The sequence below is a fragment of the Serratia sp. (in: enterobacteria) genome (genome assembly GCF_051654945.1).
GTDB lineage: Bacteria > Pseudomonadota > Gammaproteobacteria > Enterobacterales > Enterobacteriaceae > Chania.
The window spans coordinates 171144-228814 of the sequence record NZ_JBOFZA010000067.1 but is presented as its reverse complement, the minus strand read 5'-3'; the positions used below and the strand labels follow the sequence as shown (position 1 = coordinate 228814).

The following is a 57671-nucleotide window of genomic DNA, read 5'->3' as shown; positions in this document are numbered from 1 at the left end:
TGAACTGCTTGATGGCGTGGCATCCGGCACGCTTACTGCCAGCTCGGTGAAAAACATCTTTGATTTGCCGTTTAGCGAGGGGCTGATCCGCTCATTGAACCTGTTACCCTGCTCTTATCTGCTTTACTATTTCAAACAGAAAGAGATGCTGGCCATCGAGATGGGCGAGTTCTACAAAGGCGGCGCGCGTGCCACCGTCGTGCAGAAAGTGGAAAAACAGTTGTTCGATCTCTATAAAGACCCGGAGCTGAACGTTAAACCGAAAGAGCTTGAGCTGCGCGGTGGGGCGTACTATTCCGACGCGGCCTGCGAAGTTATTAGCGCCATCTACAACGACAAGCAGACCGAACACTACGTCAACTTCCCACACCACGGCCATATCGATAACATTCCGGCCGATTGGACTGTCGAGCTGAGCTGCACTATCGGCCGTAATGGCGCGACGCCACTGCCGCGCCTGACTCACTTTGATGACAACGTGCTCGGCCTGATTTACACCATCAAAGGGTTTGAGATTGCCGCCAGCAAAGCCGCCCTGAGCGGGGAGTTAAATGACGTACTGCTGGCGCTCAACCTGAGCCCGCTGATCCATTCCGATAAAGATGCCGAAAAACTGGCGCGTGACCTGTTGTTAGCACATGAAAAGCTGCTGCCCAACTTTGCGCAAGCCATTGCCAAACTGAAGTAATTAATGGTCTTCCCCTGCGGGGGAAGACATTGTAAAGAGGCTTTGATGGATAAATTATTGATCGTCAACGCGGACGATTTTGGGCTGTGTAAGGCCCAGAACTACGGGATTATCGAAGCATTCAATAACGGGGTCGTCACCTCAACGACGGCGATGGTTAACGCAGCAGGCATTGAGCATGCCGCTTCATTAAGTGCCGCACACCCGCAGCTGTCTATCGGGATGCACTTCGTTCTCACTCTCGGGAAACCGCTTTCCCCCATGCCTGGTTTGGTCAGAGAAAATGGTGAGCTGGGGAAATGGATATGGGAGATGGCCGAGGCTGATACCCTTCCGCTAGATGAGATCGAGCAAGAACTTGCGTGCCAGTTCGCACGCTTTATCGAGTTGTTCGGCCGCCCGCCGAGCCATATCGACAGCCATCATCACGTCCATATGATCCCGCAAATCTTCCCGCTGGTAGAAGCTTTCGCTCTGGAGAAAGGGGTCGCGATGCGTATCGATCGTGATGTCATCGCTCAACACCATATCCCTCTTTGCGGTGCTCGCAGCACGGCCACGTTTGACAGTGGGTTCTACGGCGACGCCATCAGCGAAGCGCTGTTCCTGGCAACGCTGGATCGCGCCACAGAACGCGGTGCGTCATCACTGGAAATCATGTGCCATCCCTCCTTTATTGATAGCACCATTCTGGCCAGCAAATACTGCTACCCAAGGTTGGCGGAGCTGGACGTGTTGACGTCTGCGTCATTAAAGGAAGAGATTGCTGCAAGGCGGTTCAGGCTGGGATCGTTCGCGTCTTTATAAACAGCACTGGGGCCGGTTCTGGCTGGCCTCCTTATCCGCTGTAGATAGCCTGCTGCGTACGGTACCTTTAACACCGGGTTTATTAAAATTATTTTTGAGGTCCTTTTAATACCTAAAAACAAAAAAATTTAAACCACCAGATTGTACTGGTTTAAAAAAATGACTATAAAGGTAGTATGACTACCGAAAAAAAATCCAAAATAAACACCCTACTAAGCTCTCTCCCCTCAGGAATAGTGCTCACCTCCACATGGCTAACGAAACAGGGATATAGCCTTGATTTACAGAAACAATACAAGAAAAGCCAATGGTTTAACTCGATAGGCACAGGCGCATTGATCCGCGATGGCGATCGGGTTGATTACCTAGGGGGGATCTATGCCCTGCAATCGCAACTGGGGTTTTCTATACACCCAGGAGCTAAAACAGCGCTATCGTTGCAGGGGAAAGCGCACTACCTGGAGCTTGCGGAGAAAAAAGCCATTTTATTTGGCCTATTGGGGGAGAAGCTCCCTATGTGGTTTGATAAATATGACTGGGGGATAAACATCGACTGCAAGCTATCCAGTTTTCTGCCGCCAGAGCTTGGTCTGGTGGAAATCGAACACAAGAATTTCAGCGTGAAAGTGTCCGGTCCGGCTCGGGCAATGATGGAGTGCCTGTATCTGGCTCCCAGAGGCCAGCCATTGCTGGAGGCATACGAATTGATGGAGGGCCTGAACAATTTACGGCCTGCCTCTGTTCAGAAGCTCCTGGAAAACTGCTCTTCCGTGAAGGTAAAACGCCTATTTCTCTACATGGCAGATAAAGCCGGTCATGAATGGCTCAGCTATATCAATTTGAAAAAAATTGACTTGGGTACAGGGAAGCGCTCCATTGTTGAAGGGGGGATCTATATCCCTGAATTCAGGATAACCGTGCCAAAGGAACTGGAGTTACGCGATGACAAAGGCTTATAAAAAACAGGTTCAGCTGCTTTTGGATGTCTTGCCGGAAGTAGCAAAAGAAAAATGCTTCGCCATGCATGGCGGCACCGCAATCAATCTCTTTTTGCGTGATATGCCGAGGCTATCCGTTGATATCGATCTTACGTATGTTGAGATAGCTAGCCGGGATGCCTCATTAGCTGCAATCAATGAGGCACTGATACGAATTAAGCAACGCATTGAGACCTTAAGCCCCTCCATGCATGTTCTGCACCGTGCGGAAGTCTGTAAGCTTCAAGTTGCCGAGCATGAGATCATCATAAAAATTGAGGTCAACATGGTTGGCCGTGGGTTGCAGGGGGATCAGGTCATAATGCCGTTGTGTGAGTCGGCTCAGGAACAGTTTGACTCATTTTGTGCAATGCCGATCGTGCCAGTTGCACAACTCTATGGCGGTAAACTGTGCGCGGCTCTTGACCGCCAGCACCCAAGAGATTTATTTGACGTGAAGCTATTACTCGAAGCGGAGGGATTTACCAACGAGATCAAGAAAGGGCTGATTTTCGGGCTTGTGAGTAGCAACCGTCCGACCTATGAAATGCTTGACCCACATTTGCAAGATCAACGTATTGCTTTTGAACATCAGTTTGAAGATATGAGTAGCATCACGTTCAGCTATGCAGACTATGAAGCAACACGAGCAACATTGATAGAAATGGTGAAAACCTGCCTGACAGAAGATGATAAACACTTTTTACTCAGTCTGAACCGTTTAGAACCAGACTGGACGATTTATGATTATCAGCACTTCCCATCAGTTAGGTGGAAGCTCTTGAATCTGAAGAAATTCAAGAAAGAAAACCCAGATGCCTGGCATGAGCAGCTAGAAAAGCTTCAGGCGGTGCTGAGCGCAACTCGGTGAGTAGAACGTTCCAGAGAAACCTATACCAATGTGGAATGAGGCCAACTTGGCTTTTATCACTTTAGGAAAACCTTGCCGCCCCTGAATTTCAGGCACAAAAAAAGCCGCTCGTGAGCGACTTGATTTGCGTACTGACTAATGGTGCGAAGGCCGGACTCGCAAAATAACTGTAACCAAATGAATTTTAACAATTAAATTAACTAAAATAAATCATAGACCACCAAATTGACCCCATCAGCTCTTCGTTGTATTCACAAAGCGAATTATTTCCTCCAAATTTCCTGGAAGCTAGGGGAGTCAGATTCAGGCGGATACATAGGCTTCCCAATTTGTATTGTCATAGGGATAGGAAAGTCAACCCCAACAAGTGCTACTTCCCCCTGTTTTAGGCTAGGTAAAAAAGCCGCCGCTGATTTATCAATTTCTCCGCAAGCTCTTTCAACCACCTCCCGGTCTCTGTCATTGGTTAATCTATGTACTAAAAGGGTTCCTATTTGGCTTAATACACCCTCAGTAATATCTCTTGGCCGTTGCGTAGTAAGACAAATATTTAAACCATATTTCCTACCTTCTTTAGCAATCATTTCAAATGCATCTAACTTCACTGAATGATCTTCTGCACCGACTCTCTTACCTAAAAAATTATGAGCCTCATCAACAATAACAAGTAATGGTTTTTCCCTGAATTTTTCAGTTCTAGCCAGCACGAGTAACTTTCTTCCTATTACATTAGCTAATATCTCTCGAGCATAAAATTCATAGCTAACATCACTTAAACATACTCGTAAAACTCTTTTATCTCCTTTTAAAAAATCGTCCAACACTTCCCCCAAACTACTTAGAGCATCAGAGCCATGAAAAACTGACTTTAAAGAGTTTGAATAAATAACAGCCTGAATTCTGGTCAGTAACGATGAGCAATAACCTAGGTCCGCCGTTGGATTTCCCCATGAGTCTTGTTCATCCCAGCAACACTCTTGAATTATTTGCGGTATTATCTTCGTGACATCGAATGGTTGAGATGGGTTATCAACTAATTTAGAGTTACCTCCAGTATTCATTGCCCTACGATAATCGGTCTTTAGTCTTTTTATTTTCATCAAAACACCGTTAGTTGCAATTGTTGGGTCTAACGCTACTAACCGTAAACTTTTAATTGCCTCCTTTAGTTTTGGCCCTTGTACTTTTCCCGACGGATCAAACATGGCAATGAAATCTGATTCCATAAAGTCTGTTGGCGGTATTCTGAACTCATTAGATTCTTTATGTACATTTAAAGGTGTTCCGAGATGATAGTGAACAATATGTTCGGAATCGAATGATCTATATTCACTAGTAGCATCGACGATAATTATTTTAGCACCATTATATTGTGAGCATTCTTCTATAATTTTTGATGTCGTCCAACTTTTACCTCCACCTGTCGCCCCCAAAACTGCACAATGTCTACCAAACAATTTTTCTGGGGTCACGCGAACATAACTATCAGAACCGCCAGAAACTGCACCTAAATTAATCGTAACCCTTTCAACATCACTGTCACTAACCCCTTTATTTATTAGTTCAGGAATTAATGAGACAAACTCTAAAGGTGCAGAGAAAACTCGGTCGCCCAATCGGGGGTATGCTTTTATCCCAGACTCCACTTTTAAATCAGAAGTATTAATTGACCCAAGAAGTTGAATATAACCTATCGCATCAACTTTATACTTCCCTTGAGAGTCTTCAGATACCTCATTCCGATCTCTCTCTGGTAGTTTCACCTCAATTAATCGACCAAGAATAATTGACTGCTGCCCCTCAATTAATAATATTTCACCAACTTCACCCTTTCCATATCTCCCTCCTAACATATAGCTTCCGCTTATCTCACCCGCGTGACTGAGATTAATTTTTACGCCCTGAGCAGAAACAGAAGAGACCACACCAACTTTTAACTCATTTCGCAAAACACCTACAGCCGAAAAATCCCGATTACGCATAATCATTCACCTCCAACTTGTTTTATTACTTTTGCAAGCTGATCTGCTGGCGTCAGTGCTCTCAAATTAGGAATTAAACCAACAAAATCCTTAAATGAAGCGTTCACAAAATAAATATCATATCCATCACCTGATAATTTCTTAAGCAATGACCAGTATTTACTAGAACCATTCCCACCATTATTTTCGATATGAGCTGCACATTTGTAATCAGCTATAATTAACTTCATGCTGGGATTTGACTTGATAGCCGAGTATATTGGCTCAGAAAGATGATCATCATTAAAACCGAAACCAGAAATCACCAAGCAACTATTTTTCTTTCTCAATGAGTCTAAAAATCTAGACAGCAACTCTAAATGAGGTTGAATAAATGCTTGCTGATACTTACCTTTTGCCGGGTAAATTAAACATGCTGATGAGGCAGTTGGATTGTTATCTTCATATATTTGTCCATCATCTCTAGCCCAACTAACAGAGCCATGTAGTTTAAACAATTGAAAAACACCTTCAATAAATTCGTGTTCATTCTCATCTCTTTTTATAACATCATAATTAAAATATTTGCCATCAAACCTCCTTTTCCCTGTGTATGAAAGTCCATCCACTACCATCATTCCAAGCTCAGAGGCTGAAGATTCAAATGTCATATCATAGTTAGTAGTGAACACTTTCAGTCGGGGATCTCTTACCCTCCTCCTAGCCATTTTTTGCAATAACATTTTGTAAGATGTCAAATCACTTTTCCCTGAGATAATAAACGATTGACACTTATCCAATATAATAGATTTAACTTCATTTAAAAAATCAAAAACCTCTTTATCTTCATGGAAAGATAAATATGCATCACACTGCGATAAAAAATGCTCAATATTAGGATAATTAGTCTCAGAATATCTTACCTTTTTACATACGCTAATTGCGACAGGCTTTAATACAAATTTATCACCTACTTCATCTGGGTTTTCCCACATTGCACTCTTCCACAAGTCCCACATACTTGGCCCACCTACTTCACCCAAGGATGTTCCACTGCCCGCAAAAAAGGAAAGATTTGGAAACTGTAGAGATCGCAACAAAACATCATTAAAAAAACTTCTATTTTCCCTAACAGCTTCTTTATCTGACTCTTCCATTGGATTTACAGGGACGGTGCTAAGATCAATTCCAGCCGACTCAAGCCCAATATTAGTATTCCTATCTCTCCAAAAAACAAATGAAGCATTATTTAAAGGTATCCATTCATTACTTCCAGGCTTTAAAAATGCAATATTTCCATCTGGATTAGTTGTCATTTCTATTATTCCTTTTTGTTTCTAAAATAAAAAATATACTTTACCTCATTGATTATACATAAAATAGCTGGAGCTTTAGTGATCAGTTCCACAACTGGAACGTAATAAACATCCTGTTGAAAGGATATGATCCTAACTATAAAGGTGAAAGCAGGACACCTTGCTGCGACTTCATTGATTCCCCCAAAAACGTGTTACGCAGCCTCTCACGACGCAATAACACCAGGTCACTAATTGGAGTGAGTCCGACTAGACAAGCGCTTTAGCGACGCGCTGGCGCATTATATGAAAACCATCAAACACGCCCGCGCGCAATGCTATCCCCGCCTCGCCTGCCCGCTTTATGTATCGCATTTCATGCAGTTGCATGCTTGGCTTGAAGCCGCGCCAGTACTGGGGTGAGATAGGTTAAACACACGCATTATGCGCATGCAAAATCATGCACTCTATGCATGCACGCGCAGTTTGAGGCAGGCTAGCCAGAAAAAAGGCAGGTTTCGTGAGAGCAGTGGAAAGCAAAAACCGCATCCTGGTACAAGATGCGGGATGATTAATCAGTGCAGGTGATTATTATTACCGTAACGGTTTAACGTTCGGCGTTCCGGCGGGGGCGGTGCCGGAATAGTTTCCGGTGGCGAGGGCCGTCGGATTACATGCTCAATACTTTCCCGCGTTTTAAAGGTGCTGGAACAGTCGATATTCTGGCACTGGTAATACGCCTCTTTGGTCTGTTCGGTTAAATACCGGCTGGTGCGGGTATGTGAACCACTGCGGCAAAAGGGACAACGCATCATGATTTAATCCCCCGTTCCTTAAATTTCTTGCGTTTTTCCGCTATTTCCGTTGCCAACTGCCAGCGTTTGACTGGGCTGTCGCGCAGCGCCGGTAATACCCCCGTTTCCTCAGGCTGTGTCAGACCGATATCGCTCAGCACCGGGTGCTCAATATTCTTTTGCGCCGTAGCCGTAATAACATGCGCAGTCAGCGCCCCCAATACGCTCTGTTCAATCACTCTCATCGGGTTATCGTGGTAAACACTGTAGGCTTTCTTTGCCAATGAGCAGGCATTGATAACATCGGCGGTCAGAAGTGCTTTCCCCAGGGCGTCCACGGCCTGAGCCATTGCGTGCTCGGCAAAGGCGTTCAAAGCCTCTCGGTGCGCGTCAACCAGCTTGGGGGCCGTCGTTCCACAGCAAAGGTGGAGGTACATTTTATCCACCTCCATTTCTTCAATCAGGCCGTCAAACTCTTTGGTCAGTTCCCGCTTGGAGATCCGGCTGTGGTGCTGCGCTTGCAGCTCCGGGGTCATTTCCCCACGCAGTTTACGGAACAGGGTACGCCACTGGCTTTCCGCTTCGAGACTTTCCACCTCGGTGTCTTTCTTCTGTTGATGGCAACGGGCGATGCCTGTCACGACCTCCGTTAACTCCTGGGCATTTTTGTCGTGGGCGGCGCGGGCGTCACGCAGCGCTTGCAGCTTTTGGGTGATGGACTTGGGTAGTGTGTTACTCATTGTGGTGTCTCCGGTGTTCGTCAATGTGTCGCCATTCTGTTGATAACCGCACAACATCGCTATCAATGCCCGTTGGATCACCGGCAGGACAACACCCCGTGAAATTGCCCAGAAAACCACCACCGAGATTTTAGTTTTTATATAAACTATTCACTACTGTTCACTTTAATAAAAAATAGAGTTAAATCAGTAAGTAAAGTAGTGAACAGTTGACTTAAAACTCATCACTCACTGTTCACTACTGTTCACCCTGCCCAAAATTGACCTTTTTTCTGGCTAGCCATCTACCCCGCTGTTAATCACATTTTTATCTATCAGATAATAGTTATGCTGATTTTTGTAATAAGTAATTTTGGCTGTGTGGGTCAATAGAAGGCAATAATGGGCAATATAAGCCAATAGATAAAATTGTATGTTTTACAATCAGTTATAGCTCTCCGCCACACAACAAGCCCTTGTTGCCATCATGAAAAATATTCACATAATAGGGCGCTACCACACGAGTCCACACAGTCCCGGTGAGTCACCACCGGATATAAACGAGGTAGCATAACCATGCTTGCAGTAGCCACACCGTCCCGTTCTACCCCTGCGCCAACCCTGACCGATCCCACGTCCCGCGATCGCTTTATGCGCCTGCCTGAGGTGCTCTATACCACCGGCCTTTCCCGCTCCACCGTGTATGAAATGATTGGGCGTTCACAGTTCCCCAGCCAGATTTCCCTGGGCGGTAAGAATGTTGCCTGGCTTGAGTCTGAGGTGGAAGAATGGATGGCTGAACGTATCGCCAACCGTCACCAGGAGGCTGCTGTATGATGCTCCTGACGCTCGGCCAACAAACCTTTAGCCTAGATCACAGCGATGCCCTGTTTGTGGCAGAAGCTATCCTGATGCTGCGCAAGAACCCTAAAATGGCCCTGTCTGAACGCCACAGCGCCCAGCACGGCGTGATTGCCCTTACTTGCCAGGGGCCATCGATTTACCACCGGCCCCAAGTGCGCCATGTACCGCTTTCCAATGCCGCCGACAGCTACAAAACCTCTGTTTTAACAGACTGTTGATCACTATGCGATCGATTGAATATCCGTATGCGTTTTCCGGCTTGCCCTGGCGGCAAGCCCTACGTTATAGTCCTTGCGCTGTCGCACAATCGACAGCCGGGCGTAGGAACCCGTGTTTAACTATGGCGACACAGCACGCGCCAAGCGTGTTTTTTTTCGTCGCAGCCTTTGCGCGCTCATTTTTTGCACAGTGGTTTTTATGCTACTGTGGCTATCAAACAATGGTGGCTCAGGCGGGGCAGCCTTCGGGCTGGCCGGTTTCCATAGTTGCCGGTATTCCTACCCCCGTCTGGGCTACCACCATTGAGTGTAGGAACTCCGGTGGTTGCTGTTACCAGCTAACTATGGAGACTGCCATCATGGCTACGACCCTCACCCCGTCACACCCGCAATTTGTCTTTCTGTTCGCTGCCGTGCGCCGCAACACCACCAATTTACAGCCCTGCATGCTGCGCACCGTTGCCACCTGTGAACACGCCGCCCGCCGCGCCCTGGTACGTGATTACGTGCTGGCCTTCGCAGGCCGTCTGCCTGTCGCGGAGGTGGCATGAATACCCTGGCTGCCCGTTTCTATAGCGATACCCACTACCCGATCCCGCACGCCGATTTCCTGCGCCTACAGCATGCGCACTCTGTCGGGGTGTTGTTCCTCGATATGCTCGATCAGATGAACTGCGGCGGCCAACGCCCGGACAGCTTCCAACAAGATGCTCTAGCTTCCGTGGTGGCGGTACTGACCGACCAACTCGGACAGGTGGTCACCACCTGCGAATCCCATATCAATCACAACCTGGAGGCGACCGCCGCATGAACACACTCAATCAATCCTGCCTGCCTATTGAAGTGCGTACAGCGGTGTATCGCCGTGCCGTGGCGCAAGCCTATCTCGACACCTGCGCCTTTTATGGGCTTAGCCTCGGTTACTCGCTGGATGAATTGCAAATGACGATTGCCATGCAGTTGGAAGGCTACTTTGTCGGTCAGCATGGCCCGGAAGACGGCATGGACATGGCGTGCGCCATGTTGGGGGATATGGTGCAGCCGGATATCCTGGTCGCGCCTCCCCGCCTGACGCCGTTAGGGCAAAAGATGATGGACGAACTGTGCTGTGACCAGCTCGCCGCCACCGCTAACACGACCGTGCATTAAGGGGGCGACGATGACGCTATTAAACGTTTCACATACCTCACGTGCAGCAACCGGCCAATGGCCGGTATTACTTCCTGCCCTGGGCATTCACATTACCGCCGGGGGCCGGGCGCAGCCTTGCCCGGTATGCGGCGGTAAAGACCGTTTTCGCTTCGACAACCAGCAAGGGCGCGGAACCTGGTTCTGCAACCAGTGCGGCGGCGGGGATGGTCTGTCACTGGTCGAAAAGGCGCTGGCGGTGACCACCAAAGAGGCCGCCAGTAAGGTGGCCGGGGTATTGGGCAACACCTCATACGCCCCGTTACCGGTGCCGGATAGCCAACAGGATAAAACTCAGGCCCGGCAACAGGCAGCCGAACAGGCCCGCCAACTGTTGGCCGCCGCCGTCCCCCAGGCAGGCAATGCCTACCTGATCCGCAAAGGCTGGCCGGATGTGGACACCCTGACCTTACAGGGTAAGCCTCTGCGCGTGGGCGGTATCACCTATCAACCCGGTGATCTGCTATTACCGCTGACCAATGCCGCCGGAGAAGTGGTTAACGTCCAGTTGATCAACACCGCAGGCGACAAGCGCACCCTGGCCGGAGGGCAGGTCAAAGATGCCTGCCATTCTCTGGCCGGGCCGGATAATACGGTGATCTGGTTAACGGAAGGCTACGCGACCGGGCTGACTGTGCATCAACTGACCGGGGAAAGCGTCTGTATTGCGCTCAGTGCCAATAACCTGCCCGCCCTGGCGCAACAGTTGCGCGCACAATACCCGGATGCATTGCTGTTGCTGGCCGCCGACAATGACGAGAACGGCACCGGCCAAACTCGCGCCACCGAGGCCGCCCAACTGACCGGCGCTACACTGGCATTACCGCCGATGATCGGTGACTGGAACGATCTCTATCAGCAACAGGGCAAACTCCCTACCCTGGCACAGTTGCAGGCGTTTAACCTACCGCAGCACCCTAGCCCGTTCGACACCCTCAGCGATGCCGACCTGAAAGCCATGAGCGCCAGTGAGAAAGCCGCACTGCTGGCCGAACATTACCAGCACTTGCTGGCGGTACCGCCGGTGGGGGAAGATTTGTGCCGCTATGAGAACGGCGCATGGCAGGTATTGCCTTACCGGGTACTTAGCCGAGAAATTGCCGCTCTGTTCCAGAAAATCCGCGCCCCGTTCTCGGCCTCGGGGATCGGCAGCGTTCTGGATACGCTTAAACTGATGGTGCCACAGATGGGCACCCCGGCCCGCCAGTTGATCGGCTTTCGTAATGGGGTGTTTGATACCGTCACCGGCCAGTTTAGCGCCCACCAGAAAACCCACTGGCTACGCACCGTGAACAGCGTGGACTACACGCCACCCAAGGCAGGGGAAAATCTGGCCGACCACGCGCCGCACTTCTGGCGCTGGCTGACGCGGGCCGCCGGACAGCAACCCGACAAACGGGAACGTATCCTCGCGGCGCTCTTTATGGTGCTGGCCAACCGCTATGACTGGCAGATGTTCCTGGAAGTGACCGGGCCGGGCGGCAGCGGTAAGAGCGTGATGGCCTCGATCGCCAGCCTATTGGCGGGGAAAGACAACACCACCTCGGCCTCTATCGATACGCTGGAATCCTCGCGGGATCGGGCCTCGGTGGTCGGGTTCTCGCTGATAATCCTGCCTGACCAGGAGAAATGGAGCGGTGACGGGGCGGGTATCAAGGCGATCACCGGCGGTGATGCCGTCGCCATCGATCCGAAATACCGTGATGGCTACTCCACCCATATCCCGGCGGTGATCCTGGCGGTGAACAACAACCCGATGCAATTCAGTGACCGCAGCGGCGGTGTATCCCGTCGCCGGGTGATCCTGCCGTTCCCGGAAGTGATACCGACCCATGAACGCGATCCGCAGCTCCTGACCAAAATCACCGGCGAACTGGCGGTGATTGTGCGGCATCTGATGCAACGTTTTGCCAATCCGAACGACGCCCGCGATCTGCTCCAGGCGCAACAACACTCGGATGAAGCCCTGGAGATCAAGCGCAGTGCCGATCCGCTGGTTGATTTTTGTGGCTACCTGCTGGAAGAGAGTGAACCCCACGGCCTGTATATGGGAAACGCCAATATTGTGCCCGCCAACCCGCGTAAATATCTGTATCACGCTTACCTGTCTTATATGGAGGCCCGAGGGCACAAATACCCACTCAATCTGACCGCGTTCGGACGCGCCATACCGCAGACCTTGCGCGAATACGAGATCACCTTGCTTAAGCGCAAGACCAACCAGGGGATACAGACCAACCTGGTACTGAGTGAGGATTGTGAGGCCGATTGGCTACCCAAGTGTGAAGCCCACTGAGTGAACGCGGTCACGATCGTTTTCACCGATCAATATGCGGCTATTGATCTGCCGAACCCATTGGACGCTGCCGCATTGAGGCATTTATAGTCCCTTGTATAAACCGCATACAATCCAACACCAGGGAAAATGTATCGGTTATCCTTCCGGCCAGCTGGCGGGCCTTTAGCTCCCCCCTTTCACAACAACGGCAAAACCGGCTCCGGCCGGTTTTTTTGTGCTTGCCGATCGCCACTGTTCACGCTGGAGTGAACAGTTGTGCACAGTTCCCGGATAACTCATCACCCTTTAATGTAATGATTTATATAAATAAAATACAAAAAGTGAACAGTGTGACCAGTTTTTCTATAAATCTTTTTTGTGGCAACGTTCCGGCTGGTGTTGTGTTCGCGGATCGGGACTGTTCACACTGGAGTGAAGAGTTGTGCACAGTTCCCGGAAAACTCATCACCCTTTAATGCAATGATTTATATAGATAAAAATCAAAAGTGAACAGTGTGACTAGTTTTTCTATAAATCTTTTTTTTCTGGCTTAGTTTGCTGTGCCTGCTTTGTGATGTTTGCAAATGCATACGGCGTAATATGGCGTTCGCGATTCACATCCAAATAATCGGCCCACCACTGCACCATGAGGCGACGTTCTTCTAGATGCTCGGCTTTGTGAATGTATGCTGCTCTTACCCCGTTGCGTTCCTGGTGGCTCATCTGGCGCTCAACAGCGTCCCGCGACCACAATCCCGACTCAACTAAGGCACTGCAAGCCATAGCCCTGAAACCATGGCCGCATACTTCCGTTTGTGTATCGTAGCCAATGGAGCGCAGTGCTTTATTCACTGTATTTTCACTCATTGGCTTATGTGGATGATGATCGCCAGGGAAAACCAAGTCATTTCCCGCTGAAAGCTCAAGGATTTGCTCCAATAATTGGATTGCTTGCTTTGAAAGCGGCACCAAATGGACTGTACGCATTTTAGAACCACGGTGAGAATGTTTAACACCTTCAATAGCTTCACGCTCCGCAGGTATAGTCCAAAGCGCTTTCTTGAAATCTATCTCTCCCCAACGAGCAAAACGTAATTCACTGGAGCGGATGAAAACGCATAGGGTCAGCCTAACCGCTAGACCGGTTAGTATTCGGCCCTTATGGGTATCAAGGCGAGTAAGAAAGACAGGGAGGCGTTCTAATGGTAATGCAGGTCGATGTACCGCTTTACGCGTTGCAATAGCACCCGCTAAATCCTGGGCGGGATTGCGGGGTATAAGCCCACTTTGTACCGCGAAACGCATGATGCCGGTGATTCTCTGCTGTAATCTGGAGGCAACCTCTAAGCGGCCACTTGCTTCAACCGCTCTCAGCGGCACAAGTAGATCCCTGGTTTCCAGGTCAGCGATATTACGCTTACCGATCACAGTGAAGACATTAAGCTCTAAGTCTCGCATCACTCGTAGGGCATGGCCTTCAGACCAACGCCTATTCGTGGCATGCCAATCGCGGGCAACCTTCTCAAAAGTGAGCGTTTCAGCCAAAGCTTGATCTTTGTCTGTCTCTCTTTGAGCGCTTGGGTTAATCCCATCAGCCAACAATGCTCTTGCTTCATCACGTTTTTCACGTGCTTTCGCCAGCGTCACAATCGGGTATGCACCAAAGGCAATGCGGCTTTCTTTACCTTCGTGGCGGAATTTTAGATACCAGCGTTTTGAGCCGTTTGGTTTGACTAAAAGGTATAAACCGTGGGAGTCAGTGATTTTGTATTCTTTGTCGCGAGGCTTTGCTGTGCGGGCTGCTACGTCTGTTATTGCCATAAATTGGGGGTCAAACCTTTATCGAACCGAGCTGACCCCCATTGTGACCCCCAAAAGATCTGGATGTCAACGGATGTACTCGGACGTATTCAGACCAAAAAAAAAGCCTTTCGGCTTTAATTTTAGTAACTTACGGACTGTTACGGACGTTCTCGAACATACTTATGGTGCCGAAGGCCGGACTCGAACCGGCACGTATCTCTACGGTTGATTTTGAATCAACTGCGTCTACCGATTTCGCCACTTCGGCACTGAAGTAGTATGCGGAAAACGTGGGCATTATACCTTCCCACTTGCCTCGCGCAACACTTATCAAGCATTCAACGAGTTGAATGTTGAAAAAAACGTCAGGCGTCGATTTTCTAGGCGCAAAATGCTGGTTTATCGTCCTGATCTTACTCCATCAACTACTGCGATCCTCCCCTCACCCCAACCCTCTCCCACAGGGAGAGGAAGCCGATCGAGCTGGCCCATTGATGCGGCGCTCCCCCCAAAGGGAACTTTCTGCACTTTTTTGTTACACATCACACTTTTCATCACAACCTTCTGTTACTCCCTTAATCACAAAAATAATAACTAACAAATTGAATAATAAATAATTTTCATAAAAAACCCTCCTCCAGCAAGAGCCAAAGTTCTGTGATACCCATCGTTTATTTGTTAAATCAAATGATGAAACATGAATGGCATAACAAAAAATAACAGCCCCCAGCGGCACCATCGCTACCGACCCGGAGACGAGCATGATCCCATCGGAACGCCGCGATTTTATCTATCGCTATGTACATGAGTATCAGTTGGTCACCATCGTGGCCCTGGCTGAGTTGATGAGCGTTTCACATATGACCGTCAGGCGCGATATCCACCAACTGGAAGAGGAAGGCAAGGTGATCAGCGTCAGCGGCGGCGTGCGCTTGAGTGACGCGCTACGCCAAGAGCTGGCCTACAAGGAGAAGGCCCAGTTGCATCACCGGCAAAAACGGGCCATCGGCAAGTATGCCGCCGGGCTGGTTGAGGATGGCCAGGTGGTCTATCTGGATGCCGGCACTACCAGCTTCGAGATCGCCCGCCAACTGGCGGAACGCTTCAACCTGACCGTGGTCACCAACGACTTTTCCATTATCCAGCACCTGATGAACCGCCCGCAGCTCAATCTGTTTCATACCGGCGGGCGGGTCGATCAACGTAACTATTCCTGCGTCGGCAGCTGCGCCGCCATGCTGTTACGCACGCTGAATATCGACGTGGCCTTTATCAGCACCAGCTCCTGGGATCTGGAACATGGCGTCTCCACTCCGCATGAAGAAAAAGTCCTGGTGAAGCAGGCACTGCTGGACGTGGCCCGGCGCAAGGTGCTGGTCTCCGACAGCAGTAAATACGGCAAGTACGGCATGTTTCGTGTCTGCCCGCTGACGGCACTCGACGACATTATCTGCGATGCCGCCCTACCGCCAGAAACGCTGCAACAACTCCAGGAACGTGGAGTGCGGCTACACAACATCAACCTCTGATAACCACAATCCCCTACAGGAAAAGGAACATAACCATGAAGATCATCATCACCGGTGGAGCCGGTTTTTTGGGTCAGCGTTTGGCTGCCGCATTACTGCAAGACAACACGACATTGCCGTTTGACGAACTGGTTCTGGCAGATATCCAGCAGCCTGACGCTCCGGTTGCCGATCCTCGAGTCCGCTGCCTGGCGCTCGATCTTACCCAACCCAGCGCTGCCGAGCAGTTGGTCGATAGCGATTGCAGCGTGCTGTTTCATCTGGCCGCCATCGTCAGCAGCCATGCGGAAACCGACTTCGATCTCGGGATGCAGGTGAACTTTGATGCGACCCGCCAGCTATTGGAGGCCGCTCGCCACAATGCCCCTGCAATGAAGTTTATCTTCACCAGCTCGCTAGCGGTGTTTGGCGGCCAGCTTCCGGCAACCGTCACCGATGATTGCGCCGTCAAGCCACAGTCCTCCTATGGGGCGCAAAAGGCCTTGTGTGAACTGTTGATCAACGATTACGCCCGTAAAGGATTTGTCGATGCGCGGGTGTTGCGTCTGCCCACCATCAGCGTGCGCCCTGGCAAGCCCAATAAGGCGGCTTCTTCCTTTGCCAGCGGCATCATCCGTGAACCGCTGCACGGTGAGCCTTCGGTCTGTCCGGTTTCCCCTGAGTTGGCGCTGTGGCTTTCCAGCCCAGGCACCGTGGTGGGTAACTTTATCCATGCCGCCACGTTGCCCGCCGCGCAGTTCGGCACCTCACGCATCGTCAACCTGCCTGGCATCAGCGTCACGGTGCAACAGATGCTGGCCGCACTGGGCGAAGTGGCCGGTGAGCAGGCTCGTGTCAGGGTGAGCTTTGTGCCGGATGAGGCTATCAACCGCATTGTCGCCAGTTGGCCGGGTAACTTCGACGTACAGCGTGCACTGGCATTGGGATTCTGCGTCGATGAGAACTTCCAGCAGGTGATCCGCGCCTTTATGCACGATGAGATGCCGCAGGCAGGGAGCTGATTATGGCGCTTTATACTCCCATCATTGGCCTGGCGGTGGCCGTATTCGTGCTGGTGTTTCTGGTATTACGCACCCGGGTGCACGCGCTGATCGCCATGCTGGCAGCGGCCTCTATCGCCGGGATCAGCGGCGGGCTGAGCGCCATGCAAACGGTAGAGACCATCTCCAAAGGCTTTGGCAGCACGCTCGGCAGCATCGGGATTGTGATTGGTCTGGGGGTGATGATGGGCCGCGTACTGGAAGTCTCCGGCGCGGCGGAGCAGATCGCCTTCAGCTTTATCAAATGGCTGGGTAAGAAGCGCGAAGAGTGGGCGTTGGCGATCACCGGCTATATCGTCAGTATTCCGATCTTCGTCGATTCCGCCTTCGTGATCCTTTATCCGTTGGTCAAGGCGCTGGCGAAAAAAGGCCAGCGCAATCTGCTGACGCTCGGCGTCGCCTTGGCTGGCGGTCTGATCATTACCCACCACGCAGTACCACCGACTCCAGGCCCATTAGGCGTCGCAGGGATCTTCGGCGTGGATATCGGCGCCATGATGCTGGCCGGGCTGGTGTTGGCCATTCCTTGCGTGATCGGCATCGTAATCTATGCGCGCTGGCTGGGCACCTATTACCCGGATTTTATGCCGGATAACCAGGAGGAGGAGCCGGAAGATCTGCGAGCCGCCCACCAGCGCTATCTGGCCGAAAAAGAGGCCAAGGCGCTGCCGAGCCTGACGCTATCGCTGCTGCCGATCGTCGCGCCCATCGTGCTGATCTTTATCAACGCGGTGAACAACATGCTGGCCAAGTCCGAAGGGATGGCCTGGCTGGGGGATAGCCTGTGGGGGCAAGTCTTTGCCTTCCTTGGAGCACCGGTGATTGCGTTGGCTATCAGCGTGCTGCTGGCGGTTTACACCCTGATGCCCAAAGTTGATAAGCACGAAACGCTGGAACGGCTGGAGGAAGGGTTACAGACCGCCGGGATTATCTTGCTGGTGACCGGTGCCGGTGGGGCGTTGGGAGCGGTGTTACGCGAAAGCGGCACCGGTACTTTGTTGGCACAGCACGTCGCCAACCTGCCGCTGTCGCCGGTATTGATCCCCTTTTTTATTGCTACGTTAGTGCGTTTGATTCAGGGATCGGGTACGGTTGCCATGATCACCGCCGCTTCCATCTCTGCCCCCATCGTTAGCCAGCTGCCCGGCGTCAATATGCTCGCCGCCGCGCAGGCCGCCACCATGGGCGCGCTGTTCTTCAGCTACTTTAACGACAGCATGTTCTGGGTGGTCAACCGGATGATGGGCATCAAGGACGTCAAGCAACAGATGATGGTCTGGTCAGTACCTACGACTATCGCCTGGGCCATTAGCCTGGTTGGTGTTCTGATACTGGATTGGCTGCTGTGAAGTATTTGGCCGGATGCGATCGTCTGCGTCCGGCGCTCTTATCAGGCAGTTACAGGCAAGCAGGCATCCAGCCAAAACACATCTTGCTCCACAAAACCGGCTATCACGCTTATCATGGCAGCATAGAAGCCAAAGCTATCGCGTTGGCAACAGCGTTTGGCCAATAGCGGTAGCCAGCTCAACAGATGTCGTTGTAAAAAATCCATTTGCTGCCCCAGATCGACGCCCTCTTCAATTAGCTTAGCCGTCAACGCCAGTTGCACGGCCACGTGATCCGCCGCCTCATTGTTCTGCGGAACGAGCCGATAATCGACCAGCCATTGCCGCAAAGTTTGGCGCTCTTGCGACGAGGAGGTATGCGGGTAATGCCCGCCATAAGGGGAAACGCCCGCTGGTGACGGCAGTAAAAACAGCGAAGCAAAGTCCGCCGCCAGCTCCAACTGACGCTCCTCACGCTTTAGCGCCGCCCGAAGCCGCCGTTGAAACTGGCTGACCAGCAACGACAGTTCAGGGATCAATTTGAGGGCGTTTAATAACATCAGGCTTTGCTTATGGCGTAAATTGAGCAGCCCCTCATCGGTCAATTCCTGAAACAGCAGTTGAGAAAACCAACGGTAAATCGTGGCCCGCTGGCGGGCCATTTCATCAAGCAGTGGCATGAGGTGCCTCTTCGGCTGACGGTTTAACCTCTTGTGGCCCACCAAATCCGCTAACGGCTGGCAGTTCCCCCCGGTAACGCTCTACCTGAACCAGCGCGGTATGAGCCGAAGTGCCCTGTGCCAGCCGGGAGGTACCGATATCGGCACTTAACACGTTGGGATCACCATAGGTGCAGAGCGTACCCGCCTTGCCACCCACGAGCGGTGAGTACCAGGCACCCTCATGGATCCGTACCACCCCTGGCGCATAGTCTGGGCTGATCGCCACCCCGGCCAACACCTGCCCACGAGCATTAAATACCCGCGCGACATCACCCGCTTTCAAGCCACGTGCCTTGGCATCTTCCGGGCTGATGTATAACGGTTCACGCCCCGCCACTGCATAGGTCGCCCGGTAGCTATCGCTGGAGCACAGCTGCGAATGCAATCGCTTGTCCGGGTGGCAGGATTGCAGGTGCAGCGGATAATGCTTTGCACCTTTTCCCCCATGGCTGCGCTCGAAAGGCTCCATCCACACTGGATGGCCGGGGCAATCTTCATAATGAAAGTCGGCAATGGTTTGGCTGTAGATCTCAATCAGGCCAGACGGCGTTCCGAGTGGGTTAAGATCTGGCTGTTCACGAAAGTCGCCGTGGCGTACCCAGGGTTGTCCAGCCGGATACTCGACATAGCCTTCGCCATTCCAGAACGTGGCAAAGTCAGGCATTCTCACCCCGATCGCCTCGCCCTGTTTCACGCCTTCTTCATACAGAGCTTTAATCCAATGCATTTCACTACGTTTTTCACTGTACACCTCATCACGGCCAAAACGCTGGCATAACCCGGTAAACACGTCAAAGTCGTGACGGGCTTCGTACTGGGGTTTCACTACCTGGCGGATCGCCATCAGCCCCTTATTGGAATGGGTGCCAAACTGTTCGATGTCGTTGCGTTCATAGCGTGTGGTTACCGGCAGTACAATATCGGCAAAGCGACAGGATGCGGTCCATTGGTGATCCAACACCACGACCGTCTCCAGCTTTTTCCAGGCCTCGATCATGCGGTTGCGATCCTGCTGGGCATGGAAGGGGTTGGCAGCGCTGTAAATCGCCATTCTGATATCGGGATAGGTGAGCGTTTCACCGTTGAATTCCACGGTCTTGCCCGGAGACAACAGACAATCGATGATGCGCGCCACCGGAATATGTTCGGAGGCACCACGGAAATCGGCGGCATGGATCGGAGGGGGTGGATTGCTCAGGCTGCCTAATCCGGAAAGTACCGGGCCAAGTGAAGTCACGGTACCACCGCCGTTGTAATGCCAGCCAAAGCCGACGCCACCACCGGGCAAGCCGATCTGTCCAACCATGCTGGCCAGTACCACCAACATCCACGGATATTGTTCACCGTGATGCATACGTTGCGCGCACCAGCCCCCCATAAACTGGGTTCTTCCTTTCACCAACTGGCGTGCAAAGTCGCGGATCTGGTCGGCAGTCAGCCCGCAAATGCCCGCCGCCCACTCGGCGTCTTTCGGTTGCTTATCCTTTTCCCCCAGCAGATAAGGGAGAAATACCTCGAAGCCCACGCAATAATCCTTGATAAACGCCGCGTCATAAATTTTTTCCTGATACAGCGTGTGCGCCACCCCCAGCATCAGCGCCACGTCCGTCTGCGGGTTCAGCGCCAACTGTTCGCAGCCGAGATAATTTTGGGTTTTACTACGCACTGGATCAACGCTGATCACCCGTATCTTTCCTTGCTCTACGCGTTCTTTGATCTGCTGCCAGTAGCCGAAAGGATCGTGATCGGGCACCAGGTACTCGATCTGTAAGTTTTTGATCGGATCGCAGCCCCACAACACGATGAGGTTGGTGTTTTCAATCACCAGGGGCAGTGAAGTCTGCTGTTCATAGACTTCCAGCGATCCCATCACATGGGGCAACACCACCTGTGCCGCCGCCGCCGAATAGTCGCCCACGGTGGTCACATAGCTGCCGTGCAGACCAAGCGCCCGATCCATCGCACCACCGGCTTTGTGCAGCTTACCAATCATCTGCCAGTCCGCCAGCCCGGTGAATACGCCAGAGGAACCCTGATTTTTTTGTACCCGCTCCAACTCCTGGTACACCAAATCTAGCGCCTGATCCCAACTCACCCGCACAAAACGGTTATCACCCCGTTGGCTGCGATCGGATTGCTCTCGCTTGCGCAGCCAGTCCAGCCGTACCATGGGGTAACGTACTCGCGACGGGTTGTAGACGATTTCACGCACTGCCTTCAGCATCTCACACGGATATTTATCCTGTTTAAATGGTCGGGTATCAAGCCATTCCCCGTTGACCACTTTGGCTTCAAAGGCCCCGAAGTGCGATCCCGATTGGATCCACAATTCAGCGGTTTCATCAGCAGCCCAAACCTTACTGAGCAGCGGATGGGTTCCGAGCATGCTGGCCGTGCCTGCGGCCAGGACCCCGGTGATAAACCTGCGCCGGGAGGGATTGAAATCGTTGATATCCATGATTACTCCTTGGTTTGATTTTTGGCACCGTCAGCGGTATCGCTGGCGTGAGTTTGCAGGTATTTCAACAGCGTCCGTTCTTCCTGCGGAGCCAGACGGTAGTAACTGGACATGGCCTTCAACCCGGCGATCCAACCGTTGGCGTTAAAGCGGGTCGCCGGCGGCACGCTATGGCAGGCACTACAGGTGGATTGCAACATTTGATCGGCGTATTGCCACACTGGCTCCAGGCTGGCGGTAAAGCCGTCGGCCGAGGTCCAGGCCACCACGCTGACCTGTTGCCACTCTTGATGAGAGGCTGGATCGATCTGGCTTTGCAGGATCTTGAGTGTAGGTAGCAATGTAGGATCCAACACGGCGGCAAACACCCGTTTACCCGGGTACTGCGTGATGACACGCCCACGTCCTGCACTCTCACGCCAGCCCATAATCTGGATCTGAACCTTGTCCCCCTGCTTTTGCAGCACGCTGACCTGCGTCGCGGGCATCAGCAAGGCTTTGTCTGCCGGTTCGTTGGGGGAAGCGCTCAATGGCTTCTCCCCAAGGGAATACAACGTGGTGGCCGTAGGCAGGATCGTGCTCTGGCTTTGCAGCGTTTTAAACTGGCTGCGAAACCCTTGGCTCATGTCCGGTTTGTGATGCGCAATGCCCTTGTGGCAATCAATGCAGTTACTGTTTTTAAGCGCCGCCGAGCTCATTTGCACCGCTGCATCAGAGGACTGTTTGGCGTGATCCATTGCATCATAGCTGTGGCAGGATTTGCAGGCGGCGGAGCGGTTCTTGGTCATACGTGCCCATTCCCGCTGGGCCAGTTCCGCACGTTTGCTCTCAAACTGTTCCGGTGTGGCGATCGAAGGGGAAATAAATTCGTGATAGACATCGTTCAACGCGGCGGCTTTGCGCAATAAGGTCGGCATGATCCCCGGCGGGATATGGCAATCCTCACATTCGGCCCGCACCCCGGAGGCATTCTTAAAATGAACGCTCTGTTGGTATTCCTGCCCTACCGTGCTCATCGTGTGGCAGGATAAACAGAATTCGGTTGAGCTTGTTTGATGCACACCTTGCCAACCGCCCCACAGCAAAACCAACATCACTACGGCTCCAGCCATCATCAGCCAGAGCGACCTGTTACGTATCCACGACATGATTATGTTGCCTCTGTACTCGTTATTTAGCCGCTACGCTAAAGCACAAGGCAGGCAAGCAAATAGATACGGCCGGGGGCGGTGATGGGGCCAGATGACGCACTATGTTTAGGGTCAACGCTTGCCTGGCAAGCTTAGAGTAAGGTGCAGGGATGAGACTGGCGTTCAAGAGCATGTTATGTGGCAAATCGAATTAGACAGGGGTGGTGATACGCCCCTGCAATTACAGATTTTTCAATACTATTACCAGGCCATTGGCTGCGGGGAGTGCGTTGCTGGCGATATGCTGCCCTCCATCCGCGAACTGGCACGCAGATTACAGGTCGCCCGGATCACCGTGGTGCTTGCCTATGAAAAGCTGGTGGCCAGCGGCTATATCAAAAGCCGTCCGGGCATTGGTTATCAAGTGGTGTTTGATCGCCCTTTGCAACCCGTTGTAAATAAAATTCCCTACTTCAAAGGGCCAGACCCAACCAGGCTGGTGGCCGCAAGCGTGCCAAACGATCTCTACAGTCAACCAACGACAGAGCTTTATTGTCGGGTGAGCCTGCCAGACCCCAATGCTTTCCCGTGGGCAAGCTGGCGCAAATGGAACAATCTGCCTTCCTTTCTCAAAGAGCAATTGGTCACTCGCTACCACTCTCCTCAGGGGTTGCTATCGCTGCGCCAGGAAATCGTGCGTTATTTACGCCTCTCGCGTGGCATCGATACCCAGCCAGAAAACGTCATCATTACCAACGGTGTTCAGGAGGGACTCTCGTTATTAACCCAGCTCTTTGTGCTTAACAAAACGGGCCAACCCCGGGTCCCCTGCCATGTGGTCACCGAGTCCCCTTGCTATTCCGGTGCCTGGCATCTGTTCAATTATTACGGGGCACAGATCACCCCGGTCAGCGTTGATAAGCAGGGCTTGCGCGTATCACATCTCCCTGAACGCCCCACGCAATTGTGCTATGTCACGCCTTCGCATCAGTATCCGCTGGGAAGCCAACTTTCCCTCTCACGGCGTAAGACCCTGTTACTTTGGGCACAACGGGTGGGTGCTTACGTGATCGAGGATGACTATGATGCGGTCTTTTCCTGGGAAGGGAAGCCCCTGCCTCCACTCAAGGTCATGGATAGCCAGGACCGGGTGATATATGCCGGTACTTTTTCAAAAACCCTGGGACCGGGGATCCGCCTGGGCTATCTGGTTTGCCCCGCAGCTATTTTGCCTTCGGTGCAGAATATGAAAGCGCTGAGCAACAGCGGCAGCAATTGGCTATTACAGCAGTTCCTGGCCGAGTTTATGCGTAAGCAGGTGTTTTATACCCATCTAAGCAAGTTGACCTGCGAATACCAAGCACGCCAGCAGGTATTGCGTCAGGGGCTGCAACGGCTGTTTCCAGAAGGTAAAATCTGGGGCCACGCTGCCGGTCTGCATCTGACGCTATTGACTCCGCTTTGCGCCGATTTTATTCAGCAACTGCGCCAGCGTTGTCTTCAGGGTGGAGTTCGTTTTGACACCTTGCCGGAGCTGGCGAACGGTTCAGAATCTGCCTGGGCTGAGTTCGGTCATCCATCGGTGCTATTTTTTGGCTTTGGTAGCCTGAATATCCAACAACTTAACAAAGTTCTACAGGTGGTTGAGCAACAGTTACAGCTATTGAGGCTAGAGCAATTTTCCTGATTGGAGCATCAGCGGCCCGATTAAGCTAGTAAAAACTTTCCTAATACCTTGATAACTAAAATAGTTTGACCTGGTTAGCATTATTCAGGATTGGTCTGACCTTTACGGGTAGCGGATTGACCTCGATCAAATTTAACATACCGGCTGGTCGGTATGATCGCCGCATGAACACCTACGTACATCGCAAAAAAGATCCGGAACGGCTGCAAGAACAGTTACTTGAAGCCGCCAGTATCATTGCCGCCCAAAACGGGATCGCCGCCTTGTCACTCAACGCCGTCGCCAAGCAGGCAGGGGTCAGCAAGGGCGGGTTGCTGCACCACTTTCCCGGCAGGCAGGAGCTGATCCACGCGCTGTTTATTCGCCTGTTGGCCGTGATGGATCGCGGCATTATTGCGTTAATGGCCGCAGACGATAATCCACGCGGGCGCTTCTCCCGGGCCTATCTGATGTATCTGGCTGGCATTAGCGAAACCGACACCAGCCGTCAATTGGCCCTGCTGTCACTGGCCATGCCGGATGAACCCGTGTTGCGTAAATGCTGGCGCGATTGGGTACTGCAACATCTGGCCAATGCCGATGAACTGGATCGCAGCTACGTGGGTAATCTGGTGCGCTATGGTGCAGACGGCCTATGGCTGTCTGAACTCACGGAAGGAGTCACTATGACGTCAGAAGAACGGCATGCATTGGTGGCGAGGCTGGCGGCAATGACCTTCGAGGAATTTTAACCTCCCCGGTTCGCGGTCAGCCAATCACCCAGGGGCGATAATGAAATATAAAATTAATGCCTTTCTTATTTATGATGCCACCGAAGGCTCGCTGAAGCTGGACGATGACGGTAAGTCAGATAGCCAGCTCACGATCACCGCCAACGCCCTGCTGTTTTTTATGATCCAGCATCCTGGTGTGATCAGCCGCGATACGGTGATGCAAAGGGTCTGGGACGACAACGGGCTGATGTCCTCCAACAGCAACCTGAATCAGTACCTGAGCATCCTGCGCAAGGCCTTTCGCCGTTACGGCATCGAGAACGTGATCGTTACCGTGGCGCGTGGCAGGCTGGAAATCAACCCGGAGCTGACGATCGAAGTGATCGATGACTCCTTGCTACACCCGGTGATGCATGCCAGCGAAGGTGAATCGCCTGCCGAACCTGCCCCAGAGCCAGTACCGGTAGCGGAGGCCGTAACCGGCAACGATCGCTACTGGGGATATGCCGGCGCGGCAATTTCACTACTGGCTATGGCGCTGGTCGGTTGGTCATGGAGTAACAACGGCAGCCTGACCCCTCTCTCCTTCACCTCCGTCGCGCAGGAACCCATTGAGGTGTTGTCTACCGACACCATGATAAATCCAAGAATGCGCGAGAATTACCTGAAAAACTTTATTGCCGTCAAAGAACATAAAAAAATAAAGTATGATAAGGACGAGCGCTTTCTGTTCTTTTATGGTGACAAGCTGCAATCCAACGGTTTAGGCCGAACGTTTCTCGCACACTGCGCCAAACATCAAGATAATACATTCAGCTACTGCGATAACTATTTTTATTATTCATGGAAATAAATTATGAAAAAAATCGGCTGGGGGAGAAGGCTTTTTGCCGTCTCTATCATATTGCTGCTGGTCTCGTTATTTATCACCGTCAAGCATAATGTTATCTGGCGCGATGATGCCTTAAACTGTTCGACCAAAGCCATTATGCATTTTGAAGATATCGTAACCGAATCCGTTAACGTCAACGTTCACTTTAATTTTAATGCCAAAGGACAAGGCTCCATCGTGGTGGAGGGATATTCAGACTCGACGGCTGGCTGGCTTTATTTACAACGCTACGTCCAGTTTGACTATACCAGTAAGCGGATTTCCCCCGGCGTGCGTTATTACCAGATCAACCGCTGGGTCGCCAGCAAGTCCTCTATCGATCAGTCGCCCGATGTGATTTTTGATTACTTTATGCGTGAAATGTCGGACAGCCATGACGGCCTGAAGCTGGCGATGGAGAAAATCAATGCCGACACCGTGTTACTCAGCTCCATCAACTCCCCGCTGTTTGTCTGCGCGTTGAAACCCGGCAGCCAGTTAGATTAAATCCGCCAGGTCTTTTTAACCCAACATTCCCATCGCTACAACTGCCTGTCACTTAACACTCCCCCTCATCCAAGGTACCAACCCGATCTCCTATGACCACATGTTTTCGGGATAGGGAGCGATCCCAAAGCCGCAGTCAGGTACAGGAGACAAGATGTGGCACATTCGGTCCCCTCTCTCTGCGGCAGAAGGTTAGGGTGAGGAGAAAAAAACCTGCGCTACTCCACAGTCTGCAAGCCACCCCGCTACCTAAAAAAAGCATTTTATAACCATAGATTTAACATTGTTTTCCGGCGCACAGTGAATGCCAAAACCGGGTGATTTCGGCTAGGCAGCGGAACTATTACCAAGCTGATTATCAGAGCAAACAGATAAACAGAAGATAAATTCGCGCCACAAATCAGAATAAAAAACTAAATAGATATCGATTACTGAATTTATATTTTGAATAACTCTTGGAGGGGTATAGTGCCCTTAGCCGTCGGAAACCTTGATCCTTTCATGGCCGCACGGCGCAGCAGATGACAACTCATAAACCGGCTTTGTGGAGGAAACAACAATGGGTGATGCATTAGGCTTAATCGAAACCAAAGGGTTGGTGGCCTGTATTGAAGCGGCTGATGCCATGTGCAAGGCGGCCAATGTAGAACTGATCGGCTATGAAAACGTAGGTTCCGGCCTGGTTACCGCCATGGTGAAAGGTGACGTGGGTGCAGTAAAGGCCGCCGTCGATTCCGGTGTGGAATCCGCGCAGCGTGTGGGTGAAGTGGTGACCTCACTGGTTATCGCCCGTCCACATAATGACATCAATAAAATCGTGATTAAGCACAAAGCGTAACGACGCATCAAGGAGAACGGATCATGGGTGACGCATTAGGATTGATTGAGACCAAAGGGCTGGTGGCCTGCATTGAAGCTGCCGACGCGATGTGTAAAGCGGCCAACGTGGAACTGATCGGCTATGAGAACGTCGGTTCCGGCCTGGTTACCGCGATGGTGAAAGGCGACGTCGGTGCGGTCAAGGCGGCGGTGGATTCCGGTATTGAATCGGCCAAACGCGTTGGCGAAGTGGTCACCTCACTGGTGATTGCCCGTCCGCATAACGATATCCAGAAAATCATTTCGCAGTACAAAATCACCGAATAACAAGGAATTCACCGATGAAAGATGCACTCGGATTGATCGAAACCAAAGGGTTGGTGCCAGCTATCGAAGCCGCCGATGCCATGTGTAAGGCCGCCAACATTGAACTGATTGGCTATGAGAACGTCGGCTCTGGCCTGGTCACCGTGATGGTGAAAGGCGACGTGGGTGCCGTTAACGCGGCGGTGGAGTCCGGTATTGAAGCGGCCAGCCGGATTGGCGAAGTGATTTCATCACGGGTTATTGCGCGTCCACATAATGATATTGAGAAAATTGCCTCACAGCATAAGGCGTAATTGAGCCTGATTACCGGCGGTGGCAAATAAGTACTCTACCCGGTTACAACAAGTAAAAAATTAAACTCCTATTCAGGGGATAGACTAATGACCACATTAGATCCGGATTTACAATCCATTCAGCAGGCGCGTACGCTGATTAAAAATGCCAAACAGGCGCAATTGCTGTTTGCCAAATATTCACAAGAAAAAATCGACGGCATTATCAAACATATTGCCAACGAAGCGGCACGGCATGCCGAAGAATTGGCCAAGATGGCGCATGAAGAAACCGGCTTTGGCAATTGGCAAGACAAGGTGTTAAAAAACATTTTCGCTTCAGAAAAAGTTTTTGAGCATATTAAAGACTTAAAGACCGTCGGTATTATTCGTGACGACCAGCAGAATAAAGTGATGGACGTGGGAGTCCCGTTGGGGGTTATTACCGCCCTGGTACCATCGACTAACCCGACCTCGACCATTTTCTATAAAACCCTGATTGCGCTGAAGGCCGGGAACGCTATTATTTTCTCCCCGCACCCTAATGCGCGTCAGTGCAGCCAGCGGGCGATTGAGATCGTCAAGCAGGCGGCCCTCCAGGCAGGTGCCCCGGCAGGTATCGTTGACGGCCTGACCCAGCTGACGCTGGAAGCGACCAAAGCCCTGATGCACAGCAAAGACGTCGCGCTGATCCTGGCCACCGGCGGCGAGGGTATGGTACGTGCGGCCTACAGCTCCGGCACGCCAACCATCAGCGGCGGCCCAGGCAACGGCCCGGCGTTTATCGAACGCAGCGCCAATATCAAGCAGGCGGTGAAAGACATCATCACCAGCAAGACCTTCGATAACGGGGTGATCTGCGCCTCCGAGCAGTCGATCATCGTGGAAAAGTGCATCTATCAGGACGTACACCACGAGTTGCTGGCTCAGGGCTGCTACTTCATGAACGACGAAGAGTCGGCCCGCCTGGCCAATATCCTGCTGCGTCCGAACGGCATGATCAATCCTGAAGTGGTAGGCAAGACCGCCATCTACCTCAGCGAACGCGCCGGGTTCTGCGTACCTGCGACCACCAGGGTGCTGATTTCGCTGCAAAACAGCGTCTCGCGTAAAAACCCGTATGCACGTGAAAAACTCTGTCCGGTGCTGGGTCTGTACATCGAAGAAGACTGGATGAGCGCCTGCGACCGCGTGGTGGAACTGCTCACCAACGAAGGGCTGGGGCATACGCTGGTGATCCACACCCAGAACCAGCAGGTGATCCGCGAGTTTGCGCTGCAAAAACCGGTGCACCGTATCCTGATCAATACGCCCGCCGCGCTGGGAGGCATTGGCGCAACCACGAATCTTATACCTGCGTTAACGCTCGGCTGCGGTGCCGTCGGCGGTGGCTCCAGCTCCGATAACGTCGGGCCGATGAACCTGCTGAACGTGCGCAAAGTCGGCTATGGCGTACGTAGCATCGAGGATCTGCGCCAGCCTCAACCGGCGGCTCAGCCGTGCAGCGCTCCAACCCGCCATAGCACCAGCATCTTCGATGATAACCGCTTTGCTGCCCCAACGGCGGCGGTAGCCCCGCAGGCCGCACCGGCACCGCTGTATGCCCAGGGCGACGATCGTTTCGGGGCAGTCACCCGCGCAGTGGTTAACGCCGCGGCCAATGACATTACCGAAGAGAACGTTGAACGGATCATTACTGAAGTGCTTGGACGTCTGTCCCGGTAACACATCAACCAAGGGTGAAAACATGATCCTCGCAAAGGTAACCGGCCATGTGGTGGCCACACAGAAGAGCGACGAACTGCGCGGCAGCAACCTGCTGCTGGTCACGGCGCTGGGTGACGACCTGGAAGCCATCAAAGATCGCACCTACGTGGCCGTCGACAGCGTCGGTGCCGGTGAAAACGATCTGGTGCTGGTGGAAGAGTATTTCGCACTGAGTAAAGACCGCTACAAGGCCATGTCGATCGTTGCCATTGTCGAGAAGGTTCACCGGGAGCGTTAAGAGTAAGAGGAAGTCGCATGAATGAGTTTCTGATTAAGCCAAAAATCCACTTCGGTGAGGATGCGCTGCTCGCACTGAACGGCCTGCCAGGACGCTCGGCGTTTTTGGTCACCGATCGGGCGATGGTGAAGTTTGGCTTGGCCGAGCGGGTGACCAACCTGCTGCAACAACAGCAGATCCGCTGCCGTCAGTATGACGATGTGGCCTCCGACCCGGATATCTCCGCTATCGTCAGCGGCATGAAGCTGATGGATGACGACTATCCGGATCTGGTCATTGCCCTGGGTGGCGGCTCGGTGATCGATGCCGCCAAGGCGGTGATGTATGCCCTGTGGCATTGCCGCAAAGACAGCGGCCGCAGCAAGCCCTGTTTCGTCGCCATCCCCACCACCAGCGGTACCGGCTCCGAAGTCACCAGCTTCTCGGTGATCAAGTCCCGCAGCAAAAAGTTGGTGTTGGTGGACGAATTCATGCTGCCCGACATCGCCATCCTCGATCCTCAGTTGGTGAAGTCGGTACCGGCCAGCATTACCGCCGATACCGGGATGGACGTGCTGTGCCACGCGCTGGAGGCCTATGTCTCCCGCAAGGCCAGCGACTTCAGCGATGCGATGGCCGAAAAGGTGGTGCAGATGGTATTTGGCCACCTGCTGACCTGCTACCAGCAAGGGGGCGATCTGCCGGCACGTGAAAAAATGCACAACGCCTCATGCATGGCCGGGATGGCATTTACCAACGCCTCGCTGGGTATTACCCACAGCCTGGCACACGCCCTCGGCGGTATGTTTGGCATCCCGCATGGCCGAGCCAATGCGCTGCTGATGGCAACGGTGGTCGCATTCAATGCCGATTTTGACGGCAACTGCGACACCCCGGCCGCGCACAAATATGCCGCCCTGGCGCGCCTTCTGGGGCTACCAAGCACCTCGGTACGTGATGGCGTCAACAGTCTGCTGGTGGCGATCGAAACGCTGAAACAGGAAATGCAGCTTCCCGCCAATCTGCAAGCCGCAGGAGTGGAGCAACATCGCTTCCAGGTTTGCCTTGGTGAACTGGCCGAGCAGGCGCTACACGACAGCTGCACGCCAACCAACCCGCGCGAGGTTAACGCGGCCGATTTGGAGAAACTGTTCCGCCTCGCCTACAACGGCGGCCCGCTACAGCTTCAATAATGCACTCATCATCTAGTTAACGGATTTTGCCGGATTTAGCGAAAACCGAAGGACATCAGGAGAGATTTGAACATGGCCCATTATGCACTGACGCCACGCGTTAAAATGCTGGCAGAAAGACTCTTATCCCAAAACAGCACCATCAGCACCGAACGTGCCGCCATTCTGGAAACGCTGGGTGGCGATGTGGGCGGCATGCCGCAGTTGGTCAAGAATGCCAAGCTGTTCAATGAGCTGGTCAAGCAACTGCCTGGCTATATCGGCCCCGACGAGCTGATCATCGGTAGCCAATCCTCCACCCCGCGCGCCGCCGTATTCCACAGCGAAAGCGAGCTGCGTAGTCCTTCGGCCTTCACCGCCCTGGGCCAGACTTCGCCGGACTATCTGGCGGTGATCACCAAAGGGCTGTTCGCCATTGAAGCCGAAATGGAAGACCGCGCCAGAAGCATCGGCAGCGCCGTCAGCCGTTCTGGACTGGATGAGGTTAACCAGTGCCGCGCCATGATCTACGCCTGCAATGCGGCGATGCATCTGGCCCAGAAACTGGCTGGCAAAGCAGAGAACATGGCGGCGGTAGAAAATCATCCGTACCGCAAGGCGGAACTGCAAGAAGCAGCCGCGATGCTGAAAAAAGTGCCGGCCTACGGCGCCACCAGCTTTAAAGAAGCCTGCCAGTCGTTCTACTTCTTCCAGTTGGCCCTGCATCTGGAAAACGGCAGTTACGCGGTTTACCCAGGCGGCTTCGACAAGCTGCTGTACAGCTTCTATCAGCAAGACATCACCCGTGGCGTGCTGACGCCGGAACAGGCCTACGAAATCGTTGAGTGCCTGTGGCTGAAACTGTGTGAGCTCTCCGAAGTGCGCGCGCCGCGTGAACTGGACGGTTACCCGATGTTTGACGCCCTGCTGCACGGCGTGCGCCTCGACGACCCGGCATTGGTGATCAACGATCTGTCTGCCATGCTGCTGGCCGCACGCAGCAATCTGATGGCGCTGAACAGCAACCTACAGGTGAAACTGTTCGCTGGCCTTGCCGGTGTACGCCCAGAGTACAGCGCACCATCGGCACCGTTCGTGGCAGCCTCGCCGCAAGACGTCGCGACGCACAAACTGATGGAAGGGCTGACGCCACGCCTGCAACGCCTGCGTGACAACTACCTCGATGCCCGCCCAAGCGTCTCGATCTATCGCGCCATTACCTTTACCGAAATGGCGAAAAACAACCCGGGTCTGCCAACCATTCTGCTGCGCGCCAAGTCTTTCCGTGCCGCCTGCGAAACCGCGCCGATCCTGATCCAGCAAGATGAGCTAATCGTCGGCCATCCGTGCGGAAAACCGCGTGCCGGGGCATTCTCACCGGATATCGCCTGGCGTTGGGTGCGTGACGAACTGGATACCATGGGCACCCGTCCACAGGATCCATTTGTCATCTCCGAAGCCGACAAGAAGACAATCCGCGAAGAGATCGTGCCGTTCTGGGAAGGCCGTTCGCTCGACGAGATCTGCGAAGCGCAATACCGCGAAGCCGGCGTTTGGGCCTTCAGCGGCGAAACCTTTGTCAGCGACCTCTCCTACCACCAGATCAACGGCGGCGGTGATACCTGCCCAGGTTACGACATTCTGCTGTTCACCAAAGGGATGAACGGTATCAAGGCCGATGCCCAACAGCACCTCGCTACCCTGAGCATGGAAAACCCGGAAGATATCGACAAGATCTACTTCTACAAGGCGGCAATCGAAACCTGTGACGGCGTAGTTGCCTATGCCAAACGCATCGCCGACAAGGCCCGTGAGCTGGCCGCGGTTGAGCAGGATCCGGCGCGCCGTACCGAACTGCTGACCATTGCCGAAACCAACGAAAACGTGCCGGCCAACCCGCCGAAAACGCTGCAAGAAGCGCTGCAAAGTATCTGGACGGTGGAATCGCTGTTTGAAGTGGAAGAGAACCAGACCGGGCTGTCGCTGGGCCGTCTGGATCAGTATTGCTACCCGATGTATCAGGCCGATATCGCCTCTGGCCGTGTGACGCAGGAACAGGCGTTGGAGCTGTTGCAGGCCTTCATCATCAAGTGTGCCGAACTGATGTGGATGTCCAGCGAGCTGGGTGCCAAATACTTCGCCGGTTATCAGCCGTTTATCAACCTGACCATCGGTGGGCAGAAACGCAGCGGCGGCGACGCCTGTAACGACCTGACCTACCTGATTATGGACGCCGTACGCTTTGTCAAAGTGTACCAGCCATCGCTGGCCTGTCGTATCCACAACCAGTCTCCGCAGAAGTATATGGAGAAGATCGTCGACGTGGTGAAAGCGGGTATGGGCTTCCCGGCCTGCCACTTTGATGATTCACACATCAAGATGATGCTGCGCAAGGGCTTCGACTTTGAAGACGCACGCGATTACTGCCTGATGGGCTGCGTGGAGCCGCAAAAATCCGGCCGTATCTATCAGTGGACCTCCACCGGTTATACCCAGTGGCCAATCGCCATCGAGTTCGTGCTCAACCGTGGCCGCATGGTGCTGTTCGACAGCTACCAGGGGCTGGATACCGGTGAGTTGAACACCCTGAAAACCTACGAAGACTTCGACAACGCGGTGAAGGCGCAGATCGCGCACATCGTCAAACTGTCGGCGATCGGCACCGTGATCAGCCAGCGTGTGCACCGCGACGTGGCGCCTAAACCACTGATGTCGCTGCTGGTTGAAGGCTGTATGGAACAAGGTAAGGACGTGGCCGCCGGTGGCGCAGTAGTCAACCACGGCCCAGGGCTGATCTTCTCCGGTCTGGCCACCTATGTCGACTCCATGGCGGCGATCCGCAAGCTGGTTTATCAGGATGGCAAATACACCCTGGAGCAGATCCGTGACGCGCTGCTGGCCAACTTTGAAGGCTTTGAACAACTGCGCCGCGACTGTCTGAACGCACCGAAGTACGGCAACGACGATGACACGGTAGATCAGTACGCGCTGGACATCACCGAGTGGACCGAGCGTGAGTGCCGCAAGTACAAGATGCTCTACTCCACCTTGAGCCACGGCACCCTGTCGATCTCCAACAACACGCCGATCGGTGAACTGACCGCCGCCACGCCAAACGGCCGTCTGGCCTGGATGCCGCTTTCCGACGGTATCAGCCCGACGCAGGGTGCGGACAAACATGGCCCAACTGCCATCATCAAGTCCGTCAGCAAGATGAACGTGGAAACCATGAACATCGGCATGGTGCACAACTTCAAGTTCCTCAAAGGGCTGCTTGATACGCCGGAAGGTAAAAACGGGCTGATCACCCTGCTGCGTACTGCCTCCATTCTGGGCAACGGCCAGATGCAGTTCAGCTACGTGGATAACGAAGTGCTGAAACAGGCACAGCTGGAACCCGAAAAATATCGCGACCTGATCGTCCGCGTCGCCGGTTACAGCGCCTACTTCGTTGAGCTGTGCAAAGAAGTTCAGGACGAAATAATCAGCCGTACCGTTATTGAGAAGTTCTGACTTTAAGCCTTGGGTAAGACAGGGATGTCTTGCCCCATCAGCCTTCGAAGAAAGGGGAAAAATAATATGGATCACACACTGGAGAAAAAGGGTCGGATATTCAATATCCAGAAATACTCGATCTATGACGGAGACGGTATTCGCACCCTGATTTTTTTCAAAGGTTGTAACATCCTCTGCGCCTGGTGCGCCAACCCCGAGGGGCTCACCAGCAATTTTCAGGTGATGTATTCGCACGACAAATGCGTTGACTGTGGCCAATGTGTCGATGTCTGCCCGGTAGGCATTCATAGCCAAATCCAGAACGCACAGGGCGATCTCAAACACCACCTCGATCGCAACATAGACTGCATCGGCTGCCGCAAATGCGAGGAAGTCTGCATTTCCGGCGCACTGGATATCATGGGCAAAGACGTCACGGTACAGGAACTGATGGATATCATCCTGCAAGACGTCGATTTCTATCATGCCTCCGGCGGCGGCGTCACTCTGGGCGGTGGCGAGCTGAGCCTGCAAACCGACTTTGCAGCCGCGCTGCTGACCGAATGCAAGAAACAGATGATCAATACCGCCATCGAAACCAATGGCACCACCACGTTAGCCAATTATGAAAAGCTGGCGACCTGCACCGATATGTTCCTGTTCGATATCAAGCATATCGATAGCGCACGGCATAAAGAATTATTTGGCGTCGGTAACGAGGGCGTAAGAAGAAACCTGGAACGCCTGGTGGAACTTGGCTGCCATATCGTGGTGCGCATGCCTTTGGTGCGCGGCTATAACGATTCTTACGATGCCATTACCGGTGCCATTGAGTATGTCATGGCTCTGGCACGCAACGGCAATATCAGCCGCATCGACGTGTTGCCTTATCACCAACTGGGTAAAAACAAATACGAGCGTCTCGACATGATCTATCCGGTCAAAGACGACCCAAGTTATAGCGATGAAGAACTGGATCAACTGGCGGCTTTTTTCCAGCGCTTCGACTTTGATATCCGCCTGGTAAGGCACTAAGGAGCTTGAAATGAACTTAAGCCTGGGAGTGATTGAAACCTTTGGCCTGACCGCCGCGATCCAAGCGGCCGATGCGGCCTGTAAATCCGCAGCGGTAACGGTACTGGGGTACAAGAAAATTGGTTCCGGCCTGGTTTCCGTATTCTTTGCCGGCGAAATCAGCGCGGTGAAAACGGCGATAGACAGCGGCGTGGCGGTGATCAAACAACCGGCGTTTATCAAAGGCAAGCTGGTAATTGCCCGCCCGGAAAAACAGGTAGTTGCGCTGTTAACCGGCCTGAAAGGCAAAGAGCTGACGCCGCCAGTTACCGAGGTGCAGCAAGAACCGGTAACGCCAGTCGCCGAAGGGGCAGACCCAACACCGGTTGTTGAATCCCCCATAGCGGACAGCAAACCCGCACGCAGCGAAGGGCGCAGCGGTAAGAAAGAACATAAATAATCGTACAGTCTCTGAGATCGGGTAGGAATAACAGTATGTTTAATGAGTCGTTACTGGAAAGGATCCGCCATAACCTGGCAGAGAGCCCTACTTCAACCACCGGCACCGCCATCCCGGTTGGGGTTTCTAACCGGCATGTCCATCTGTCGCAGCAGGATATCGAGGCGCTGTTTGGGGCCGGTTATCGGTTGACGCCGTGCAAAGAGCTACGCCAACCGGGTCAATTTGCCGCTAAAGAGTGCGTGATGATCGTCGGCCCGAAAGGCTCGCTCTCCAAAGTGCGGGTGCTGGGGCCTGCGCGTGAATGCACTCAGCTGGAAATCTCCAAGGCGGACTGCTTTACCCTGGGGCTGAAGGCACCGGTGCGCGAATCCGGCAATCTGATCGCCTCCGGCGACGCCATGCTGGCTGGCCCGGCAGGCTATGTATCGCTACATTCTCAGGTGATTTGCGCCCAGCGCCATATCCATATGAACCCGCAGGATGCCGCAAGATTGGGCGTGCAGAACGGGCAAAAGGTACGGGTGAAGGCAGCAGGCGTGCGCGGGCTGATCTTTGACGAAGTGATCGTGCGGATCAAAGCCAGTTTTGCCTTGGAACTGCACATTGATACCGATGAAGCCAACGCTGCCGGGCTGGCTTCCGGTGACAACGTGGTTATCGTTCCCTAAGGCGGCAATATGATGCAGCGTGAATTCATCGACAGATTGGTCAATGAAGTGCTCTCACGGATGCGGCCACCAGCATTGGTGTTATTAACCGCTGCGGATGGCTACCGTGACATTATCCGCACGCGTTTACAGCGCTGCCAGGCATTCTCGCCGGTGCTCCTGTTTAGCGATAATGCCCGCGAATTTCATACAGAAGCAGATTGGGGCCAACTCGGGCCAATCACTTCCCTGACTGAAATAAGTCAAACCGGCGCACTGGATAATATTGAACGAGTGCTGATCCCTTTCCTTGATTTCGCTACGGCGGCAGAAGTAGCCAATGGTTTATTACAATCCGAGGCGGCCCGATTTATTCATTTGGCCCGCATGAGTGGCAGGCCGATTATGGCGTTGGATTATAACTGTAATCCGGCCAGCGAATTAAATCAGCTAAAAGGGCTAAGCCGCGCAGGGGAAAATACCCCCCTGGCAGATCACCTGCCAAAGCTGGTAGCGCAAGGCATTGAGTTATGCACGTTGGATCAGATGTTGTCGGCCAAACCCATAATCACTGAGCGTGAGGTGGTCGCCCCGGCTCAAGGCTACATCACGCTTAGCGAGCTCAAGCGGCTTAATGGCCATTCACCACCGGGTGCCAAACTCACCGATCTGGCACTGGAATATAGCCGGGGGAAAAAATAATACCGAGTCGGGAGAGGAATGTTAGCACCGTGATATTCCCCTCACCCTAACCCTCCCCAAGGAGAGGGGACCGACCGTGCCAAAATTTAACGCCGGAGCCTGCACTGGTTGAAGTTAAGGGGAAATAAACTCGGCAGCCGGCCACAACGCAATACAGCCCCATCTCCCTTTTGGAGAGGGTTGGGGTGAGGGGCAGCATCAAGTTTTACTTTATAGATATCATTACTTATCAGGAGCTAACTATTATGTCTTCCAAGGCAAAAGCATGGTTATGGATGTTATTGGTCATATTCTCTGAAACCTCGGCCACCTCTACGCTAAAGATGTTTGATAACAGCGAAGGTTCTACCAAGACGTTATTACTCGGGCTGATTGTGGTGCTGTATTGCGTTTGTTATTACTCGCTGTCCAACGCGGTGAAATACATTCCTGTTGGGCTGGCCTATGCCACCTGGTCGGGCACCGGGATTTTACTGGTCTCCTCGCTGGGCATGGTATTTTACGGCCAGCACCCTGATATGCCAGCCATTATCGGCATGATCGTGATTGCCAGCGGCATCGTGATTATGAACCTCTTCTCCAAAATGGGCTCCTCCGAAGAATAAGGGTATCAACTATGTTTAATATTGGCTTCTTGTGGCTGGCACTGTCGATTGGTTCGGAAATTACCGGGACTTCGATGATCAAAAAAACCAATAACTTTAAAAAGCTGGGGCCTTCGGTGTTGGTGATCTGTGCCTACTGCCTGTGCTATTTCGCCCTGACCAAGGCGATGGGGTTTATCCCGGTGGGCGTAGCCTACTCGCTGTGGTGCGGCTTTGGCATCGTCGGCGTGACCTTCGTATCCATGTTGCTCTACAAGCAGAAACCGGACCTGCCTGCCATCTTCGCCATGGCGCTGATCATCGGCGGCGGCGTCATTATGAATATCTTCTCGCAGATGTAAGATTGCAGGTTTCAAACTCATAAGGCGCAGCGGTAACGTTGCGCTTTTTTTTTGATAAGCATAAGTTACATTCAGGAGGCATTATGAGCGTGGAGAAATGCAATAATCATGTAATCTTAACTGTTGAGCGGACAGAGCAGACGACCCGCGAATGTTGGCTGGTGGAAAATCAGGTAGGCCTTGAAGCACTAAATGGCTTTACTGAAGAGAATGGACTGTTGTCTGATGATGCTGAGTTTAGTGTTCTGTGATGACGGCAAAGCTCGATTCCAAATGTAGGGGCGCTGCATGCTGCACCCGCCTGGATAATCAGTGGATTGACAAGGGTCGAGCATGCTCGACCCCTACATATAGCCATCCATCTCAATCTGAACTTCGCTATTTCCGCTTCAGCAGCAGGAACAGGCTAATCAGCAGGAACAGCATGCTTGGCAGCAGGGCCCCCAGGATCGGCGGCATGCTGTACACCAGGCTCAGCGGGCCGAAGATCTGATCCGACACGTAGAACAGGAAGCCGAAGCTGATACCGATCACCACCCGCACCCCCATCGGTACGCTACGCAGCGGGCCAAAGATAAACGACAGCGCCATCAGCATCATTACCGCCACCGACAGTGGCGAGAAGATCTTGCTCCACATATTCAGTTGGTAACGGTTGGCCTCCTGGCCACTCTGCTTGAGGTACTTCACGTAGTTGTGCAAGCCGCTGATGGAGAGTGATTCCGGATCCAGCGCCACGACGCCCAGTTTGTCCGGCGTCAGGTTGGTTTTCCATACCCCGGTCAGCGTCTGGGTGCTGGTGACCTGGTTAGGGTTGGTCAGATCGGAGGTATCCACCTGCGAAAGTTGCCATGCACCGTCTTCAAAGTCTGCGGTACCGGCATAGCGAACCGTCTCTAACCGGCGCTGATCGTTGAAGTGGTAAATGTTGACGCCAGCCAGCTCTTTTTCGCCCGCCACGCGTTCGATGTAGATGAAGTCATTGCCGTCCTTCGCCCACAGGCCGCTCTTGGTGGAGAGCAGTGAGCCACCGTACATCTGCTGCGCACGGTAGTTACGCGCCATCTGCTCGCCCTGCGGGGCCACCCATTCGCCGATTGCCATCGTCAGCAATACCAACGGAATGGCGGTTTTCATCACCGAGCCGGCAATCTGCAGCCGGGTAAAGCCAGAGGCCTGCATGACCACCAGTTCGCTACGCGTCGCCAGGGTGCCTAAACCGAGCAAGGCCCCTAACAGCGCCGCCATCGGGAAGAACAGCTCAATATCCTTGGGCACGCTAAGCAGGGTATACACTCCCGCCCCCAGCGCCGAATATTCCCCCTGGCCGACTTTACGCAGCTGATCGACAAACTTGATAATGCCGGAAAGCGAAACCAGCATGAACAGCGTCATCATGATGGTGTTGAATATCGTTTTACCGATATAACGGTCCAGTACGCCAAACATCAGGCCGCTCCTCTCAGGCGTGCGCGCAATTTACGCATCGGCACGGTATCCCACAGGTTCAGTGCCAGGGCAATCGCGAAGTACACCAGGTTGACCAGCCACATCCACACCAGTGGATCCAGCTTGCCTTTACCGGCATTGGAACGCAGCGAGGTCTGCAACAGGAAGAAGATCAGGTACAGCAGCATCGCTGGCAGCATGCTCAGCACCCGGCCCTGACGTGGGTTGACCACGCTCAGCGGTACCACCAACAGCGCCATCAGCACTACGGAAACCACCAGCGTCAGGCGCCAATGGAACTCGGCGCGGGCATCCGGCTCATCCGACGCCCACAGCGTGCGCATCGACATCTGCTCGGACTGGGTATTATCGAGGGTGACCGGCTGATGGCCAATAACCGCTTTATAGTCGCTGAAGTCGGTAATACGGAAATCACGCAACAGAGCGGTGCCTTCAAAGCGAGTGCCCTTGTCCAGCGTGACGACCTGCGATCCATCGCGCCCCTGGTTGATCACCCCATGCTCGGCCACCACCACCGAAGGGCGTTGGTTACCGTTCGGGCGTAGCTGCGCCAGGAACACATCGGTAAAGGTGTTGCCTTTTACGCTGCCAACAAACAGTACGGCATTCCCATCCTGTGAAGACTGGAACTGTCCTTCTGCCAGCCCGGCAATGCTGGGGTTGGCTTTAGCTTCGGCAATCACTTCATCCTGATGGCTGGCCGCCCATGGCCCGACCCAGAGGACATTCACCGCGGCCACCGCCGAGGTAAAGATCGCCAACACCATAGCGGCAATAATCAGGGTTCGTTTACCCAGGCCGCAGGCGTGCATAACGGTGATTTCGCTTTCGGTATACAACCGCCCAAGCGTCATCAATAGGCCAAGAAACAGGCTCAAGGGCAGGATTAGCTGCGCCATCTTCGGCACACCCAATGCAAGCAGGGATAAGACTAAATTTGTCGGGATATTGCCGTCGACCGCATCACCTAACACCCTGACCAGGTTCTGACAAAAGAAGATCAGAAGCAGGATAAACAGGATGGCAATTTGGCTCTTCAGCGTTTCCCGTACCAGATATCTAATGATGATCACGCTTATTACGCCTGTGAAAACTTGTCTTTTTGCAGGAAAATCGATAGTTTCATCGCTAATCCGCCATTTTTTCTCATCATGTGGCAACCTTCACAGCTAAAATAGTATTAGAACATCAAGCTGTTTGGCCATCCTATAGGAACAGACCTATAGTTGCCAAAACAGAACATTTACGCCGTTCAGGTTAACCTCAATGACGCAAGCTCATGGCGGAGTCGATCATTCTAGCCGTAGCTTTCGCCGTTGTCTTTAAGATTCAGGAGAGTGCATGGAGTTCAGTGTAAAAAGCGGTAGCCCGGAAAAACAGCGCAGCGCCTGTATTGTAGTAGGTGTTTTCGAACCTCGCCGCCTGTCACCTATCGCAGAACAGCTCGACAAAATCAGTGATGGTTATATCAGCGCACTACTGCGCCGGGGCGAACTGGAAGGCAAAGTCGGGCAGACGTTACTGCTGCACCATGTGCCGAACATTCTCTCCGAGCGCATCTTGTTGATTGGCTGTGGCAAAGAGCGCGAGCTCGATGAACGCCAGTACAAACAGGTGATCCAGAAAACCATCAACACCCTTAACGACACCGGTTCCATGGAGGCCGTCTGCTTCCTGACCGAACTGCACGTCAAAGGCCGCAATACTTACTGGAAGGTGCGCCAGGCGGTGGAAACTGCCAAAGAAACGCTTTACACCTTCGATCAGTTGAAGAGCAACAAGGTAGAGCCGCGCCGTCCGCTGCGTAAAATGGTGTTCAACGTGCCAACCCGCCGTGAGCTGACCAGCGGTGAACGCGCTATCCAGCACGGCCTGGCCGTCGCTTCCGGCATCAAGGCCGCCAAAGATCTGGGCAATATGCCGCCGAATATCTGTAACGCCGGATATCTGGCTTCGCAGGCTCGTCAGTTGGCGGATGCCTTCAGCACCCACATCACCACCCGCGTCATCGGCGAACAGCAGATGAAAGAGCTGGGGATGAACGCCTATCTGGCGGTGGGTGCCGGTTCGCAAAACGAATCGCTGATGTCGGTGATGGAATATAAGGGAAATCCTAACCCGGACGCTAAGCCGATCGTGCTGGTGGGTAAAGGGCTGACCTTCGATTCCGGCGGTATCTCGATCAAACCGGCCGACGGCATGGACGAGATGAAGTACGACATGTGCGGGGCCGCGACCGTCTATGGCGTCATGCGTGTGGTTGCAGAGTTGAATCTGCCGCTGAACGTGATCGGCGTGCTGGCTGGCTGTGAAAACATGCCGGGCGGACGAGCCTATCGCCCAGGCGACGTGCTGACCACCATGTCCGGCCAAACGGTCGAGGTGTTGAACACCGACGCCGAAGGCCGCCTGGTGCTGTGCGACACCCTCACCTACGTGGAGCGTTTCGAGCCAGAGCTGGTGATTGATATCGCCACCCTGACCGGTGCCTGCGTGATCGCCTTGGGCCACCATATCACCGGCCTGATGTCGAACCACAACCCGCTGGCCCACGAGCTGATAGGCGCTTCCGAGCAATCGGGCGACCGTGCATGGCGCTTGCCGATGGGCGACGAGTATTACGAGCAGCTGGATTCCAACTTTGCGGATATGGCCAACATTGGCGGCCGTCCTGGTGGTGCCATTACTGCCGCGTGCTTCCTTTCACGCTTTACCCGCAAGTACAGCTGGGCACACCTGGATATCGCCGGGACCGCCTGGCGCTCCGGCAAGGCTAAAGGGGCCACCGGCCGTCCGGTAGCATTGCTGGCGCAGTTCCTGCTCAATCGTGCCGGGTTGAACGGCGACGATTAAATCCGCGCGGTAAATCAGGTATAATCACCGAGGGCACAGCACGCTGTGCCCTTACACTTTTTTGGCCACGGTGAATTTAATCATGAAACAGGCAACGTTCTACCTGCTTGAACACGCAGAACCCGCTGGTGCACTCAGTGCGCACGAGGCTGTGGCCTGCGCCGTTGCCGCCGAAAAGTGGCGCGCAGGCAAGCGGGTGCTGATCGCCTGTGAAAGCCAGGAGCAGGCCCAGCGGCTGGACGAAGCGCTGTGGCAACGTGAGCCACACCAGTTTGTGCCACACAATCTGGCGGGCGAAGGGCCAAACTTTGGCGCGCCGGTCGAACTGTGTTGGCCAGGCAAACGCGGCAATGCTCCGCGCGATCTGCTGATCGCCCTGCTGCCGCAGTTTGCAGATTTTGCTACTGCTTTCCATCAAGTGGTAGACTTCGTCCCTTACGAAGACACCTTGAAACAGTTGGCGCGCGAACGTTATAAAGCCTATCGCAGCGTCGGCTTCCATTTGACCACGGCCACGCCGCCAACTAACTGAACCTGAAATAAAAATGGAAAAGACCAACACCGATCTCGATACCGCCTATGACCCAACCCAGATCGAACAGAAGCTGTACGATCACTGGGAAAGCCAGGGCTATTTCAAACCGAATGGCGATACCAGCCAGGAAAGTTTCTGCATCATGATCCCGCCGCCGAACGTCACCGGCAGCCTGCATATGGGCCACGCGTTCCAGCAGACCATCATGGACACCATGACCCGCTACCAGCGCATGCAGGGTAAAAATACCCTGTGGCAGGCCGGTACCGACCATGCCGGTATCGCGACCCAGATGGTGGTTGAGCGCAAGATCGCCGCAGAAGAAAATAAAACCCGCCATGATTATGGCCGCGACGCGTTCATCGACAAAATCTGGCAGTGGAAGGCAGAGTCCGGCGGCACCATCACCCGTCAGATGCGCCGTCTGGGCAACTCCGTGGACTGGGAGCGCGAGCGCTTCACCATGGACGATGGCCTGTCCAACGCGGTGAAAGAAGTGTTTGTCCGCCTGTACAAAGAAGACCTGATCTACCGTGGCAAACGCCTGGTGAACTGGGATCCGAAACTGCGCACCGCCATCTCCGATCTGGAAGTGGAAAACCGCGAATCCAAAGGCTCCATGTGGCACCTGCGCTATCCGCTGGCCGACGGCGCGAAAACGGCAGAAGGCAAAGACTATCTGGTGGTCGCGACCACCCGTCCGGAAACCGTGCTGGGTGATACCGGCGTGGCGGTGAATCCGGAAGATCCGCGCTACAAAGATCTGATTGGCAAAGAGATCATTCTGCCATTGGTTGGCCGCCGCATCCGCATCGTGGGTGACGAGCACGCCGATATGGAGAAAGGCACCGGCTGTGTGAAAATCACCCCGGCGCACGATTTCAACGACTACGAAGTCGGTAAGCGTCATGGCCTGCCGATGATCAACATTCTGAGCTTCGACGGCGATATCCTGGACGTAGCCGAGGTGTTCGACACCTTGGGTGAAGCCAGCACCGCCTACAGCGGTGAGCTGCCAGCCCAGTTCCGTGGCCTGGAGCGTTTTGCTGCCCGTAAAGCCGTGGTTGCCGCCTTTGACGAACTCGGCCTGCTGGAAGAGATCAAACCTCACGATCTGACCGTACCTTACGGTGACCGTGGCGGCGTAGTGATCGAGCCAATGCTGACCGACCAATGGTACGTGCGTACCGCACCGCTGGCCAAAGTGGCGGTGGAAGCGGTTGAGCAAGGCGAGATCCAGTTCGTACCGAAGCAGTACGAAAACATGTACTTCAGCTGGATGCGCGATATCCAGGACTGGTGTATCTCCCGTCAGCTGTGGTGGGGCCACCGTATTCCGGCCTGGTACGACGCCGAAGGCAAAGTGTACGTAGGCCGCACCGAAGAAGAAGTGCGCCGCGAAAACAACCTGGGTGCCGACGTGGCGCTGAACCAAGACGAAGACGTGCTGGATACCTGGTTCTCCTCCGGCCTGTGGACCTTCTCGACGCTGGGTTGGCCAGAGCAGACCCCGGATCTGAAGACCTTCCACCCGACCAGCGTGCTGGTCAGCGGCTTCGACATTATCTTCTTCTGGATTGCCCGCATGATCATGCTGACCATGCACTTCGTCAAAGACGAAAACGGCAAGCCGCAGGTCCCGTTCAAAACCGTGTATATGACCGGCCTGATCCGCGACGACGAAGGGCAGAAAATGTCCAAGTCGAAGGGTAACGTCATCGATCCGCTGGATATGGTAGACGGTATCTCGCTGGAAGACCTGCTGGAAAAACGTACCGGCAACATGATGCAGCCGCAGCTGGCAGAGAAAATCCGCAAGCGCACCGAGAAGCAGTTCCCGAACGGCATCGAACCGCACGGTACCGACGCCCTGCGCTTCACCCTGGCGGCACTGGCCTCCACCGGCCGTGACATCAACTGGGATATGAAGCGCCTGGAAGGCTACCGCAACTTCTGTAACAAGCTGTGGAACGCCAGCCGCTTTGTGCTGATGAACACCGAAGCGCACGACTGTGGCTTCAACGGCGGCGAAATGCAGCTGTCGCTGGCCGATCGCTGGATCCTGGCCGAATTCAACCGCACGGTGAAAGCTTACCGTGAGGCGCTGGACACCTATCGCTTCGACATCGCTGCGGGCATCCTGTACGAATTCACCTGGAACCAGTTCTGCGACTGGTATCTGGAACTGACCAAGCCGATCGTGACCAATGGCAGCGAAGCGGAACAGCGCGGTACGCGCAATACGCTGATCACCGTATTGGAAGCGTTGCTGCGCCTGGCGCACCCAATCATTCCGTTTATCACCGAAACCATCTGGCAGCGCGTTAAGCAGATCAAAGGTATCACTGACGATACCATCATGCTGCAGCCGTTCCCGGCCTTCGACACCGCTCTGGAAGATCAGCAGGCGTTGGACGATCTGGAGTGGATCAAGCAGGCGATCACCGCGGTGCGTAACATCCGCGCCGAGATGAACATTGCGCCAAGCAAACAGCTCGAAGTGCTGCTGCGTAACGCCAATGGTGACGCTCAGCGTCGCGTGCAGGAAAACCAGAGCTTTATCGAGCGCCTGGCACGCCTGACCTCAATCACCCTGCTGCCAGCAGGCGAGAAAGGCCCGGTTTCTGTCACCAAGCTGGTAGACGGTGCCGAGTTGCTGATCCCAATGGCCGGCTTTATCGACAAGGATGCGGAAATCGCGCGTCTGTCGAAAGAGATGGGCAAGCTGGATACCGAAATCGCCTCTATCGAAGGCAAACTGTCCAACGAAGGCTTTGTGGCGCGCGCACCGGAAGCGGTGGTAGCCAAAGAGCGTGAACGTCTGGCAGCCTGCAAAGAAGGCAAGGTGAAGTTGCAGGAACAGCAAGCGACCATCGCTGCGCTGTAATCACTGCGGTATGCCGATCAACAACAGCGGGTGATTTTTCCCCGCTGTTTTTTTATCAGCATTGCCAAGTGACGGTCTCAGATGTTATTACAAAGCTTGACCAATTCGACACCTTTGGTAATAACCACCCAATTGAGGAGCCCCGCAGGCTCCATTTAATGGCAAATGGCGAGTAAAAACATGACAACAGCAACCCCAGTGCGTCTTCTGGTGCGCCCAATAACGGCCGACGACAATGCCGCTATTGCTCACGTCATTCGCGAAGTCTCCGCCGAGCATGGCCTGACGGCGGATAAAGGCTATACCGTTTCCGATCCCAATCTGGACGCCTTATACCAGCTCTACAGCCAACCGCGCAGTGCCTACTGGGTGGTGGAGATAGACGGTCAGATTGCCGGTGGTGGTGGCGTTGCGCCGCTGCAAGGCGGTGAGATCGACGTCTGCGAATTACAGAAAATGTATTTCCTGCCGGTGTTACGCGGTAAAGGCTTGGCAAAACGCCTGGCGCTGCAGGCGCTGGAATTTGCACGCCAACAAGGGTTCAGTTGTTGTTACCTCGAAACGACCGCTACGCTGCAACAGGCCATCGGTCTGTATGAACATCTGGGTTTCGAGCATATCGATCATGCTATGGGCAATACTGGCCACGGCGACTGCGAAGTCACCATGCTGAAAGCGCTTTAACTCCCGCAAACGCCCCTCACCCTAACCCTCTCCCCAAGGAGAGGGGACCGAATGTGCCACATTTTTACTACGGTATTCATCCTAATACTCAGCCCTGTTACAGATTAACTTCTAACCAACCCACAACGCCGGATCAACTCCCTCTCCCTGTGGGAGAGGGTTGGGGTGAGGGGAAAACCATTAACATCAACATCATTCAAAAAACCACACGGTAATTTTATATTTCAACCAGTTAAACTGATGTTAAAAGCTACTATGTAAATTTATTGTGATATTCGTTAATAAATTAACGATCACAAATTGACCTACCATTCTTCTGGGTTACTCTGCCAAGACGCTCTCCAACCATCACGCACAGGGAACGGTCATGTCAGAAAATAACTTCGATTACATTATTGTTGGCGCAGGCTCGGCGGGTTGCGTGCTGGCGGCACAGCTCATCCGGCGTACCCAGGCCCGTATCCTGCTGCTGGAAGCCGGCGGTGACGACAATAATCTGTTTATCAAAATGCCTGCCGGGGTGGCCAAAATCATCGCCAAGAAGAGCTGGCCGTATGAAACCGAGCCAGAGCCGCACGCCAATAACCGCCGCATGCAGATCGCCCAGGGCAAAGTGCTGGGCGGCAGCAGTTCGGTCAACGGCATGATCTACCTGCGCGGTCAGCCACAGGATTACGACGCCTGGGCTGAGCAATATGGCTGCACCGGTTGGAGCTACCAGGACGTACTACCCTACTTCAAACGTGCCGAAGCCAATGAAAGCCTGGCGGATGAGTATCACGGCAACGGGGGGCTGCTGCCGGTCAGCGAGAACCGCTACCGCCATCCGCTCAGCATGGCGTTTATCCGCGCAGGTCAGGAATTGGATCTGCCCTACCGCAATGACTTTAACGGTGCGAGCCAGCACGGCGTAGGGTTCTACCAAACCACCACCCACAACGGCGAACGTGCCAGTACCGCCCGCACCTATCTGCAATCGGTACGCGATAATTCGCGGCTGGTAGTGAAACTCAACGCGCTGGTGCACCGCGTCACGTTTGAAAATAACGTGGCGACCGGGGTGATCTACAGTCTGAATGGCGGCAATGAGGTCGTCGCCCACGCCAGTCAGGAGGTAATCCTCAGTGCCGGAGCGGTTGGCTCACCGAAGCTCCTGCTGCTGTCCGGCATCGGCCCACGCGAGCATCTGGAACAGTTGGGCATTACACCGCTGGCCGATCTGCCGGTGGGCAAAAACTTCCACGATCACTTGCATATGTCGATCAACGTCAGCACCCGCGAGCCCGTCAGCCTGTTCGGTGCCGATCGGGGTATACAGGCAATTCGCCACGGTGCCGAGTGGCTGGCATTTCGCAGCGGCGTGTTGACCTCTAACGTGCTGGAGGGGGCCGCCTTCGCCGATACTCAGGGCAGCGGCAGGCCAGACGTGCAGGTGCACTTCCTGCCCATACTGGACAGTTGGGACGACGTACCCGGTGAACCGCTACCGGCGATCCACGGCATGTCGCTGAAGGTCGGCTATCTGCAACCCAAAGCGCGCGGCCAGGTGCAATTACGCAGCCGCAATCCGGCCGATCCGGTCAAGCTACAGGCCAACTACCTCGGCCACCCGGACGATCTGGCAGGCAGCATTCGCGCGGTGAAATTTGGCCTGCGCTTCCTGGCAACCGCCGCCTTCAAGCCGCTGATTAAAGACCTGCTGATGCCACAACCGGCATGGGTCAATGATGAGGCGCAGATGGAAGAGTTTGTGCGCAACTTCTGCAAGACGGTGTATCACCCGGTGGGGAGCTGCCGCATGGGGCAAAGTGCCGCAGACTCGGTGACGGACTTGCAGCTACGGGTGCATGGCTTTGAACGGTTGAGAGTAGTCGACTGCTCGGTGATGCCGCAGGTCACCAGCGGCAATACCAATGCCCCGACTATTATGCTGGCCGAAAAGGCGGTGGATTTGATACTGGGTGTAGCCCCCTCACCCTAACCCTCTCCCACAGGGAGAGGGAACATAACGTGCTACAAATTAACTTCCGAGCCTAACTTCAGCACCGGCTCAGCTCCCTCGCCCTTTGGGAGAGGGTTGGGGTGAGGGGAAGAATTACGCCACCGGCACGCCGCTATGGAAGCGGAACTCTTCGTCCGGCGAGCGGATCAGTTCAGCCTCTAGCTGGCCAAAAAACGCTACCCGCTCGCTGATATCGCCGCCAGCAATCTGCTCTGCCAGGGACAGGTAATCCTGATAATGGCGGGCTTCGGAACGCAGCAGCGAAACATAGAACCGGTTCAGCTCATCATCGAGGAACGGAGCCAGCTTGGCAAAGCGTTCGCAGGAGCGGGCTTCGATATACGCGCCGCAGATCAGTTTGTCGATCAGGGTGGCCGGATCGTGGGTGCGCACCTCGCGGATCATGCTTTTGGCATAGCGGCTGGCGGTGATCTTTCTGTACGGGATCTGCCGGGCCTGCATGATCTCCAGCACCTGCGAGAAGTGATGCAGCTCTTCTTTGATCAGCAGCACCATCTTGTCCACCAGATCCTGGCCGTAGGCCGAGCCGTTCTTCGGCAGGATCTTCCTGGTAAACGCGCTCTGGCGGAACAGCGCTTCCGGCACTTCCTGCGCCTCGTGCACAAATGCCTCATAGGGCCTGAGCAGCGCCAACAGGGCATCACCGCTCTCTTTGTCTGCCACGTAACGGCGGATTAGCCACATGCCGGTCTGCGCCGCTTTCAGCTCGCATACCAGGTGGTCGGTCAGCAACAGTTGCAGGTTTTCCGGGCGACGGGCCGCTTCGATCCAGCCATCGGGGGTTTCACAATGCAGGAAGTTGAGTATCGGGGATAATAGGGATTGGTATTTCATCGGGTTCTATCAGGGGCCAGCTTGCGCCAGCCCGCAGGATTTAATTAATGACGTTTGCCGTCGTCGTCTTCATCGATAAAGTCGCCGTCTTCTTCGTCGTCGTCGCCTTCTTCACCGTTCGGATCCTCAAAATAGGTGCCCCAACCGTCGTAATTGACACCGCATTTTTCTGCCAGTGCCACCAGTTGTTCTACCTGGCCGTCGATCAGTTCGGCATTCAGCGCGACTTCGCTGATCACGTCACAGCACATCACCATTGAGCCATCTTCCACTTCCAGCTCTTCGGCATCGGTCACTTCGTAGCCCAGTTTGAAGGCTTCGACGGCGGCCTGCTCCAGCACTTCAAACTTTTCGGCAGAGAAATGGTGCTCGATGGTGTAGAGCGCATCCGGATCGCTGCCGTCTTCCAGCAGTTCTTCGATGATCAGGCGCGTTTCTTCACGTTGTTCTTCCAGCAGTTCACGGTTTGCCATGCCTCTATCCTCAATAAATTGGGCTTCGTTACTTCTATTTTCACACACCGCTGTCACCGCTGCCACGATAAACGTGAAAGATTTCTGTTTCGCACTTGAAATTGAATATTCATACATATAAAGTGAATTTAAATTCAATCACAACGATCAGGATATGCGGAGATGAGCCAGATGAACCCGTTCTACAGTCGTCACTTTTTGCGGTTAATGGATTTTACCCCCAGTGAAATCCAGTCCTTGCTGCAGTTGGCCGCCGATTTAAAGCAGGCCAAGAAGCAAGGCCAGGAAACCCGGCATCTGCAAGGCAAAAACATTGCGCTCATCTTCGAAAAAGACTCGACCCGCACCCGATGCTCTTTCGAAGTTGCCGCATTCGATCAGGGGGCTCAGGTCACCTACCTGGGCCCAAGCGGCAGCCAGATCGGCCATAAAGAGTCGATGAAAGACACCGCCCGCGTGCTGGGCCGGATGTACGACGGTATTCAATATCGTGGTTTTGGCCAGTGTCTGGTGGAAACCTTGGCTAAACACGCTGGCGTGCCGGTGTGGAATGGCCTGACCAACGAGTTCCATCCCACCCAGTTGCTGGCGGATCTGCTCACCGTACGCGAACACCTGCCGGGCAAGGCCTTGAGCGAGGTTAAATTCGCCTACATTGGCGATGCACATAACAACATGGGCAACACCCTGCTGGAAGCCGCTGCGCTAGTGGGCATGGATCTGCGCCTGGTGGCCCCGAAAGCCTGTTGGCCGCACGCCGAACTGGTGGCGGAATGTCAGGCGTTGGCTCAGCAGACCGGCGGCAAGATCACGCTGACGGAAGATATTGCCGAAGGCGTACAGGGTGCGGATTTCCTGTATACCGACGTTTGGGTCTCGATGGGCGAAGCCAAAGAGGTCTGGCAGGAGCGGATTGCCCTGCTCAGACCGTATCAGGTGAATATGGCGATGGTGAAGCTGACCGGCAATCCACAGGTGAAATTCCTGCACTGCCTGCCAGCCTTCCATGACGATCAGACCACGCTGGGTAAGCAAATGGCCGAGCAGTACGGTATGCACGGCGGTATTGAAGTCACCAACGAGGTATTCGAATCCGCGCACAGTATCGTGTTCGATCAGGCAGAAAACCGCCTGCACACCATTAAAGCGGTGATGGTCGCCACGCTGAGTAAAACCCTTTAAGGCAAAGTCAGTAAGCAGAGAAACACATCACAATACGTACAGTAATGCCCCCTCACCCTAACCCTCTCCCACAGGGAGAGGGGACTGAACGTGCCACAGATTAACTCCTGCGCCTGGCTGCGGCTGTGGACTAGCTCCCTCTCCCCTTCATATTGTTAACGTTTTTTTGCTAGTAAACTCTTCGCCAGGTTCTATAGTCTTTTTCGTTATAGTTAATAACAGATTGGCCTTTGCCTGTTTTTTAGCGACGTTCTACCGTGGCACTCTGGCGGCGGAAATGCCGTAAAAAAACAATGAGAACAAGCTCTTCTCCGTTCTGGTTTACCGGTACATTCAAGGGAAAACGTCTATGAAAGCCAAAGTCTTGCCGCTGTTTATTCTTGCCGCCCTCTCCACGACCGCACTGGCCGCCACGCCGCCGAATACGCTGGTGGTGGTGCAGTCACTCGACGATATCGTCAGCCTGGATCCCGCGGAGGCCAATGAGCTCTCCAGCATCCAGACCGTCCCCAGCCTTTATCAACGTCTGGTGCAGGCCGATCGTGATAATCCGGCCAAGGTGATCCCGGTGCTGGCAGAAAGCTGGCAGGATGATGCCGCCGCCAAGACCCTGACGGTCAAGCTGCGCCCACAGGCAGCGTTTGCTTCCGGTAATCCGCTGACCGCCGACGACGTGATTTTCTCCTATACCCGCGCGGTGAAGATGAACAAGTCACCGGCGTTTATCCTCAACGTGCTCGGCTGGCAGCCCGATAATATCGAACAGCAGTTGAAGAAGATCGACGACCATACCGTGCAACTGAGCTGGACGGCAGACGTCAGCCCGGCGGTCGCCCTGAAAATTCTTTCCACGCCGATCGCCTCGATCGTCGACAGCAAAGCCGTGCAGCCTAACGTGAAGGGTGACGACTTCGGTAATGCCTGGTTGAAGATGCACTCTGCCGGTAGCGGCCCGTTCAAGATGCGCGTGTATCAACCGCATCAGGCGATCGTGCTGGACGCCAACCCAACCTCACCGGGCGATAAGCCGCTGCTGAGCAATATCATTATCAAAAACGTGCCAGACCCAAGCGCGCGCCGCCTGCTGATCCAGCAAGGGGATGCCGACGTGGCGCGTGAACTCGGCCCGGATCAGACCGCTGCGCTGAAAAGCCAGGCCGGGGTGAAGGTGTTGGAAATCCCTTCCGCCGAGCAGAACTATCTGGTGTTCAACACCGGCAACAAAGCCAACCCACTGCTGAATAACCCAGCATTCTGGGAGGCTGCGCGCTATCTGGTCGATTATCAGGGCATCACCAAGGATCTGCTGAAAGGACAATACTTCGTCCATCAGAGCTTCCTGCCGGTTGGCCTGCCGGGGGCGTTGGAAGATAATCCGTTCAGCTTCGATCCCGCCAAAGCCAAGGCGATCCTGGCCAAAGCCGGCATCACCAATGCCAGCCTGACGCTGGACGTGGAAAACAAACCGCCGTTTATCACCATCGCCCAGTCGTTGCAGGCCAGCTTTGCTCAAGGTGGCGTAAAGCTCGATCTACTGCCTGCCGCCGGTAGCCAGGTGTATGCGCGCGTACGTGCCAAGCAGCATCAGGCGGCGATCCGCTTGTGGATCCCGGATTACTTCGATGCGCACTCCAACGCCAGCGCCTTTGCCTATAACGACGGCAAAAGCAGCACGGTTGCCGGACTAAACAGCTGGCAGATCCCTGAGCTGAGCAAACAGACTCTGGCGGCAGTTGCCGAAGCCGACCCGGCCAAACGCTCCGCGCTCTATACCGCCATGCAGCAGGAATTGCAGCGTAGCTCGCCGTATGTGTTTATCGATCAGGCCAAAACGCAGGTGGTACTGCGCGATAACGTCAAAGGCTACCAACAGGGCCTGAATGCGGATATGGTCTATTACGATCGCGTTAGCAAATAACCAGGATTGTCATGTCGGTAGCCATTAAATCCACGCCGGGGAGCCGTTCCCGGCGTCGTCTTTGGGGTCTGGCGCAGGGGCTGCTTACGCTGGCGTTGACCCTGTTCGGCCTGTTGTTGATCACCTTCCTGCTGTCTGCCCTGTCGCCAGTGGATCGCGTGTTGCAGATCGTCGGCGATCACGCCAGCGCTGCCACCTATGAGCAGGTAAAGCAGCAGCTTGGTCTGGATCGCTCTTTGCCAGTGCAGTTCTGGCACTATCTGGAGCGGCTGGCCCATGGCGATCTCGGCACCGCCAGCGCCACCGGCCAACCGGTGTTGCAGGATCTGCTGCATGCCTTCCCTGCCACGTTGGAATTGGCCACGCTGTCATTGGCGATCGGTGCCCCACTCGGCGTGCTGGCTGGTGTGTTGTGCGCGCGCTTTGCCGGTAGCAAACTGGATATCGGCGTGCGCTTTATTACCCTGCTAGGTAACTCGGTGCCGATCTTCTGGCTGGGGCTGCTGATGCTGCTGCTGTTCTACGCCAAACTCCAGTGGAGTGCTGGGCCGGGACGGTTGGACGATATCTTCCAATACACCGTCGAGGCCAAAACCGGCTTCGCGCTGATCGATACCTGGCTTTCCGGCGATGCGGGGGCGGTACGTAATGCGCTGGCGCATCTGGTGCTGCCGGTCTGCCTGCTGGCCTATTATTCGTTAGCCAGCATTACCCGTCTGACCCGTTCCGCCTGCCTGAGTGAACTGAATAAAGAGTACATCACCCTGGCTCGCGCCAAAGGGGCCAGCGAGATGCGCATCATGTTCCGCCATGTGCTGCCCAATATCAGCGGCACCCTGTTGACGGTGATCGCCCTCGCCTATACCAGCATGCTGGAAGGGGCGGTACTGACCGAAACCGTGTTCTCCTGGCCGGGCATCGGCCGCTATCTGACCACCGCGCTGTTTGCTGGTGATACCACCGCCATCATGGGTGGCACGCTGCTAATCGGCCTGTGCTTTGTGATTATCAACAATCTCACCGACCTGCTGGTGCGTTTGCTCGATCCGAGGGCGCGGCTGAAATGACGATGACAATACTTAAACGTTCACCTTCCGCCAGCTGCGGAGCCTTTATCCTGCTGTTACTGGTGTTGATTGCGCTGTTCGCGCCTTGGCTGGCACCCGTCGATCCCAACTGGCAAAACGCCGCCAACCGCTTATTACCGCCGGGAGCTGGCCACTGGCTTGGCACCGACAGCTATGGCCGCGACGTGCTTTCCCGCCTGATCTACGGCACTCGCCCGACCCTTGGGCTGGTATTGCTGGTCACGGCGATCACTTTACCGCTCGGCCTGCTGATTGGCGTACTGTCCGGCTACTACGGCGGCTGGCTGGAGCGCGTACTGATGCGCTTTACCGACGTGGTGATGTCGATGCCACGGCTGATCCTGGCCTTCGCCTTTGTGGCGATGCTCGGCCCGGGGCTGGTCAATGGCGCGCTGGCGTTGGCGCTCACTACCTGGCCCGCCTATGCCCGTCAGGCCAGAGCCGAGATCCAACTGCTGCGTAAAAGCGACTACCTGGCTGCCGCCGAGATGATGGGCATTCAGGGGCCGCGCCTGCTGTGGGGCCATATTCTCCCCATGTGCCTGCCCTCCGCCGTCGTTCGGTTAGCGCTGGATCTGGCGGGGATCATTCTGGCCGCCGCCGGTCTGGGGTTTCTGGGGCTGGGTGCCCGACCGCCGATGGCGGAATGGGGATCGATGGTGGCTGACGGTATGCAGGTGATCTTCGATCAGTGGTGGATCGCGGCGATCCCCGGCGGTGCGATCCTGATCAGCAGCCTGGCGTTTAACCTGCTGGGCGATGGCCTGCGCGACTTACTGGACCCGCATCATGACTGAGCCACTGTTGGCAGCACACAACCTGAGTATCGAATTCAACGGCCACAAGGTGGTGGATGGCCTGTCTCTCAGCATTGGCCGGGAGAAAGTGGCGCTGGTGGGAGAATCCGGTTCCGGCAAATCCATGACCGCCCGCGCTCTGATGGGGCTGGTGCGTAAACCGGGCATCGTCACCGCCGACAAGCTGCACTACCGCCAAACCGACTTGCTGAAGCTTCAACCACGCCAGTGGAACGAGGTGCGCGGTGCCAAGATCGCCATGGTGCTGCAAGATCCTCGTTATGCGTTAAACCCGGTGCGTAGCATTGGCAAGCAGATCGAGGAATCCCTGGTGCTACATAACGCGCTGACCCGGGCCGATCGCCATGAGCGGGTGCTAAACGCCTTGGCCGCCGTCGGCCTACCCGAGAGCCTTTATCATAGCTACCCCGGCCAACTTTCCGGCGGCATGGGGCAACGTGCCATGTTGGCGATTGCGCTGGTCAACGATCCGCAACTGCTGATCGCCGATGAGCCGACTTCGGCGCTGGATGCCAAATTACGCAATCAGATCCTCGATCTGATCGTCGAACAAACCACGCGGCGTAACATGGGGCTATTGCTGATCAGCCACGATCTGCCGCTGGTGGCCGAACGCTGCGATCGAGTATTGGTGATGTATCAGGGCAAGCTGGTCGATCAGGGGATCGCAGCCAACCTGCCGCTAGCGACCCATCCTTACACCCGCACGCTGTGGGCCTGTCGCCCGAATGCCAGCACCTATGGCCAGGATCTGCCGGTGCTGGATCGCAGCATCGATTTTAGCCGGGGTGAACATGGCACTGATTGAAATTGAAAACTTACAGGTCAGTTTTCCGCAGGGGAACGGCCATAAGATTGCCGTGGAGTCGGTGAGTTTTGACGTCGAGGCGGGGGAAACCTTCAGCCTGATTGGCGCTTCCGGCTGTGGCAAATCCACCGTGCTGCGCGTACTAGCTGGTTTGCAACGCGAATGGCGCGGTGAGATACGACTGCTTGGCCAACCCCTCCAACCGATGCAGCGTTTCACCGGCCAATTACGCCGCGAGGTGCAGATGGTATTTCAAGATCCCTATGCTTCGTTACATCCGCAGCATCAGATTGCCCGCACGCTGGGTGAACCGTTGAAGATCCACGGCGAAAAACACATTCCGGCGCGGATCGATGAAGCCTTGCGGCAGGTCGGGCTTAATGCAGCGACGGCACAGCGTTATCCTCATCAGTTGTCCGGCGGGCAGCGCCAGCGCGTTGCCATTGCCCGTGCACTGCTATTGCGACCTAAGTTGCTGCTGTTGGATGAACCGACCTCGGCGCTGGATATGTCGGTGCAGGCAGAGATCCTCAACCTGCTTAACCATCTTAAGCGCGAGCACGGTATGACCTACCTGCTGGTCAGCCACGATGGCGATGTGATTGCCCATATGTCCGAACGGGCCGCCCTGATGGCGAGCGGCCACATCGTACAGCATTATGACCGGGCTGCCTTGCAGGCCGGAGAACATATGCAGGATTAAGCCATAGCGGCATGCCAGGCGGCGGCAAAACGCTGCGCCTGACGCAGAGTAACCTCTGCCGTTTGGCCTGCCCGATACAGATCCGATCCCAACCCCGCCCCTTGATAACCCGCCGCCAGATACTCGGCCAGATTATCCGGGGTGATACCGCCCACCGCATACAACTGGGTAGTTTTCGGCAGTACGCTCACCAGCGCGCGAACATAGTCTGCCCCCATAATGGCGGCAGGGAACACCTTCACAATATCCGCCCCAGCCTGCAAGGCGGCGAACGCTTCGCTGGGCGTCATGGCCCCGATGCAGGTGATCAATCCGGCCGCTTTGGCACGGCGGATCAGCGCCGGGTTGGTGTTCGGCGTCACCATCAGCGGCGCACCGCTGGCGATAAGCTGGTCCAGCTTTTCGTCATCAATCACCGTTCCGGCCCCGATATGGGCCTGGTTGCCATAATGCTGTTGTAATAACTCCACGCTTTCCAGCCAACGCGGTGAGTTGGTCGGCACTTCAATCATCTCGAACCCGGCTGCAAGCAGGTTGCGGGCATGTTCCAACACCTCTTCCGGGGTGATCCCACGCAGTATCGCCACCAGCGGCAATTTACAAGGCTGCATAAATCCTCCTGAACCCGTTTAACATCGCGGTCTGTGCATCGAGCACCGTTGCCTGCCACCCCGCCAATTGGCAGGCGGTAAGGTAATGGCCGGTCAGTGGAGCATCACCCACCAGCGCCAGTGTGTTGCTGGTTGGCCAACGGCGAGCCAGTTGCGCCAGTTCTTCACCAATCAGCGCCCCTGATAACCACGAGGCCACCGCCTCCGGCGGCATATAGCCCAGGATCCGACGCGAACGGGCGTAGAACAGGCGGTTAATCAGCCCTTCGTCGCTTTGCAGCGCCTCTTCCACACCGCGAGTAAACGCTGGCTGGTCGAACTCCCCCTCGCTGGGCAGCCCTTTGCCTAACAGGCTGTGCTGCAACAACAGCTGATAAAGCTCGCCGGTCATCGCCGTGGTAAAGCTGTCAATCGTGATTTCATCCGCTTTACGCACTGGCTTTACCCATTTGCTGTGGGTGCCCGGGAACAGATAGATATCCGCTTGCAAGCACG

56 protein-coding genes and 1 tRNA gene (2 of these 57 cut by a window edge) are annotated in these 57671 nt (G+C 54.4%); 42 read left to right on the top strand and 15 right to left on the bottom strand.

Going from position 1 to position 57671, the window contains the following annotated elements; all coding sequences use genetic code 11:
* The 4 genes from ACRDCA_RS10120 to ACRDCA_RS10105 all read left to right on the top strand — a co-directional run.
* Window positions 1-688, top strand: the 3' portion of a protein-coding gene (locus ACRDCA_RS10120; RefSeq protein ID WP_438689382.1) for a 6-phospho-beta-glucosidase. It extends 656 nt beyond the left edge of the window; 688 of the gene's 1344 nt are visible here — the last part of the coding sequence; the start codon falls outside the window, past its left edge; its stop codon occupies window positions 686-688.
* Between the two features lie 45 nt (window positions 689-733).
* Complete coding sequence (gene chbG / locus ACRDCA_RS10115) at window positions 734-1495, top strand: chitin disaccharide deacetylase (RefSeq protein ID WP_438689381.1); 762 nt, start codon at window positions 734-736, stop codon at window positions 1493-1495.
* A gap of 176 nt (window positions 1496-1671) precedes the next feature.
* Window positions 1672-2454 carry a type IV toxin-antitoxin system AbiEi family antitoxin gene (locus ACRDCA_RS10110; RefSeq protein ID WP_438689380.1) on the top strand — a complete coding sequence of 261 codons (783 nt, stop codon included), beginning with the start codon at window positions 1672-1674 and terminating at the stop codon, window positions 2452-2454.
* Window positions 2438-3343, top strand: a complete 906-nt coding sequence (locus ACRDCA_RS10105; protein ID WP_438689379.1) for a nucleotidyl transferase AbiEii/AbiGii toxin family protein — start codon at window positions 2438-2440, stop codon at window positions 3341-3343. The genes ACRDCA_RS10110 and ACRDCA_RS10105 overlap by 17 nt, the downstream gene beginning before the upstream one ends.
* A gap of 263 nt (window positions 3344-3606) precedes the next feature.
* Here ACRDCA_RS10105 and ACRDCA_RS10100 read toward each other — a convergent pair whose 3' ends face one another.
* The 4 genes from ACRDCA_RS10100 to ACRDCA_RS10085 form a co-directional block, all read right to left on the bottom strand.
* Window positions 3607-5325, bottom strand: coding sequence for an ATP-binding protein (locus ACRDCA_RS10100; protein ID WP_438689378.1), 1719 nt, complete (start codon window positions 5323-5325; stop codon window positions 3607-3609).
* A 2-nt stretch (window positions 5326-5327) separates the two neighbouring features.
* Window positions 5328-6620 carry an SIR2 family protein gene (locus ACRDCA_RS10095; RefSeq protein WP_438689377.1) on the bottom strand — a complete coding sequence of 431 codons (1293 nt, stop codon included), beginning with the start codon at window positions 6618-6620 and terminating at the stop codon, window positions 5328-5330.
* Between the two features lie 554 nt (window positions 6621-7174).
* Window positions 7175-7414, bottom strand: coding sequence for an ogr/Delta-like zinc finger family protein (locus ACRDCA_RS10090; RefSeq protein ID WP_071998200.1), 240 nt, complete (start codon window positions 7412-7414; stop codon window positions 7175-7177).
* Window positions 7411-8133 (bottom strand): NAD-dependent aldehyde dehydrogenase, encoded by a 723-nt coding sequence (locus tag ACRDCA_RS10085; RefSeq protein WP_438689376.1) that lies wholly within the window; start codon window positions 8131-8133, stop codon window positions 7411-7413. The genes ACRDCA_RS10090 and ACRDCA_RS10085 overlap by 4 nt, the downstream gene beginning before the upstream one ends.
* A gap of 555 nt (window positions 8134-8688) precedes the next feature.
* Here ACRDCA_RS10085 and ACRDCA_RS10080 point away from each other — a divergent pair.
* From ACRDCA_RS10080 to ACRDCA_RS10055, 6 genes are read left to right on the top strand one after another with little or no spacing between them, the layout of a single operon-like run.
* Window positions 8689-8949: a helix-turn-helix transcriptional regulator gene (locus tag ACRDCA_RS10080; protein ID WP_059201566.1), complete on the top strand. Its 261-nt coding sequence runs from the start codon at window positions 8689-8691 to the stop codon at window positions 8947-8949.
* Window positions 8946-9194, top strand: coding sequence for a hypothetical protein (locus ACRDCA_RS10075; protein WP_161739810.1), 249 nt, complete (start codon window positions 8946-8948; stop codon window positions 9192-9194). The genes ACRDCA_RS10080 and ACRDCA_RS10075 overlap by 4 nt, the downstream gene beginning before the upstream one ends.
* Window positions 9195-9199: 5 nt before the next feature.
* Entirely contained in the window at window positions 9200-9745 is a 546-nt protein-coding gene (locus ACRDCA_RS10070; protein WP_438689375.1) for a host cell division inhibitor Icd-like protein, read from the top strand.
* The gene (locus tag ACRDCA_RS10065) at window positions 9742-10005 is read left to right on the top strand and encodes a hypothetical protein (RefSeq protein ID WP_059201568.1); all 264 of its coding nucleotides are present in this window, start codon (window positions 9742-9744) and stop codon (window positions 10003-10005) included. Before ACRDCA_RS10070 ends, ACRDCA_RS10065 begins: the two co-directional genes overlap by 4 nt.
* On the top strand, window positions 10002-10343 hold the full coding sequence (locus ACRDCA_RS10060) for a DUF5375 family protein (RefSeq protein ID WP_024530888.1): 342 nt from the start codon (window positions 10002-10004) through the stop codon (window positions 10341-10343). The genes ACRDCA_RS10065 and ACRDCA_RS10060 overlap by 4 nt, the downstream gene beginning before the upstream one ends.
* A gap of 10 nt (window positions 10344-10353) precedes the next feature.
* On the top strand, window positions 10354-12678 hold the full coding sequence (locus ACRDCA_RS10055; protein ID WP_438689374.1) for a primase-helicase zinc-binding domain-containing protein: 2325 nt from the start codon (window positions 10354-10356) through the stop codon (window positions 12676-12678).
* Window positions 12679-13188: 510 nt separating this feature from the next.
* Here ACRDCA_RS10055 and ACRDCA_RS10050 read toward each other — a convergent pair.
* Window positions 13189-14481, bottom strand: coding sequence for a tyrosine-type recombinase/integrase (locus ACRDCA_RS10050; protein ID WP_209530443.1), 1293 nt, complete (start codon window positions 14479-14481; stop codon window positions 13189-13191).
* A gap of 165 nt (window positions 14482-14646) precedes the next feature.
* A tRNA-Leu gene (locus ACRDCA_RS10045) sits at window positions 14647-14731 on the bottom strand.
* A gap of 493 nt (window positions 14732-15224) precedes the next feature.
* On the opposite strand from ACRDCA_RS10045, the gene ACRDCA_RS10040 reads away from it, so the two are divergent.
* From ACRDCA_RS10040 to ACRDCA_RS10030, 3 genes are read left to right on the top strand one after another with little or no spacing between them, the layout of a single operon-like run.
* Window positions 15225-15992 carry a DeoR/GlpR family DNA-binding transcription regulator gene (locus ACRDCA_RS10040; RefSeq protein WP_025122579.1) on the top strand — a complete coding sequence of 256 codons (768 nt, stop codon included), beginning with the start codon at window positions 15225-15227 and terminating at the stop codon, window positions 15990-15992.
* A gap of 35 nt (window positions 15993-16027) precedes the next feature.
* Complete coding sequence (gene denD / locus ACRDCA_RS10035; RefSeq protein ID WP_438689373.1) at window positions 16028-16993, top strand: D-erythronate dehydrogenase; 966 nt, start codon at window positions 16028-16030, stop codon at window positions 16991-16993.
* Window positions 16993-18381 carry a GntP family permease gene (locus ACRDCA_RS10030; protein WP_438689439.1) on the top strand — a complete coding sequence of 463 codons (1389 nt, stop codon included), beginning with the start codon at window positions 16993-16995 and terminating at the stop codon, window positions 18379-18381. The genes denD and ACRDCA_RS10030 overlap by 1 nt, the downstream gene beginning before the upstream one ends.
* A 41-nt stretch (window positions 18382-18422) precedes the next feature.
* On the opposite strand, the gene torD is transcribed toward ACRDCA_RS10030, so the two are convergent.
* The 3 genes from torD to torC are packed head-to-tail and all read right to left on the bottom strand — an operon-like array spanning window position 18423 to window position 22688.
* On the bottom strand, window positions 18423-19040 hold the full coding sequence (gene torD, locus ACRDCA_RS10025) for a molecular chaperone TorD (protein WP_438689372.1): 618 nt from the start codon (window positions 19038-19040) through the stop codon (window positions 18423-18425).
* Window positions 19027-21540 (bottom strand): trimethylamine-N-oxide reductase TorA, encoded by a 2514-nt coding sequence (gene torA, locus ACRDCA_RS10020; RefSeq protein WP_438689371.1) that lies wholly within the window; start codon window positions 21538-21540, stop codon window positions 19027-19029. The genes torD and torA overlap by 14 nt, the downstream gene beginning before the upstream one ends.
* 2 nt (window positions 21541-21542) lie before the next feature.
* On the bottom strand, window positions 21543-22688 hold the full coding sequence (gene torC, locus ACRDCA_RS10015) for a pentaheme c-type cytochrome TorC (protein WP_438689370.1): 1146 nt from the start codon (window positions 22686-22688) through the stop codon (window positions 21543-21545).
* Window positions 22689-22866: 178 nt separating this feature from the next.
* Between torC and ACRDCA_RS10010 the strand changes: the two genes are divergently transcribed.
* The 18 genes from ACRDCA_RS10010 (at window position 22867) to ACRDCA_RS09925 (ending at window position 38540) form a co-directional block, all read left to right on the top strand.
* The gene (locus tag ACRDCA_RS10010) at window positions 22867-24357 is read left to right on the top strand and encodes a PLP-dependent aminotransferase family protein (protein WP_438689369.1); all 1491 of its coding nucleotides are present in this window, start codon (window positions 22867-22869) and stop codon (window positions 24355-24357) included.
* Between the two features lie 164 nt (window positions 24358-24521).
* Entirely contained in the window at window positions 24522-25088 is a 567-nt protein-coding gene (locus ACRDCA_RS10005) for a TetR/AcrR family transcriptional regulator (protein ID WP_438689368.1), read from the top strand.
* A gap of 40 nt (window positions 25089-25128) precedes the next feature.
* Entirely contained in the window at window positions 25129-25923 is a 795-nt protein-coding gene (locus ACRDCA_RS10000) for a winged helix-turn-helix domain-containing protein (RefSeq protein ID WP_438689367.1), read from the top strand.
* 3 nt (window positions 25924-25926) lie between these two features.
* The gene (locus tag ACRDCA_RS09995; protein WP_438689366.1) at window positions 25927-26448 is read left to right on the top strand and encodes a FidL-like protein; all 522 of its coding nucleotides are present in this window, start codon (window positions 25927-25929) and stop codon (window positions 26446-26448) included.
* Between the two features lie 559 nt (window positions 26449-27007).
* Window positions 27008-27286: a BMC domain-containing protein gene (locus ACRDCA_RS09990; RefSeq protein WP_004249182.1), complete on the top strand. Its 279-nt coding sequence runs from the start codon at window positions 27008-27010 to the stop codon at window positions 27284-27286.
* Between the two features lie 23 nt (window positions 27287-27309).
* The gene (locus tag ACRDCA_RS09985) at window positions 27310-27594 is read left to right on the top strand and encodes a BMC domain-containing protein (protein WP_021807825.1); all 285 of its coding nucleotides are present in this window, start codon (window positions 27310-27312) and stop codon (window positions 27592-27594) included.
* A gap of 14 nt (window positions 27595-27608) precedes the next feature.
* Window positions 27609-27887, top strand: a complete 279-nt coding sequence (locus tag ACRDCA_RS09980) for a BMC domain-containing protein (RefSeq protein WP_021179127.1) — start codon at window positions 27609-27611, stop codon at window positions 27885-27887.
* An 87-nt stretch (window positions 27888-27974) separates the two neighbouring features.
* Window positions 27975-29591, top strand: a complete 1617-nt coding sequence (locus ACRDCA_RS09975) for an acetaldehyde dehydrogenase (acetylating) (protein WP_438689365.1) — start codon at window positions 27975-27977, stop codon at window positions 29589-29591.
* A gap of 22 nt (window positions 29592-29613) precedes the next feature.
* Window positions 29614-29871, top strand: a complete 258-nt coding sequence (locus tag ACRDCA_RS09970) for a EutN/CcmL family microcompartment protein (RefSeq protein WP_021179125.1) — start codon at window positions 29614-29616, stop codon at window positions 29869-29871.
* A gap of 17 nt (window positions 29872-29888) precedes the next feature.
* Window positions 29889-31043 (top strand): 1-propanol dehydrogenase PduQ, encoded by a 1155-nt coding sequence (locus tag ACRDCA_RS09965; RefSeq protein ID WP_438689364.1) that lies wholly within the window; start codon window positions 29889-29891, stop codon window positions 31041-31043.
* Window positions 31044-31115: 72 nt separating this feature from the next.
* Window positions 31116-34535, top strand: a complete 3420-nt coding sequence (gene cutC / locus ACRDCA_RS09960) for a choline trimethylamine-lyase (protein WP_438689363.1) — start codon at window positions 31116-31118, stop codon at window positions 34533-34535.
* Between the two features lie 66 nt (window positions 34536-34601).
* On the top strand, window positions 34602-35552 hold the full coding sequence (cutD, locus tag ACRDCA_RS09955) for a choline TMA-lyase-activating enzyme (RefSeq protein ID WP_438689362.1): 951 nt from the start codon (window positions 34602-34604) through the stop codon (window positions 35550-35552).
* Between the two features lie 10 nt (window positions 35553-35562).
* Window positions 35563-35991, top strand: a complete 429-nt coding sequence (locus ACRDCA_RS09950) for a BMC domain-containing protein (RefSeq protein WP_438689361.1) — start codon at window positions 35563-35565, stop codon at window positions 35989-35991.
* A gap of 35 nt (window positions 35992-36026) precedes the next feature.
* On the top strand, window positions 36027-36662 hold the full coding sequence (locus ACRDCA_RS09945; RefSeq protein WP_438689360.1) for a phosphate propanoyltransferase: 636 nt from the start codon (window positions 36027-36029) through the stop codon (window positions 36660-36662).
* A 9-nt stretch (window positions 36663-36671) separates the two neighbouring features.
* Window positions 36672-37343 carry a hypothetical protein gene (locus ACRDCA_RS09940; RefSeq protein ID WP_438689359.1) on the top strand — a complete coding sequence of 224 codons (672 nt, stop codon included), beginning with the start codon at window positions 36672-36674 and terminating at the stop codon, window positions 37341-37343.
* A 245-nt stretch (window positions 37344-37588) separates the two neighbouring features.
* Window positions 37589-37948, top strand: a complete 360-nt coding sequence (locus ACRDCA_RS09935) for a DMT family transporter (RefSeq protein WP_438689358.1) — start codon at window positions 37589-37591, stop codon at window positions 37946-37948.
* 11 nt (window positions 37949-37959) lie between these two features.
* Window positions 37960-38289 carry a DMT family transporter gene (locus ACRDCA_RS09930; protein WP_438689357.1) on the top strand — a complete coding sequence of 110 codons (330 nt, stop codon included), beginning with the start codon at window positions 37960-37962 and terminating at the stop codon, window positions 38287-38289.
* A gap of 83 nt (window positions 38290-38372) precedes the next feature.
* The gene (locus tag ACRDCA_RS09925; RefSeq protein WP_438689356.1) at window positions 38373-38540 is read left to right on the top strand and encodes a type II toxin-antitoxin system CcdA family antitoxin; all 168 of its coding nucleotides are present in this window, start codon (window positions 38373-38375) and stop codon (window positions 38538-38540) included.
* Between the two features lie 127 nt (window positions 38541-38667).
* Here ACRDCA_RS09925 and lptG read toward each other — a convergent pair whose 3' ends face one another.
* Window positions 38668-39738, bottom strand: a complete 1071-nt coding sequence (lptG, locus tag ACRDCA_RS09920; protein WP_438689355.1) for an LPS export ABC transporter permease LptG — start codon at window positions 39736-39738, stop codon at window positions 38668-38670.
* Window positions 39738-40832 carry an LPS export ABC transporter permease LptF gene (lptF, locus tag ACRDCA_RS09915; RefSeq protein WP_438689354.1) on the bottom strand — a complete coding sequence of 365 codons (1095 nt, stop codon included), beginning with the start codon at window positions 40830-40832 and terminating at the stop codon, window positions 39738-39740. The genes lptG and lptF overlap by 1 nt, the downstream gene beginning before the upstream one ends.
* A gap of 268 nt (window positions 40833-41100) precedes the next feature.
* Here lptF and pepA point away from each other — a divergent pair, with 268 nt between their 5' ends.
* From pepA to ACRDCA_RS09890, 5 genes are all read left to right on the top strand, one after another.
* Window positions 41101-42612, top strand: a complete 1512-nt coding sequence (gene pepA / locus ACRDCA_RS09910; protein ID WP_438689353.1) for a leucyl aminopeptidase — start codon at window positions 41101-41103, stop codon at window positions 42610-42612.
* 82 nt (window positions 42613-42694) lie between these two features.
* Window positions 42695-43144 (top strand): DNA polymerase III subunit chi, encoded by a 450-nt coding sequence (locus ACRDCA_RS09905; RefSeq protein ID WP_025122596.1) that lies wholly within the window; start codon window positions 42695-42697, stop codon window positions 43142-43144.
* Between the two features lie 13 nt (window positions 43145-43157).
* Entirely contained in the window at window positions 43158-46034 is a 2877-nt protein-coding gene (locus ACRDCA_RS09900; RefSeq protein ID WP_025122597.1) for a valine--tRNA ligase, read from the top strand.
* A gap of 180 nt (window positions 46035-46214) precedes the next feature.
* Window positions 46215-46718: a GNAT family N-acetyltransferase gene (locus ACRDCA_RS09895; RefSeq protein ID WP_438689352.1), complete on the top strand. Its 504-nt coding sequence runs from the start codon at window positions 46215-46217 to the stop codon at window positions 46716-46718.
* Window positions 46719-47085: 367 nt separating this feature from the next.
* Window positions 47086-48699, top strand: a complete 1614-nt coding sequence (locus tag ACRDCA_RS09890; RefSeq protein WP_438689351.1) for a GMC family oxidoreductase — start codon at window positions 47086-47088, stop codon at window positions 48697-48699.
* Between the two features lie 114 nt (window positions 48700-48813).
* Here the strand turns inward: ACRDCA_RS09890 and miaE are convergent, their stop codons facing one another.
* Together miaE and rraB are read right to left on the bottom strand one after the other, a co-directional pair.
* On the bottom strand, window positions 48814-49575 hold the full coding sequence (gene miaE, locus ACRDCA_RS09885) for a tRNA isopentenyl-2-thiomethyl-A-37 hydroxylase MiaE (protein WP_438689350.1): 762 nt from the start codon (window positions 49573-49575) through the stop codon (window positions 48814-48816).
* Between the two features lie 44 nt (window positions 49576-49619).
* Window positions 49620-50048: a ribonuclease E inhibitor RraB gene (rraB, locus tag ACRDCA_RS09880; protein ID WP_438689349.1), complete on the bottom strand. Its 429-nt coding sequence runs from the start codon at window positions 50046-50048 to the stop codon at window positions 49620-49622.
* A 162-nt stretch (window positions 50049-50210) separates the two neighbouring features.
* On the opposite strand from rraB, the gene argF reads away from it, so the two are divergent.
* The 6 genes from argF to ACRDCA_RS09850 all read left to right on the top strand — a co-directional run bounded on the left by argF (window position 50211) and on the right by ACRDCA_RS09850 (window position 56565).
* A complete protein-coding gene (gene argF, locus ACRDCA_RS09875) occupies window positions 50211-51230 on the top strand; it encodes an ornithine carbamoyltransferase (protein ID WP_438689348.1) in 1020 nt (339 codons plus the stop codon).
* A 349-nt stretch (window positions 51231-51579) separates the two neighbouring features.
* Window positions 51580-53148: an ABC transporter substrate-binding protein gene (locus ACRDCA_RS09870; RefSeq protein WP_438689347.1), complete on the top strand. Its 1569-nt coding sequence runs from the start codon at window positions 51580-51582 to the stop codon at window positions 53146-53148.
* 11 nt (window positions 53149-53159) lie between these two features.
* On the top strand, window positions 53160-54215 hold the full coding sequence (locus tag ACRDCA_RS09865) for an ABC transporter permease (RefSeq protein WP_438689346.1): 1056 nt from the start codon (window positions 53160-53162) through the stop codon (window positions 54213-54215).
* Between the two features lie 2 nt (window positions 54216-54217).
* On the top strand, window positions 54218-55033 hold the full coding sequence (locus ACRDCA_RS09860) for an ABC transporter permease (protein ID WP_438689345.1): 816 nt from the start codon (window positions 54218-54220) through the stop codon (window positions 55031-55033).
* The gene (locus tag ACRDCA_RS09855; protein WP_438689344.1) at window positions 55026-55862 is read left to right on the top strand and encodes an ABC transporter ATP-binding protein; all 837 of its coding nucleotides are present in this window, start codon (window positions 55026-55028) and stop codon (window positions 55860-55862) included. The genes ACRDCA_RS09860 and ACRDCA_RS09855 overlap by 8 nt, the downstream gene beginning before the upstream one ends.
* Window positions 55849-56565, top strand: coding sequence for an ABC transporter ATP-binding protein (locus ACRDCA_RS09850; protein WP_438689343.1), 717 nt, complete (start codon window positions 55849-55851; stop codon window positions 56563-56565). Before ACRDCA_RS09855 ends, ACRDCA_RS09850 begins: the two co-directional genes overlap by 14 nt.
* Here the strand turns inward: ACRDCA_RS09850 and ACRDCA_RS09845 are convergent.
* A complete protein-coding gene (locus ACRDCA_RS09845; RefSeq protein WP_438689342.1) occupies window positions 56562-57176 on the bottom strand; it encodes a 2-dehydro-3-deoxy-6-phosphogalactonate aldolase in 615 nt (204 codons plus the stop codon). The genes ACRDCA_RS09850 and ACRDCA_RS09845 overlap by 4 nt on opposite strands.
* A protein-coding gene (locus tag ACRDCA_RS09840; protein WP_438689341.1) for a 2-dehydro-3-deoxygalactonokinase crosses the window boundary here: on the bottom strand, window positions 57163-57671 show its 3' portion. Its footprint extends 406 nt past the window's final position; only the last 509 of its 915 coding nucleotides appear in the window; the start codon falls outside the window, past its right edge; the stop codon is at window positions 57163-57165. Before ACRDCA_RS09840 ends, ACRDCA_RS09845 begins: the two co-directional genes overlap by 14 nt.

Coding starts and splice junctions, on each gene's coding strand:
- ACRDCA_RS09940 (WP_438689359.1), top strand. CDS start 36,672: ATGATGCAGCGTGAATTCATCGACAGATTGGTCAATGAAGTGCTCTCA.
- ACRDCA_RS09930 (WP_438689357.1), top strand. CDS start 37,960: ATGTTTAATATTGGCTTCTTGTGGCTGGCACTGTCGATTGGTTCGGAA.
- ACRDCA_RS09865 (WP_438689346.1), top strand. CDS start 53,160: ATGTCGGTAGCCATTAAATCCACGCCGGGGAGCCGTTCCCGGCGTCGT.
- miaE (WP_438689350.1), bottom strand. CDS start 49,575: ATGAAATACCAATCCCTATTATCCCCGATACTCAACTTCCTGCATTGT.
- ACRDCA_RS09925 (WP_438689356.1), top strand. CDS start 38,373: ATGAGCGTGGAGAAATGCAATAATCATGTAATCTTAACTGTTGAGCGG.
- cutC (WP_438689363.1), top strand. CDS start 31,116: ATGGCCCATTATGCACTGACGCCACGCGTTAAAATGCTGGCAGAAAGA.
- ACRDCA_RS10010 (WP_438689369.1), top strand. CDS start 22,867: ATGTGGCAAATCGAATTAGACAGGGGTGGTGATACGCCCCTGCAATTA.
- torC (WP_438689370.1), bottom strand. CDS start 22,688: ATGTCGTGGATACGTAACAGGTCGCTCTGGCTGATGATGGCTGGAGCC.
- ACRDCA_RS09855 (WP_438689344.1), top strand. CDS start 55,026: ATGACTGAGCCACTGTTGGCAGCACACAACCTGAGTATCGAATTCAAC.
- ACRDCA_RS09985 (WP_021807825.1), top strand. CDS start 27,310: ATGGGTGACGCATTAGGATTGATTGAGACCAAAGGGCTGGTGGCCTGC.
- ACRDCA_RS09860 (WP_438689345.1), top strand. CDS start 54,218: ATGACAATACTTAAACGTTCACCTTCCGCCAGCTGCGGAGCCTTTATC.
- ACRDCA_RS09975 (WP_438689365.1), top strand. CDS start 27,975: ATGACCACATTAGATCCGGATTTACAATCCATTCAGCAGGCGCGTACG.
- ACRDCA_RS09850 (WP_438689343.1), top strand. CDS start 55,849: ATGGCACTGATTGAAATTGAAAACTTACAGGTCAGTTTTCCGCAGGGG.
- ACRDCA_RS09945 (WP_438689360.1), top strand. CDS start 36,027: ATGTTTAATGAGTCGTTACTGGAAAGGATCCGCCATAACCTGGCAGAG.
- ACRDCA_RS09900 (WP_025122597.1), top strand. CDS start 43,158: ATGGAAAAGACCAACACCGATCTCGATACCGCCTATGACCCAACCCAG.
- argF (WP_438689348.1), top strand. CDS start 50,211: ATGAGCCAGATGAACCCGTTCTACAGTCGTCACTTTTTGCGGTTAATG.
- ACRDCA_RS10065 (WP_059201568.1), top strand. CDS start 9,742: ATGAATACCCTGGCTGCCCGTTTCTATAGCGATACCCACTACCCGATC.
- torA (WP_438689371.1), bottom strand. CDS start 21,540: ATGGATATCAACGATTTCAATCCCTCCCGGCGCAGGTTTATCACCGGG.
- cutD (WP_438689362.1), top strand. CDS start 34,602: ATGGATCACACACTGGAGAAAAAGGGTCGGATATTCAATATCCAGAAA.
- ACRDCA_RS09890 (WP_438689351.1), top strand. CDS start 47,086: ATGTCAGAAAATAACTTCGATTACATTATTGTTGGCGCAGGCTCGGCG.
- ACRDCA_RS10075 (WP_161739810.1), top strand. CDS start 8,946: ATGATGCTCCTGACGCTCGGCCAACAAACCTTTAGCCTAGATCACAGC.
- ACRDCA_RS09965 (WP_438689364.1), top strand. CDS start 29,889: ATGAATGAGTTTCTGATTAAGCCAAAAATCCACTTCGGTGAGGATGCG.
- ACRDCA_RS10110 (WP_438689380.1), top strand. CDS start 1,672: ATGACTACCGAAAAAAAATCCAAAATAAACACCCTACTAAGCTCTCTC.
- ACRDCA_RS10050 (WP_209530443.1), bottom strand. CDS start 14,481: ATGGCAATAACAGACGTAGCAGCCCGCACAGCAAAGCCTCGCGACAAA.
- ACRDCA_RS10060 (WP_024530888.1), top strand. CDS start 10,002: ATGAACACACTCAATCAATCCTGCCTGCCTATTGAAGTGCGTACAGCG.
- ACRDCA_RS09935 (WP_438689358.1), top strand. CDS start 37,589: ATGTCTTCCAAGGCAAAAGCATGGTTATGGATGTTATTGGTCATATTC.
- ACRDCA_RS09905 (WP_025122596.1), top strand. CDS start 42,695: ATGAAACAGGCAACGTTCTACCTGCTTGAACACGCAGAACCCGCTGGT.
- rraB (WP_438689349.1), bottom strand. CDS start 50,048: ATGGCAAACCGTGAACTGCTGGAAGAACAACGTGAAGAAACGCGCCTG.
- ACRDCA_RS09995 (WP_438689366.1), top strand. CDS start 25,927: ATGAAAAAAATCGGCTGGGGGAGAAGGCTTTTTGCCGTCTCTATCATA.
- ACRDCA_RS10090 (WP_071998200.1), bottom strand. CDS start 7,414: ATGATGCGTTGTCCCTTTTGCCGCAGTGGTTCACATACCCGCACCAGC.
- torD (WP_438689372.1), bottom strand. CDS start 19,040: ATGCCACTGCTTGATGAAATGGCCCGCCAGCGGGCCACGATTTACCGT.
- ACRDCA_RS09895 (WP_438689352.1), top strand. CDS start 46,215: ATGACAACAGCAACCCCAGTGCGTCTTCTGGTGCGCCCAATAACGGCC.
- ACRDCA_RS09950 (WP_438689361.1), top strand. CDS start 35,563: ATGAACTTAAGCCTGGGAGTGATTGAAACCTTTGGCCTGACCGCCGCG.
- denD (WP_438689373.1), top strand. CDS start 16,028: ATGAAGATCATCATCACCGGTGGAGCCGGTTTTTTGGGTCAGCGTTTG.
- pepA (WP_438689353.1), top strand. CDS start 41,101: ATGGAGTTCAGTGTAAAAAGCGGTAGCCCGGAAAAACAGCGCAGCGCC.
- ACRDCA_RS10105 (WP_438689379.1), top strand. CDS start 2,438: ATGACAAAGGCTTATAAAAAACAGGTTCAGCTGCTTTTGGATGTCTTG.
- ACRDCA_RS10000 (WP_438689367.1), top strand. CDS start 25,129: ATGAAATATAAAATTAATGCCTTTCTTATTTATGATGCCACCGAAGGC.
- ACRDCA_RS10085 (WP_438689376.1), bottom strand. CDS start 8,133: ATGAGTAACACACTACCCAAGTCCATCACCCAAAAGCTGCAAGCGCTG.
- ACRDCA_RS10005 (WP_438689368.1), top strand. CDS start 24,522: ATGAACACCTACGTACATCGCAAAAAAGATCCGGAACGGCTGCAAGAA.
- ACRDCA_RS10040 (WP_025122579.1), top strand. CDS start 15,225: ATGATCCCATCGGAACGCCGCGATTTTATCTATCGCTATGTACATGAG.
- ACRDCA_RS09870 (WP_438689347.1), top strand. CDS start 51,580: ATGAAAGCCAAAGTCTTGCCGCTGTTTATTCTTGCCGCCCTCTCCACG.
- ACRDCA_RS09970 (WP_021179125.1), top strand. CDS start 29,614: ATGATCCTCGCAAAGGTAACCGGCCATGTGGTGGCCACACAGAAGAGC.
- ACRDCA_RS10055 (WP_438689374.1), top strand. CDS start 10,354: ATGACGCTATTAAACGTTTCACATACCTCACGTGCAGCAACCGGCCAA.
- ACRDCA_RS10080 (WP_059201566.1), top strand. CDS start 8,689: ATGCTTGCAGTAGCCACACCGTCCCGTTCTACCCCTGCGCCAACCCTG.
- ACRDCA_RS09845 (WP_438689342.1), bottom strand. CDS start 57,176: ATGCAGCCTTGTAAATTGCCGCTGGTGGCGATACTGCGTGGGATCACC.
- ACRDCA_RS10100 (WP_438689378.1), bottom strand. CDS start 5,325: ATGCGTAATCGGGATTTTTCGGCTGTAGGTGTTTTGCGAAATGAGTTA.
- chbG (WP_438689381.1), top strand. CDS start 734: ATGGATAAATTATTGATCGTCAACGCGGACGATTTTGGGCTGTGTAAG.
- lptG (WP_438689355.1), bottom strand. CDS start 39,738: ATGTTTGGCGTACTGGACCGTTATATCGGTAAAACGATATTCAACACC.
- ACRDCA_RS09980 (WP_021179127.1), top strand. CDS start 27,609: ATGAAAGATGCACTCGGATTGATCGAAACCAAAGGGTTGGTGCCAGCT.
- ACRDCA_RS09990 (WP_004249182.1), top strand. CDS start 27,008: ATGGGTGATGCATTAGGCTTAATCGAAACCAAAGGGTTGGTGGCCTGT.
- ACRDCA_RS10070 (WP_438689375.1), top strand. CDS start 9,200: ATGCGATCGATTGAATATCCGTATGCGTTTTCCGGCTTGCCCTGGCGG.
- ACRDCA_RS10095 (WP_438689377.1), bottom strand. CDS start 6,620: ATGACAACTAATCCAGATGGAAATATTGCATTTTTAAAGCCTGGAAGT.